Below are 57,671 nucleotides of genomic sequence, written 5' to 3' on the forward strand. Positions count from 1 at the left end.
CAAGCCAGCTTAGGCACCAGCTCCGGGAACTTCTCCTTCACCCAAGCAAATACCTCTTCCACCCGTGCCCGGTGCTCCGGGTTTCCGATACCATCCAAATATTCCGCAAATGCTTCCATTTGATGATCCGCTCCTAGTGAATGTCCTTTTTCTTAAAGCTGCCGCCTTTAACTTCAGCCACTTCATACACCATGATAAAAGCATTCTCGTCGATTTCGCGAATAATTTCTTTCATCTTCCGTTCTTCCAAGCGGTTGATAACGCATGTAATTTCTTTGAAATGTTCATTTGTATAACCGCCCTGCACCACGCCATACGTAGCACCGCGGCCCAGTCGATCACGAATCGTTTCGATCATCATCTCTGGATGTTTGGTAATGATTTTAAACGTTTTGGCTCCGCTCAAGCCTTCCTCGACGATATGTATGACTTTCGAAGCGATAAAGTAAGCGATTCCCGACAGGATAGCCCCCTTTAAGCCAAAGACTGTCGATACAACGATAAAAACGAATACGTTAAGGAACAGGATCATATCGCTTGTTCCGAACGGAAGCTTCCGCGAGAGCAGTACCGCCAGCATATCAATGCCGTCCAGCGCGCCGCCGTTCCTCAGCGCAAGACCCATTCCCAGACCGATGATAATACCGCCGACAACGGTAACAAGCAGCGTATCGCCTTCCACGATCGGCGTAATATGATGCATAAAGAAGGTGCCGGCCGCCAGCGAAGCGATACCGAGCACGGAATAAATCGCGAAGCTTCTGCCAATCTGCTTATAGCCCAAATAGACAAACGGTATATTTAGAATTGCAATGAGAAGACCTAAAGGCAGATCGAAGAGCCTTGACCCTACGATACTGAGACCTGTCACGCCTCCATCGGATACGTTGTTCGGAATTAAAACGGCTTCAAGGCCGTAGGCTGTAATTAAGGCACCAATTACAACAATAACGCCTCGTAATATAATGTTCCATACTGCAGTTGTCTTGTTCTCCGTCTTCATTCTTGACCTCATTTCCTATTTTCATATCCTGGCACCATTAAATGTGAATATTTTTACTGTTAAAATTTTAGACATGTACGAAGCTAAAGTCAACCCGAAATAGAACCACATCCAAATGGACGTGGTTCCAGTTTCGGTTGAACAACCTCTTTAATTGCGATTTTTTATTTCCTCTATCTCCTGTTGCCTCTCTTGTTTGATCGCTTCTCTGAAATCATCGCGTACGCTTCCCTTCCACAAAGCTACGCCTGATCGGTAAGCGGCCCGCGCGTTAAGATGGCCCGCAACGGGCGAAGTGATAAAAACAAACAAAATACCCAGGAGCAGCTTGATGCTGAAAAAATCATGAATGAACCAAGTGTAAAAAAAGGCGCCGAGCAGAATAAGAAGCACGCCAAGCGTGGCGCTCTTGGTAGCCGCGTGGGAGCGCAAATACACATCCGGCAATCGTATGAGTCCGAACACGCTAATGACCGCGATGACTGCCCCCAAAAGGATCAGGATTGCAAATACAACTTCAATTATTCGTTCCATCATCTCCAGACTCAAGGACAACCCCCCTCTCGATATATCTCGCCATTGCGGTTGTCCCGATAAAGGTTAATATGCCGATAACCAATATGATGTCGAAATACGCCCGAGTCCCCGTCGTTATGCCGAGGACGGCAATCATGGACAGCAATAAAATGCCTATCGTATCCAGCGCCGCAATCCGATCGGCAATAGACGGCCCCTTTAGCAATCGGTACAAGGCTCCCAATATGGCAAGCGATAACAAAATAAGGGAAACCCACAGCAGTGTTGTCGTCATCTCGTTACCTCCATGATGGCGCGTTCGAAAGAACCTTTGATCTGCGCCGCAAGCTCGTCGGGGTCGTTAATGTCCATGGCATGAATGTACAATGTTTTCCCGTCGCCGGCTACATCAAGCGTAAGCGTCCCCGGCGTCAAACAGATCAGGATAGACAATAAGGTAATTTCAAAATCGGTCCTTAGCTCCGTATCCAGCTTGATGATGCCTGGGCGAATGTTGAGCTTGGGGCGCAGCACTTCCCGAAGAACCGTCACGCTGGACAACAACAGTTCCTTGTTAAACATGGCTATCAATCTTAAGACAGCCCCTGTTTTCCTTATCATTCTCATCATGCACTACTCCTTCAACACCGCTTGTACATAACTGGACGGGTCCAGAAGGGTCCGCCCTGCCTCGCTAGCGAATTCATATATCCATTCCGACCCGAAGCCCATAGCGACAACAATAAGCATTAATCCCGCGGTCGGCAGCAACAGACTGGCCTTTCTTGCATCGGTCGCAGAAGCCGTCGCACGCTCATCGCCCCAGAAAGCCGCCATGAATATTCGCATCAAGGAATACAGAACAACAAAGCTTGTCGCCAGCGAAACTGCGGTGAGCAGATAGTGCTCGCCTTCCAAACCGCCGCGCACAATGAGCAGCTTCCCTGCGAAGCCGCTAAGAGGCGGAATGCCCGCAACAGCCAGTATAGTCGCGAAGAACATCCATCCGAGCAGCGCATTGCGCCGCATCAGTCCGCCCATCTCGGAGAGCTTGCCCGTCCCCGCCGCACGAATAATTAACCCGCCGAGCAACAACAGCAGTGCTTTGGCTATCATATCGTGCAGCAGATAGACAACAACGCCTTCCAATGAGTCGCGATTCGCCGCGGCAAGCCCGAAAGCGATAAAGCCCACGCTTATAACAATATTGTAATTCAAGATGCGCGGGATATCCTTGTAAGCCAGCGCCCCGAACGCCCCAAGAACCATCGTTGCGCCCGCCATCCAGCCGATCCAGACATGCGTCACCTCCGGCATGCCGCCGAAGACCAAAGTAAAGGTGCGAACGAGCGCATACACCCCCACCTTGGTCAACAACGCGCCGAACAGAGCCGTAACCGCAGTCGGTGGCGCGCTGTAGGCGCCCGGCAGCCAAAAATAAAGGAGAAGGCCCGCCTTCAGCGAGAACACGATCAGGAACAACAGCGCTATGACGTTGAGGATGCCTCCTTGTCCGGCTTCCGCCACCTTAAGGAACAGGTCGGCCATATTAAGAGCCCCTGTCACGCCGTACAAATAAGCTACGGCTGCCACGAACAGGGCCGAAGATACGACATTAATGATGACATACTTAAGCGTCTCCCGGAGTTGAAGCCTCGTCCCTCCTAACACGATGAGCGCATAAGAGGAGATTAACATCACTTCGAAACAAACAAAAAGGTTAAAGATGTCGCCCGTCAAGAATGATCCGTTGACGCCAACGAGCAGAAATTGCAAGAGCGGATAATAAAAATAGCTCTCTCTCTCTTCCCCTATGCTGCCCATTGAGAAAAATACGATAAACGAGCCGACGACCGTCGTTGCCAGCACAAGCAGCGCGGCCAGCATATCTCCGACAAAAGCAATGCCATAAGGCGGTGCCCAGCCGCTCATATACAGGGTTTGAACGCCGTCTTTTTTGACATGAATGACGATTGATACGGCGATAGCGACGCCCGCGAGGCTGCTTGCCCCGCTCAACCAGCGCTGCAACAAAATACTACGCCGCATAAAGACAAGCAGAACCGAAGTAAACAGCGGGACGAGCAGCGGCAGTACAAGCAAGTTATTCATTCTCGTTCCCCCTTAGCTCTTCCATATCATCCGTACCCAGCTTTTTGTATGCCTTATACGCAAGGACTAGCAGGAACGAAGTGACGCCGAAGCTGATGACGATTGACGTCAGGATCAACGCCTGCGGCAAGGGATCAACGTAGGCTTCCGCTTTCTCGTCAAGCAGCGGCGGCGCTCCGGTCTTAAGACGCGACATCGTCAGCAGCAGCAGATGTACGCCATGCGACAGGAAGGAAGACCCCAACACGATACGGAGCAGACTCTTGGACAGGATAAGATAAATGCCGACCGTAAATAACACGCCGATCGCGAGTGACATATACAATTCCATCGCTACTTATCCCTCCCGATCGTAAACAAGATGGTCGACGCTACGCCAATAACGGTCAAATAGACTCCCAGATCGAACAGCGTTGCCGTCGCCAGCTCCAGCTCTCCAAGGAGCGGAATGTCGAAATAGCCGAATGTATGGCTTAGAAACGGCACATCTGCCAGGAAGCTGCCGGTTCCGGTTAATAATGCAATCAGAATGCCGATTGCCGTAAGTCGTTTGAAGTCCACGCGAACAATGCGCGCGATCTTATCCACGCCATTGGTAATGGCCAACAGCAGTAGCGCTGCCGAAGCCATCAACCCTCCGATAAATCCGCCTCCCGAATGATGATGCCCCATATAGAACAGATACATGGAATAGATCAGGACGAGGACGACCACCAGCTTGGCAACCGTGCGCAGGATAACGTCATTGCTTCGAATACCGGCATACACATCGTATTTCATAGCGTCTGGCCCGAGCGGCCTATCGTTCTCGTCTTCCTTTACCTTTAGCTTGATCAGCGCATAGATGCCGTAGGACGCAATGCCAAGCACGACAATTTCCAGCATCGTGTCAAAGCCCCGGAAGTCGACGAGTATCACGTTGACGATATTTTTCCCACCGGCAAGCTTGTAGCTGTTCTCGATAAAATAATCGGAGATCGATTCGAACTTTCGGCTGCCGCTTGCGCTTAGCGCAATAAGCGTCATGACCGCGCCAACGCTTACGGCGATCAACAGATTCCATAATTTAAACGGCAGTCTGACAAGCTCCTTCTTGAGCTTCGGCAGGTGGTAGAAGCATAACAAGAAGAGAGCCACGGACACCGTCTCCACGATTAACTGGGTCAACGCCAGATCCGGCGCCCGGAAGATGACGAAAAATAGCGTTACCATATACCCTGCCATCCCGGTCAGAATGATAGCCATCAGCCTTGAGTTCGCGAACGGAACAGCTATTGCGGACAGAACAAGCGCTCCAATGACGACCGCTTCATAGAAGGAGGTTGTCGCCATTCCTTCCGTGTTCAGCGCAAATGCTTCCTCGAGCCACATGGTCAGTCCCAAAGACAACACAAGGAACAAGAAGATATAGATTAAATAATGACGAACGGAGCCCGTCATGTACATGCGAGTCAATCGCCCGGCAGCATTGTCCAGCAGGCGTTGCCCTTCATCGTAAGCGCCACTCAGCGAGACCCGATTGGTGAGCGGCTTGCTTACCCACGCGGCTCGTCGATGCAAAATAAATATGGCAGTACCGACGATAGCGACGCCAATGGTCATATACAGCTCCGTATTCCAGCCATGCCACATATCAATGGAAACCATAAACTGTTCCTGCGGCTGAAGACCGGTGTAATGAATCGCCGCCATTGCGGGTTCAATCAGCGTATGGGACAACAGATTCGGGAACAGGCCGAACACAACGACAAGCGATGCCAGGACGAGCGGCGGTATCAGCATGCCGAGCGGCGCTTCATGGGGCTTCTTCTCGAGCTTCTCGAACTGTGCTTTCCCGCTAAACGTTCGGAACACAAGCAGCAGGCTGTAGGCAAACGTGAATACGCTGGCGACCCATGCCACGATCGGAAACAGGGAACCCCACAATTGCATGCTGGCGAACGACAGCTCGCGGATTTGCAGCAGCGCCGTAAAGAACATCTCCTTGCTGAGGAAGCCGCCGAATGGCGGTATGCCTGCCATCGAGAAGGCGCCAAGCAGCGTGATCGTGAAGGTAATCGGCATAACCGCCATCAGTCCGCCAAGCTTCCGGATGTCGCGCGTACCCGTCTCGTGATCGACGATGCCTACCGCCATAAACAGCGCGCCTTTGAAGACCGCGTGGTTGATAAGGTGGAAAATCGCGGCCGTCGTCGCTTTGGCGAAGAACAGGTATTGGCTGGTGCCCGGATAAAATGCCGCGGCCGAGCCCATCCCGAGCAAACTCATAATGAGACCAAGCTGGCTAATCGTCGAGAAGGCAAGCAATGCCTTCAGATCCGTTTGCTTGATCGCCCGATAGGAACCATATATCAACGTAAGAAGCCCGACGCCGGATACCATCCATAGCCAGACGGCATGTCCGGAGAAAACCGGGCTAAGGCGGGCAACCAAATAGATGCCGGCCTTGACCATGGTCGCCGAATGCAAGTAGGCGCTGACGGGCGTCGGCGCTTCCATGGCATCCGGCAGCCAAATATGGAACGGGAACTGGGCCGACTTCGTAAATGCGCCTGCCAGAACGAGCAGCATGGCCGTTACGAACAACTTGTGTTCCGCCAATTGCGGTATGGTCTCCACCAATTCTCGAATACTGAACGTACCCGACATCACATACAGAAGCACGAAACCCGCAAACATCGCAAGACCGCCGCAAACGGTAACGACCATGGACTTAAGCGCGCCGTACCGCGAACGCTCCCGTCGATCCCAGAAGGCGATCAGGAGAAACGAGGAGATGCTCGTCAACTCCCAGAAGGCGTAGAGCACCATCAGGTTGTCGGACAACACAAGTCCGAACATCGCTCCCATAAACAACATCAGATAAACATAAAAGTGCGATAATTTCTCCTTGCTCTTATCCAGATAATAAATGGAATACAACAGAACCAATGAACCGATTCCCGCTATTAATAAGCCAAACAGCAAGCTAAGTCCATCCACATAAACGTCGAACCCAATGCCGAGCGAAGGAATCCATGGAAGGGAGCCGCTTATTTCGCTGCCGTTCTCTATGCTTGGGATCATAGACAACAGGAGAACGAATATCGCAATCGGCAGGGGCAGCACGAACCAGCCCGTATGAACTTTCGGTAGTATCTTGTTCGCGATTGGCACAATCAGAGCGAACAAAAAAGGCAAAATAATGACGAAATGAATGACTGACACAATCTATCCCCCTTAATCCTTCTATCTCTAAAGTATGACCACTTCCACGCACCATCATATCCCTTATTAGAGGTTGTTGAACTTGCACTATTATGGTTGCCCGCGTATGCCTGAAAAAACGCAAAAAGAGCCCGCGTTTGGCAGGCTCCTCCGAGTGTTGCATCATATGAAATTTGGCCATAAATCTGTCGTTATTATATCCCAGCCCTATCCTTTTTGTCAAAAGCGGAATGAGATTCATGCAGGCAGGGGATTACTGTTATGAGAAAGGAGTGATCCCGTTGTCACTGCATGCGAAATGGATGATTTGTTTGCTCATTTTTATTTTTATAGCAGGGGTAGCGGCCTGGTCCAATTATTCGGTACAAATGGAGCGTCCAAATACGGTGAACCTATCCCCCAAGTCCGAAGGAACCTATAGGGAACTAACCACGCCGGAAAACGATATTAGCCTGGTCAACTATAAGCCTCGGGAGTATGTGAAAATTGTTCGGAAAGCTCGGTAAGTGATATTACGGCTCATTTCAACTTCAGCTGTTGGCCGATCTCCTTCGTGTATTCGGTCATTCTTATAATGATCTCGGACCGCAAGGATTCCCTGACCACGCCGAATTTCTCCTCATAGCCCCTGCAGAAATAACGGAAGTAGAGGATCCCGTCATTCATCTCCTCCTCGATCACTTTTATATTTTTTAGCCTGAACTCCTTCTTGAGGGCATAGTAGTCGGCCGTGACCCTCTGCATCAGATATTCCATGCAGCGAACGAGGACTCCCTTGAGGGAAACCTGCATGAAGGACAGATCCTGAATGCTCTTCTGAATCATGGTGAGCATGTGCGGATACATTATATAATCTCGTATTTGGTCTAACTCGTCGGCTGTTGGTCTGCCCACCTGCTTCGATTCGTGTCGCTTCTCGTACTGCTCCTTGTGCTCCGTAAGCAGCATCTTGGATTTCCACCGTTCATTGCCATCCAGCTTGCTCATTTAAAGTGACCCCCGATCTGTCCCGCCCTCTCGCGAGCTACTCCGGCATCGAGAAGCGAGGATGCCCTCATGATTGCCATGTCGCCGAACCGATCCTTGATCGCGTCCGTTGTTTTCTCCAGCTCGAATGTTTTATAGCGGTCCTCAAAGAGGTCAAGCTGCTGCACCTGGTCACTGGAGAGCTGATTAAGAGCGATCATAATATGGGTAACGGGCATGCCCTGCCAATATTCTTCGAATAAGCGAAGAACGGCAGCCGACAACTCATGGGTAAGCGATGTCGGATGCAGCAGGGTAAGCTGCCGGTTGAACCTGTTGCCCCTCTTCCCATCGGTCTCCCCCATGCCAAGGGAGATCACCCTGCCCTGCACCCCGAGCCTGCGCGCACGACGGCAGACCTCGATGCAAAGCTCCAGCAGGACAACCTCGATATCCTCCCTTCGCGTATACAACGAAGCTCTAAGCGTCTTGCCATGACTGACGGACTTTAGCGGGGCGCTTATAGAAGCAACGACCGGACTGGGATCAATGCCGCGAGCCGTCTGCCAATAGTATTCGGCCTGAATGTCCGATTGCTTGCCCATCATCCGGCGCATCTGCTTTTTGAACATCGGGAGCTCCATCCGGGCGATATGTCCGATGGTATCCAGCCCCCACATCGTGAACCTCCGGGTCATGCGCGAAGCAACCATAAACATTTTGTGGACCGGCAGCGGCCACAGGTCTTTCTCGATATCGGAATGGTCAAGCCGATAGATCCCGGACGGCTGTTTCTTCGCGAAATTATCCGTAGCCGTCTTGGCCAACACCTTTGTCGGCCCTATGCCCACCCGGGACCATACGCCGGTAGCCAGCTTGACCTTATGTTGTATTTGGACCGCGATCTCCTCCGCCGATCCGAATAAGCCAAGCGAACCCGTCACATCCAGAAACTGCTCGTCGATGGAATACGGCTCCACCAATGGGGTAAAGGTTTCGAAAATCTCCGTAATTAACAACGAGTACGTAATGTACCTCTGCATGCGAGGTTTAATGATGACGAGATCCTTGCAGAGAGCCTTCGCCTCGAACACTCTGCTCGCCGTTGTAACTCCCTGCGCCTTGGCGAGCGGGCATGCCGCCAATATAATCCCGCTTCGCCGCTCCGGATCGGCCACGGCTACAGGCTTATCCCGGTATTCCGGATGCGCGGCCTTCTCAACGCTCGCATAGAAGGACTGACCATCCACAAGCAATATGGAACGTTCAGAGGGCATGACATCTCACCGCCCTCGCAGACAGAGTATCAGCGGCACGAAGCAATCGGGGTAATGCGATACGAAGTCCCACGCCATTGTTCATCTTGCATCCGACCTTTCGAACATTTGTTCTTATTATCATCTTAATACGAACAATTGTTCCCGCGCAAGGACTAAAATATGTATGCTTATCCAACGACATTCTTTAGATACCCTATACATCATATTTTTTAAAAAGAAGGCAAAGCTAAACAAGGCGTTTACTAATCTAAAGGAGTGTTATAAATGGGTATTTTGAGCGGTAACCCGAAGGATGAACCCATGCATTATGGCGAGATTTACACCGCTTGGCAGGGTTCTATGGTGGCGAAGGGGATGATTTCCTGTTATCAGGCTTATCAGAACCATGCCGGGGACAAAGAACTGAAGAAAATTTTGGAAGCACTCCTCGACCAATCCAAGTTGGAAGCGAAAGAGCTTGACCAACTGCTTACAAACAACGGAATCGCGCCTATTCCTGCTCCTGCCGAAAGACCGCCAGTCAAGCTGGAGGATATTCCGGTCGGCGCAAGATTTACGGATATGGAAATCGCGGCTGCGATCTCTGCCGATACGGCGGCAGGGATTGTGGGATGCAGCCAAGCCATGATCCAATGCATCAGGGAAGACATTGCAGCCCTGTACGCCAAGTACCATTTGGCCAAAACAGCCCTCGCCGTTCGCATCCTGGAGATGAATAAGGAGAAAGGCTGGCTCATTCCTCCTCCGCTTCAGGTAAAACGGCCAGAATTAGTCGAAGCCTGATTGGATGAAGCCGTGAGTCATAGCCGACTCTTAAAAATATCCTGATTGCAAACAAACCGTTCCTCGTTGCATGGCGGCTGACGCCGCCGCCAACGAAGGAACGGTTGTTTGGCTTAACCCTTATTCTAGAACAACAATCGGTACACGACTCCCGCCGTAACCGCAAATGCAAATCGCCCTTCGATGGAGGACGTCCACAAAACTTCCTTGTCTCCTCCAATCATTCGGGAAGGCGCTTGCTGTGCGCTTATCTCGCATAGCTGATCCCTGCCGGAGAGCAAAGTAGCTTCTCTCAGGACGCCGCCTTCCCACTTAAGACCGACCTCGTATCCACCCCTGGCGCGAAGTCCGCCGACCTCTCCCGAAGGCCACTTATCGGGCAGCGCGGGCAGAAGCTCGAGGATGCCTTCATGCGATTGCAGCAGCATCTCCGCGATTCCGGCCGTCGCGGCAAAGTTGCCGTCGATCTGGAACGGCGGATGCGCGTCGAACAGATTGGCGTAGACGCCGCCCCCTTTGTAGTCGCCAGGCTCATCGTTCCTCACGAGCGTCAGCAGGCCCGCGATCAGCCGTTCCGCCCGGTTGCCGTCCTTAAATCGAGCCCACAGGCCGATTTTCCAGCCAAGGCTCCAGCCGGTCCCGCCGTCTCCCCGCCGTTCCAGCGAGGTCCGCGCCGCGCCGAACAGCTCAGGCGACGTCCGCTCCGTGATGAGCTTGCCGGGATAGATGCCGACAAGATGCGAGACATGACGATGATAAACGTCCTCATCGTCGAAGTCGCTGGACCACTCCTGCAATTGCCCATGCTTCCCGATCTGCAGCGGCAGCATTTTGGCCTTCGCTGCAGCCAGTTCTTTCGCGAACGATTCCTCCCCGCCCAAAACCTTCCCCGCTTCCATGCAGTTGTCGAACAACTCGGCGATTAACGACAGATCCATCGTCGCGGCCGCACTGACCGCATGCAATCCTTCGCCGGCCGCGAAATGATGCTCCGGCGATGTCGACGGTCCCGTCACAAGGAAACCGTTCGCATCCTCGTACAACCAGTCCAAGCAGAACAACGCCGCTTCCTTCATGACGGGGTATGCGCGCTGTCGCAGGAACTCGACGTCCCCGCTGAACGCATAATGCTCCCATAGATGCTGGGTCAGCCAGACCCCGCCCATGGTCCAGAGCGCCCAAACGGGATCGCCTTCGCCGTAATTGCCGACTGGCGCAGTCTGCGCCCACAGATCGGAGTTATGATGAGCCACCCAGCCCCTTGCTCCGTAATTGACGGTGGCCGTCTCCTTTCCGTTCTTCGCGAGCCGTTCGATATAAGCCAGCAACGGCTCGTGGAGATCGGCCATATTGCAGCTTTCGGCTGCCCAATAATTCATCTGCGCGTTAATATTAAGCGTGTAATTGCTGCTCCAGGGCGCGCGCGTCTCTTCGTTCCAGATGCCTTGCAGGTTGGCAGGCTGCGTTCCCTGCCTGGAGCTTCCCATCATCAGGTAACGGCCGTAATGGAACAGCAGCTCCACCAGCCCCGGATCGTCGCTGCCGTATTCCATAATACGGCGATCCATGCTCATGTTCGCCGGCGCCTTGGCCTCGCCGAGACGAAGCGCAACCCTCCCGAACAGCTCCCTATGATCGGCGATATGCGCCTCCCGAATAACGGCATAGGATTGATCGGCGATTTCCTCAATAGCGGCAAGCGTCACGCGAGAAGGCACCCGGTCCTTTCTTGCCTCGCCAAGCACGGCATCGAAGGAAGTCGCCGCGGAGAAATACAAGGTTGCCGCCGTCGCCTCTTCTACTTGTACGCCGTCATGACCAACGCTCAGTCGCCCCCCTTCGAGTACGACCCTTAAACGGCCGTGGAAACGCAGCGCGTTTGACGTCTCGGGATTGCCATACTGGATAGGATTAGCCGAGTTGTAATAGTTCGGCCATACCTGCTCGGGCGCAACGCCTTCTATCGTATAATCTCCCTCTTCGCCGTTGGTTCGCGCACGCAGCAAGCTTGTTAATCTGACGCGAAAGCTCAACATGCCGGGCTCGCTTGCCTCCAGTCTCACAATGACAGCCTGGGCGGGATGAGAGACGAACGTGTCGCGGTTGTATTGAATTCCCCCGATCGTATACGTGACGGACGCAAGGCCCGAGGTCAAATCCAGCGTTCGCGAATAACCGCGACAGTTATTGCCGTGATCCATCGTCAGCAACAGATCCGCAAGCGGCAGATAGGACTGCGTATAGGGCCCCATCATCTCCTTGCCGAGACGATCCGCTTCGATGTAATCCTCCCGCGCGATGCTGTCCCGAATCGCGGGAAGCACCTCCTTCGCCCTCGGATTGTTCCAATCTCTCGCCTCGCCGGACCACAATGTATCTTCGTTCAGTTGGATGCGTTCCGACTCTACTCCGCCAAAGACCATCGCTCCCAGGCGTCCGTTGCCGACCGGCAGCGCTTCCGTCCAGTATGTAGCCGGTCTGTCGAACATCATGCGCGGCTCGTTATTATGCATGCAAGCACCTCTTTCATTCTTCTGCTCTTGTCTACCGAATTCCGTCTATGAATGTTAAAATCGTAGTGGAGCCCGCCTCTATCGGGGCCTCCATTCTAATTTTCGGATTCGATTCCATCCTAGCAGACTTGGACTGTCGCAATGAATGTCTAATGTTAACTTCCTGTTGTATAAAACTATCTAACGATGACGGAACGGAGAGTGTGGATGTGAGCAGCCTGCCGCTAACCCGATTATACATGGAGAACCTGGACGTGCGCGTAACCGCGGTAGGCTACAATCAGGTATGGACCGATTGGCGGGAACTCGACTATACGCCGGACTATAACAAGTTTTATTACATATGCGACGGGGAGGGCTGGTTAAAGATCGGCGACTCGGAATACCATCCCGCGCCAGGACAATGGTTCTTGATGCCGCAGGGCGTCAAACAATCCTTCTCGTACACGTCGGGAACAAGATTCACCAAGTATTGGTGCCACTTCACGGCCCGGGTAGGAGAACGCAATCTGTTCGACTTGCTGCAAGTGCCGGATTTCATCGAAGCAAAAAACGACGGGGAAGCCGCGCGTCTCTTCCGGGCTTTGTTCGAATACCGTTCGTTGTCCTCCATCAGCGCTCCGCTGCTCGTGAAATCCGCCATGCTCCAACTAATCGCCTACTACCTGGAGCATGCCGTTGCAGCCCAGCCAACTCTGAGGCCTGCCGCATTGGCGGAGCCTCTCCAGCAAGTGATCGCGCACATTCAGAGCAACTATCATCGGAATTTGACCATAGAAGAGCTGGCGGAGCAGGCCCATCTGCATCCCAACTATTTCATTCGCGTATTCAAGCGTCAATTCGGCACATCGCCGATCCAGTACGTCAATAAGAAGAGGCTCGAAGAAACCAAGCTGCTGCTTGTCACTTCAAACCTCTTGTTATCCGAGATTGGAGACCGGGTCGGAATACCCGACATCTCCTACTTATCCCGCCTCTTCAAGGCGTCGACCGGCTTCTCTCCGACCGCTTATCGGGTGACGTTCGGGTCTCGCTAGAACACCCTATTTCTTCTATAATATAACGGGGCATGGCCCGTGACTTCCTTAAATACCCGGCCGAAATGCGTCACGCTGCCGAAGCCCACCTTCCTCGCAATGGCATTGACCTTGAGCGAGGAAAGCTCAAGCAGCTTCTTCGCTTCCTTGATCCGCACGCTATTGACGTATTCTACGAACGCGAAACCCGTCGCCTCCTTAAAGGAGCGGCTCAAATAATAGGGGCTGATATAAAACTTGTCCGCCATAAGCGCCAGCGACAACTCCTCCTGGTAATGATCGTTAATATGGCGGACGATCTCCGATATGCGATCATGCATCGGACTTGGCGATAAAGGAAGCTCCTCCTCATGCTGCCGATAGTGACGGCAGCAGGCAATCAGCAGCTGCACGGCGAGCGATCGGGCCAACAATTCGAATCCGCCGCCCCGCTCCTTCATCTCTTGAATAATCGTTCCTGCAAGCGTATCAAGGGAGAGCCTATTGCGCAGGGAACCGCTTAAGACCAAGTAATCCTTCTCCAACAGAGGACGAAGCGCCTCCTTATGGGCGCCGTCGGACGAGAATAGGCGCTCATGCATATTGATGATAAATCTTTCGTGCATCGGCTGCTCCGCATTGGTCGTACGATGCAAAATATTAGGAGCAATAATGACGACATCGCCTTCATGGATCGTTATCGTCCGGTCTTGTATAAAAAACTCCCGCTTGCCCGCCATCAGATAGTAGATCTCGTAGGTGCTGTGAAAGTGGCTCGCCGGCATATGGTGGCGAAGCGCTTTCCGGTGGGAGACCAGAAAGGTTGCCTCTCCGTTTTCAAAATATAGATCGTGCATGCTGCTATCCCTCCTTCGGCATCTGTTACCCATTATAGCGCAAGAAATAAGAAGAAAGCACAACTATTCGCAAAACATGTACATTTCCTGATGCTAGAATGAGAGTACAAACCACAAGGAGGAAGGATACGCATGACAACCGCATCATCCCTTACGACGCCGATCGGCTGGGCGAACAAAGCCTGCGAGGCGATCATGGCCAAATTCGAACCGGAGAATCTTCCGCCCGACCGATTCCACTATCATCAAGGCGTCTTTCTGTCCGGCATGGAGAAGACCTGGCGGCAGACCGGCGAGCAGAAGCTCTACGACTACATGAAAGGCTGGGTCGACAGCCAAATTCTCGAGGACGGCAGCATTAAGAAATTTAAATCCGACGAATTGGACGATATCCAGCCCGGCGTTCTTCTCTTTACCCTCTATGAGCAGACGGGCGACGAACGTTACAAGAAGGCGCTGCACACTTTGGTGCCGATGCTTAAGTCGTGGCCGACGAACCCCTCCGGCGGCTTCTGGCACAAAGGCCATTATCCCAACCAAATGTGGCTGGACGGCCTGTACATGGCCGGGCCGATCGCTGCGCAATTCGCCAATACGTTCGGCGACAGCGACTATTTCGACATGATGGCCTTCCAGGCGCTGCTGATGGAGAAACATACGAAGGATCCTGTTACCGGCCTTCTGTACCATGGCTGGGACGAAACCAAAGAAGCCGACTGGGCCGATCCCGACACGGGCCTTGCTCCGGAATTTTGGGGCCGCGCCATCGGCTGGTATCCCGTCGCCTTGCTGGAGATGTTCGAACACTTTCCATCCGACCACCCGGACAAAGCCAAGCTCGTCACGATCCTGCAGGATCTGCTGATCGCTCTGACGAACTTTCAGGATCCCGCTACCGGTCTGTGGCATCAAGTTATCGACAAAGGAGAACGCCCGGATAACTGGCTGGAGAACTCCTGCACGTCGTTGTTCGTGCATGCCATTGCCAAGGCTGTCCGGTTCGGTTATCTGGATGCCAAGTATATGGAGCAGGCCTGGAAGGGTTATCAAGGCGTCATTGATACGCTGAAATTCGACGAGAACGGCAACGTCGTCATCGGCAACATTTGCATCGGCACGGGAATCGGCGACTATGCCCACTACATCGCGCGCCCGACCAGCGAAAACGATCTGCACGGCGCGGGGGCCTTTATCCTGATGTGCGCCGAGATGAATCTGGCGGCGCAATAAAATAACGCTAAGAGAGGGACAAGGATACTCTTGTCCCTTAGACTGTCGATTCATTGTGCGGAGGTGAAATTACGGGCAAGTGTCCGGTAAGAACTGAACGGGGGCGGAGGCGCGGGAGCAACTGTAACGGAACTGAAAGGCGTTATTTCAGCAAAAAGCAGCATTTCGCAAATCTAATGGAACTGACAACCCTTATGAGGGGCAAAAGTTCGCGATTAGCCTGGATTTCTCGCGAATAACGTCGCAGAGTTCCGTTAGATTTAAATATCCCGCCAAACGATCCATATAAGGACCCTCACTTCCGCTATGATTGATTGCAGCTTTATTTCCAGCTTTATCACACAACGAATCGACTATCTCTCCTTAGGGACTACTTGCACTGCTTCAGCTTCGACATCGATTTCCGAGACAAAGCGAATTTGCATAATGTAATCTTTCCAAGAGCTTAACGCATTTCTCTCGATGACATCCGAATATAATCAATAACAAAAAGAAAAAAACCTACGCCATTAAAGGCATAGGTTTGGTTGGCTCGTTATACAGACGTGTTATTCCTGTCGTGCCCGACAAATTCATTGCCTTTCCGTGCCCACGGCGTTCCAAGCAGCGGCAATGCGAAGCGGTCCAGTCCGTACCAGCCGGCATTTTTCCAAGCCAGGACGAGCCATGTGGCAAGGATAAACAGCAGAGGATTCGTGCTTAGTGTACCCGCGAACAAGAAGCTTACATTCATGATAGCACCAAAGAATGCTGCAATACCTGTAAGTAATCCTACGATTAAGCCAATCCCGACAAGCAGCTCGCCGAATGCGACCATAACCGCGAATACTTTCGCATTTGGCAATACCATATTTTCGAGAAACGATGCGTACCAGCCCGTTACATCCTTGCCTTCTTCAGCCTTGGCCAACGCTCCGCTTACGAAACCTTTGATCGCGGCTCCCCCGTTTTCGCCAACCCATGCATCCGAGTTCACTTTCTTCCAGCCTGCAGTGATCCACGAATAACCAAGATACAATCTTACGAAAAGCCATATCCAACCAGCCTTCGTGCTGCTGAATAGAAATCTGGAGACCGGGTTCTCAGGAATATTGATCTCTTTCGACATGATCTTTGCACCTCCAAATTCATATTATGTAGTGTATAGGTCCATTATATGGATAGACGCTCATTCATGCTGTGACAAATGTCACTATCACTATGGTACCCGTTTGTTTCTGCAACAAAACAAAGAGCCAACTAACCTTACAAGGTTGGTTGGCTCTTTGCTGTCTTTACAATAATGGAGCGCCCACGGAGTAGCCGACGATCAATAGCAGCAGCACGGTTATGTGATTAAGCGAGAATATGAACATCGAACGTGCCCATTTGTCCTCCTGCTTCCGCCGATAACCGTTAATGCTGAGTATCAGCCAGCCCAAGCTCAGGAGCGCATTCGCAATGGCAATGTATGGATTAAAGGACCAGAACAAGAAGCTGCTCATAAACAATGCGACCAAATACACGTTCATCTGCACGTATGTTCTTTTAATTCCTTTGACGACGGGCAGCATCGGAATGTTAGCCGCCCGGTACTCCTCCATGCGGCGAATCCCGATGGCGTAGAAATGCGGCATCTGCCAGATGACCATCAACACGAACAACGCAATGGCGCCGGGATGAAAAATATCCGGAGAAATCGCGGCCCAGCCGATCAGCGGAGGCATTGCGCCGGACAAGCTTCCAACCTCCGTGTTATAGATGGTTCTGCGCTTCGTCCACATGGTGTAAGGCACAACGTAGAGGAACAGTCCCAGGAACCCCATTAAAGCGGATAGCGGAGAAGCAATATACAGCGCGACAAGACCGCCGAGCGCGATCCAGCCCCCCATAATCAGTCCGCTCCAAGTATCGATGATGCCGGATACGGTCGGCCTGTTTTTCGTCCGATCCATAATACTGTCGATATCGCGGTCGTACAGGTTATTGAAGATGCCGGCTGCGCCGATCACGAGTGCTGATCCGATCAATGCCAACGCGATATTGCCGATCCGATCCATAAACGGGATGTCATGAACGAACAGCGCCATGGTAAGGCCTGCGACCATCGCGATGAGGTTCGACTTGATGATGCCAATTTTTATCGTTTCGAAGAGTACCTTCGTGACTGAGGTTGGAATTGGTTCGACACTAACCGTATTGCCTTGGACACGCATGACGGTAACACTCCCCCTAAAGTAAATTCACTTCTATAGGTTACCATATTGTGCCCATGATTTGCGGTTCCTCAAACCAACCCTCATCATTCTGTCAAAAATGTTTGTCGCTTTCGTGAATAAAGGGATTATAAATGGCTAATTATCCGTAAATTTGCGGATTTTGACGGCGGCACTCTTCCATGACCATCATTTGCTGGCGAACCTGCTGAGGCGTAATTTCCAACTCCGTACCCTCGGTTATCGATCGATACAGCATCATGTAGACCTTTTCCGTCATATCCTCAAACGGTGTTTTGCCCTCATCCAGCGTTAAGCTCCAGCTGTCTTCATGCCAGATTAACGTTTCGTTGCAATAGGCGGGAAGACCGTTCTTGTCGAACAGCGGCTCCTTGATCAGTTGCTGCTCGGGAGCCTCTTCCGACTTGAAATATTTCCATTCCAATTGCTGCGCCGTGCCGCGGAGGCCGCCGTTCGTGCCTTGAATGTTGAATGGCTCGCGGCCGTAAGTGCAGCATGAGGAAATTTCAAGGTCGATCGTCGGACGTCCTTGGCCTCTCATAATGAGCTTGACATAGTCCTCCGCATCGCCGAATGTGTTCGCGCGGTCCATTATACAAGTTACTTGCGGCATGATATCCGTTCCGAACAGTTGCAGCGCCTGATCAACGGGATGCGGACCCGTATTGAGCAGATTTCCGCCGTTGTTGCTCTGCAGCGTCTGCCAATCCCAGCGGCGGGCGAAGCCGTTAAGCGTAAAATTGACTTGTACAATGCGTCCAAGCACACCGGACTCGATGACTTCACGGATCTTCGTAAACGCATGCTGATAACGGGATTGCTGGAAGATCGCTATTAATTTGCCGGAACGTTCGGAGGCTTCGATTAATTTGTCGACTTCTTCCGCCGTCTTGGCAAGCGGCTTCTCGCATAGCACATTAAACCCGCGATTTAGCAATTCCAACGAAATCGAGAAATGCTGATGGCTTGGCGATGCGTTAACAACGAGATCAAGCTCCTCGTTTTGGACCATTTCCTCCCAGCTCGCGTAGGCGTTACAGTCATACTCTTGCCTTGCAAGCTCCTGGCGCTCGGGAATGGAATCGGCTACCGCCGCGATTGTATAATACTCTGAAATCTGGACAAGAAGATTGCCATGAATGTTGCGTCCGCTGCGCCCTTGCCCGATAATTCCTACCTTTAATGCTTTATTCGTCATAGGTAAGCTCCTCTTCTCGTCATGAGATCAATTTATGGGTTATGTCCAAAGGTTTTTTTGTATTCCGTGGGCGTAATTCCCGTACGTTTCTTAAAGGTCCGAATAAAATGGCTCAAGTGATGAAAACCTACCTGGAAGCCGATTTGAGTAATCGTATGCGAATCCCTCCGAATAAGCTCCATCGCCCGTTCGATTCGAACCTCATTCATAAAATCGATAAACGTCTGCCCCGTCTCCTTCTTGAACATATGACTGAAGTAGGCAGGCGCCATATTGGCAATAAGAGCGCCGTGCTCCAGCGGGATATCCTGGCTGTAATTGTTATAGACGTACCGCTTGACCTCATCGATTGGATGCTGGTCGGCGAGCGCAGGCCTGCTGGCCGGCTTTCTCCACAATCTGCGGTATTCTCGGTCGATTAAAATCAGCAGCTTAATGAGGCTGGTGCGGACAGAGTATTCGTATCCCGCCTCGCGATGCTCAAGCTCGTCCTGAATATCCTGCAGAAGCTGCTCGACGAGCGGCTGTTTGCTATTGTCGATGTGCAGCCAGGGCTGATGCAAGGCAGCCGCGTCCTCCTGCCGGGATTGCTGAAAAAAAGGCTGCAGCGTCTCGGCGAACGGCTTCAGCTCCTCCCGCACCAGAAAAGGCATGAAATCGAGAAGCACGATTTCAAATGGCTTGTCCTCAATCGCGCTTAAGCTGTGCTCAATGCCGGGCAAAATGATAAATATATCGCCTCGGCTGACCATGAGCGACTTGCCGCGCAGCTGATGATTGCATACCCCTCCAAGCACATAAGCAATCTGCACATATTCGTGGACATGCAGGGGCTGCTTAAGCTCCATGTTCGTGTGGCGTATGATTTTAAAGGGAAAGTCCTTGCTGAGCATATCCTTGCTTTGAAAATAAGGCATCTCCATATCCATACCACCAGTCGAAAACGAACTTTTTGAACACTCAATTATTGTGCCTCTTATAGTTAGCATATTTCAAACGGCTGCGGAGAACAATCTGTTTTCAGCGGGACGTGCGGCCCAGCATTTTTTTTATAAAACGTAAATCGTGCTCAAGCCGTTCGTAGGCTGGAAACGGCGCATGACATTCCAGCGTAACCCAATCCTTGTATCCCTTGTCGAGAAGCGCGTCGAACAGAGGCTGATGATCGGCTTCTCCTTCTCCCAGGCGGCTTTGCAGAAAGCTTTCTTCGCCCCGATGGGTCAAGTTTACGAAGGTACCAGGCTCGCCGGCTTTTTCGATCCGCCGTTCGTCCTTGACATGCACGTGAAATAAATGTTTGCCCAGCTTGTCGACCGAATCGCGACCGTAATCCGTATCGGTAATGTACATATTACCGGCATCGTGAATCATGCCGACATTATCGTGTTTCAGCAGGCCGAGCAGGCGAAGGCTGCTGTCTACGGTCTCTACCAACGACAGATTATGGATTTCCAATACAATCCTGATGCCCTCCCCTTCGGCTTCCGCTGCGCACATATCCAGCCAGTGAGCCGCCTTGGCAAAGTGATAATCATGGGCGAGGAAGGCGTTCGGTCCGCCCGGCATCACGCGAATCATAGAGGCGCCAAGCTCGCTTGCGATGGGAAGCATCCGTTTGAAATCGTCAAATGCCTTCTCGGCTTCTGTATCGCTAGCCGTGGAGAACCCGCCCATATATCCGGCCAGAACCGGTATCTCCAAGCCCAGGCTGTCCGCCAGCGTTTTCATTTCCTTTACGCGCGGCAGGCTCGTCGCAGGAGACAGATGCGGCTCGCGCAAGGCGATTTCGATACCGTCCATGCCAAGCCGTTTCGTCAGCTGCATTGCCTCTTGAATGCTATGGTCTATAAAAACTCCGCTAAACGCTGCAAATTTCATCGATTTCCCTCCTGCAACTTTTCCGATCCATGGAACACCAATTCGCCGGATTTATAGGTTTGCTCTAGTCGGATCCGTTCGTCGTCCCTTCGGTAGAGAACGAAGTCGGCCGGGGCGCCTGCGGCCAAGCCTGCAGCCGCAGACAGCTTCATGAAGCCAGCCGGCCTTACAGACGCCATGTCCCAGGCTTCCGCCAATTCGGCGAGCCCCCGATTCGTTAGATGCTCGATGCCCCATAACAGCATTTGCGCCGAACCGGCCAGAATCCGCTCATTGCTGGCGAGATGCAGCTTGCCTTCCGGCGTCAGCACCACTTCCCCTCCGACATGGGTCGTATAGGCACCACTCGGTAAACCGCTTAGAGAGACCGCGTCGCTCACCAGCATCGCTTGCTCTCCCTTCACCTTGAGCACGACTTTTAACACCTGATCCGGCAAGTGAAAGCCGTCAGCGATTACGCAGCTCCACAGCCGGTCTTGCGCCAGCTGCTCCCAAATGTAATTGGGATGGCGTGGCAACATGAGATGGGCTCCGTTGCCGAGATGCGTCGACATTCGCGCGCCGGCTTCGACAGCAGCCTGAATTTGCTCAGCCGTTGCGGAGGTGTGCCCGATCGACACCGTTATTCCATGCTTCACGCAGCGCTCGATAAACGGTACGCTCTCCGGCCATTCCGGCGAGAGGGTCACGATCCGTATCCGTCCGCCGGAGGCTTCCTGCCAGCGGCTAAAAAGTTCCCAATCCGGCGGCCTTACATAATCGCGGTTGTGCGCGCCTCGGACGCCGTCATGCGGCGAGATAAACGGTCCCTCCAGATGAATGCCGGCAACGCCGCGGGCCGCTGCCGCATCCTGTCCGCATACGCGGGCGATTGTTTCCATTGCCGCCTGGATCGCTTCGCCGCTGTTCGTAATGACGGTCGGATAAAAAGAAGTGACGCCTTGCTCCCATAGCTTGCGGACCGCTTCGCTTATGGCTTCCTCAGGAATAGGCAACGTGTTAAAGTCATAGCCGCCGTACCCGTTAATCTGCAGATCCACGAGACCCGGGGCGATAATCGGCAGCTCTTCCTTGTTCTCCACGGCTATCGATTCGATCACAGCAAAACATCCGCTCTCCATCCGGATCGATATCGGTTCTCCTGTCGAGTAGAGGATGGCCTTCACCGCCTGCTGCCGATTAAGAGATTCCATAGGAGTCATAGTCCACGTACAAAGTACAATCCGGATGGTTCCGCAAACTAGTGGACGGGCATTCCGTCGAGATCGGTCCGTTTAGCGTACGGCCCACCGCCTTGCGTTTCGTCGGTCCCGGGACGATGCAGTACAGGTGAGCCCCCGACAACAGCGCGGGAATCGTAAGCGTCAGCGCATGAGTCGGAACCGCTTCGAATGTCGGGAAACAACCGTCATTTACCTGCTGCTGGCGGCAGGCTTCGTCCAGCTCCACCGCTTTAATTGCAAGCGGGTCGTTAAAATCGGCGACAGGAGGATCGTTAAAGGCAATATGTCCGTTCTCCCCAATGCCGAGGCAAACAATGTCGATCGGCGCTTCTTGCAGCAATCCGCCGTATCGGCTGCATTCGCCGTCAATCGTATTTGAGCTGTCGATCAGGTGAACCGCGCCCGGCTTTACCTTGTCAAACAGCCGTTCGCACAGAAAACGGCTGAATTTCTGAGGCGCATCATTCGGCAGTCCGATATATTCATCCATATGAAAGGCCGTAATGCGCGACCAGTCGATTTCCTTATCCTGCGCCAGCTGCTCCAGCAGCTCGTTCTGCGACGGGGCCGCCGCGAATATCATCCGGATGCCCGCTTTCCCGGACAGCAGCTCCTTAATCTTGGCGGCAACGTCACTCCCGGCTGCCGCACCAAGCGCGCCTCGATCCTTAAATACGGAAACCTTCAACGCGTCTACCGTTTCTGTCCGTACTGCAAGCTGTTCACTCATATTCTTGCTCCTCTCGATTCGATTCGTAGGTCAGCTTTTCGGCATAAGCAGTTGCACGCCTTTTGCCGCGCTTTCGTATATGGCCTCAACCAGTTGTACCGCCCGCAATCCATCCTCGCCGGTGACGAGCGGACTTCCGCCCGTTTCGATCGAGGAGATGATATCAATCAGCTGGCTTTGATGAAAGTCGGATGGGATGCTTCTTGGATCCGTTACTCCGCCGTAAGCGTCCGAGTGAATCCAGGTCGGCTTGTTCCTGTCCGGGACCGTCCAATGAACGATAGAATTGCCCTCCAGCTTAATCGTGCCCAGCTCGCCGTACAGGTTAATAGCTGCGGCAAAGCCGGGCTGAATGCTGGTTGAAGCCATAATCGTCCCGAAGGCTCCATTGTCGAACTGCAAAATCGCCAGTCCCAAATCTTCCGCTTCCATCTTATGCGTCTGCGTCGCGACTTGTCCGAAGACGGAGCGAACTCCTCCGGCGAACCAAAGCAGAAGATCCAGGCTATGAATGCCTTGATTCATCAAGGCGCCGCCGTCCTCCGAGATCGTGCCCCGCCAATCCGCGCTGTCGTAATACGCCTGCGTGCGATAAAAGGGAAGCGACATCTCGACCAGCAACAGCTTGCCGAGAGCGCCCTCCTCCAGCACCCGCTTGACTGCCTGATGCTGGACTTCAAAACGCCTCTGGGATATGACGGATAGGGTAACGCCGCGCTCCTTGGCCGTTCGGACCAGTTCGGCCGCATCATTCGCGCTCATCGCAATCGGTTTTTCGATCACGACATGCTTGCCGGCGTTAAGAACATCCAGGCCGATGCGGGCGTGGCTTCCGCTTGACGTTGTCACGCAAACAATATCTACGTCCTCGCGGCGGATTAATTGCCGGTAGTCGGTCGTCCAAGCGCAGCCCTCACGCTCTGCAGTCGCCTTTGCTATATCCTCGTTGCGGCTGGAAACAACCGTCAAGCTTGCGCCTTCAATTTGGCGGATCGCCTCCATATGAAAGTCGGCGACCGAGCCGCAGCCGATGATCCCGAAATTCCACGTCTTCATTCCGTCCCTGCCTCCTTAAGCAGGGTGCGCAGCGCATCCAGCGTCATGCGGGTGCCCGTCATCTTGCTTCCGCCTGCAGGAATAAAATGCGTCTCTATCGTAAAAAGGCCATCATAACCATCAGCCTGAAGCGCTTTCAGCTGCTCTATAACGGCTACGTTGCCGGAGCCGAGCGGAACACAGCGTCCAGTTCCGTCTTCGCGGATATACGCATCTTTTAGATGGACGTGGGCGAGATATTCCTTCATGGCCGCATAACCTGCAGGATACGCCTCGCGGCCGGCATACGCTTCGTTGCCCGGATCCCACAAACCTCTAAGCGCAGGAGATGCGATTTCGCGAACGAGAAGCGCGACCTCCTCCGCGTAACCCCCGTTGCAGGAAGGCTCATTTTCCAATAGTAGCGTAACTCCTTGCTCTTCGGCTGTCTTGGCCGCCCGCTGCAGATGACGGACGATTTCGTCCGTATACAAGGACGGGTCGGCTTCACGCCAAAAAGAAAAAATGCGAATCCGATTCGTGTTCAGCAGCTTTGCAATCGCAATGACGCGGTCCAGCTTGGCGAAATGCGCATCCACGCTTTCTTCTATTTGACCGAAGGTGTCTCCCGCCGCAGCCTCTCTGGAAGGATCCAGCTTGCATTTAAATAAAGGCGAGGCGATAGCGGAAATGAACAGCCCTCGTCCCTCAACCTGCCTGCGAATTTCGCGCAGCTGATCGTCGTTCAGGTCTGCGGCATTTTGCCCGTTAACCACCCGGACCTCCACATGCTTCAAGCCCTGCTCGGCAATCCAGTCCAGCGCCTCCTCGAATCGATCCGACACTTCATCCGTCAGAATCCCTAACCGGTTTAGTACCAACGAGTTTTCCCTCCGTTTCTTTTCTTTCCTGTCTCCAACTTACTATATCAACATCTTCGTCACGCGTGTTGACGTTTCTTTCGAATTAAATTTACATTTTTTTAGGTTTTTCAAACGGGCTAGGCAATCAAAACACAAAATCACCCTGAAGGTGAAATTGCGGGCAAGTGTCCGGTAAGAAATGAACGGGAGCAACTGTAACGGAACTGAAAGGCGTTATTTCAGCAAAAAGCAGCACTTCGCAAATCTAATGGAACTGACAGCCCTTATGATGGGCAAAAGTCCGCAGTTTGCCTGGATTTCTCACGAATAACGTCGCACAGTTCCGTTTAGATTTTAATATCACGCCAAACGCTCCATATAAGGGCCCCCATTTCCGTTAACAGGTTGGCGATGCTTGATTGCAGCCTCATTTCCAGTTTTACACACAATGAATCGACGGCCTATACAATGAAAAAAGAACATGCGAGCTAGCGTTCCTCGCATGTTCTTATAATCTTGAACCAATCATGATTCGACAGCCTCGGAAACAATCGTAATGGATGCCTCATCCTGAACGGAAATTGTCCATTTGCCAGCCGTTAAATAAGGGGGCGTCCCGGATCCTGATACGATGATTCCATCAGCCGTCAATGGTGCCGGCGGAAGGATGACTTCGCCGAGAACGCCCCGTGGAAGACGAACATCCACTTTAAACTCGCGTTCTCCTTTTATCCAGCGCACTTCCACTAAACCTTCGGGTGTATTTAGCTTCCCCTCCGCCCAATGCAGCCCGATTGGCTGAGGCGCAATTCTCACTTTTTTGAATCCGGCCTCGATTGGCGTTATGCCGAGAATAATCCGCGGCAGGAAATGAGCGGGCGCTACACTCCAGCCGTGACAATAGCTCCTTGTCGGATAAGCGGAGGACCATCGACCGGGCATATCCTCCCAGCAGGTTGTGCTTCCCTGCTCCAGCATATGTCCCCAAGTATCCTGAATTTCCTGAACGAGGGGTTTCAGCATGCCCGCTTTTTCGAGTGCCTGCAATTTAAAATACCGCATAAACGGGGTTGCGCAACGAACAAAGTCGACAGGAGGCTCTGTTAAGTAAGACAAAAGCGCCGACTGCCGCTCCGGCAGAGCGACATCATGAAGATAACAAAGCAAATTCGTCTGCTCGCTAAACACCGAGCTCGGACTTCCATCCTTATGGATACAATCCGCATAAGCTTGCCGCTCCCCGCTCCATAAATGAACATTTATTGCTGCAATAATGGTTGCCCGCAGCGATCGAAGCTCCATAGCGTCCTGCTTATGGCCAAAAAGATCCGCTAATTGCGCTATCCTGCGACAGCTCTCCGCAAACCAGGCGTTCACATGGGTGACAATCGCCCCGTCCGGACAGTCCATAGCCGCCCAATCGAGTAAATTCCAGAAGGGCGAACGGATCAAGCCCGTCCCTTCATCGACGCATTCGTCACGGAAATATCTGATTTGTTTTAGAAGAGACGGATACATTTCCTCCGCGAATGCGGCGTCGCCCCAGTAGCCGTAATACTCCTCGCAAGCAATCGACCAGAGGAAGCTCCAGGTCGAGAGTACATTTTCCCATCCGCTTGGTACTTGTGATTCCACAACAGGGGATCGATTCATCGAAGCTGCCGCAAGTCTTAAGCTTCTGCGCACCAGCGGATCGGCCCCAGCTAATGTTGCCTGAACCCCGGACATCACGTAGGCGTCACCTACCCAGAACGCCTGCTCATAGGTGGGACAATCAACAAAAGCGTCATCACTGCATAATTGCGCTGTTCGCCGGCTCATCTCGAAAATTCGATTAAGCCTTTCATCCCCGCACCGGAAACCGCCGATTCTGGGAGAGGGATAGGTTCGCTGGATACAGCGCGCAAAGCGGATCTTTAAATCTCCGCTTAAGTTGGAAGCCTGAATCACCCAATACCTAAATCCCCTCTGGATAAAGGAACGATAACGCTGCCAGCCTTTGCGCGCTACATACCGCAGCGTATTGTGCATGGAGTGCATATGCACGATATCCCCGTTCTGATACGCTTCGAATCCGTAACCGTCGACAATCGCGCCTTCCTCCGCACATATCTCGAACTCGATCCAACCCGCCGTCATCTGTTCGAATTCATAGATGATCCTGACCGCTTTCCCGTCACCGGGATCGCGCAGAAGCGTATAATCCGCGTTTCCGCCGCAGCTGCTGTACAGCCCTTGAACTTGATCCGTCCCCAAGCTCCTTGAGAGAACTACGGCATCCGTCATCTGGTGGAACACATTGGACACATGTTCCTGCCCGTGAGGAATAATCCGCATCCCTTTAAAAGCAATTAGCAGCTGCCATGAGCCCACTGCGGCAAGTGATCGAGGTTTCGCCGAGTCCTCCAAAAGGCTCGCTCCAAAAAAAACAAACCTTCCCTCCGATATGCCGGGAAGTCGCGGCTCCAGCGCAATGGAACGGCCGCTCTCAACCTCTTGAAAGGATACTTGAAAATGATAGTCGTGAGCCGTCCCTTCTATTAAAAAAGAAAGCAGATGTTCTCCCTCATCCATATGAACCTCATAGTCATATAAACCGCTCCAATGACTGCCGGATACATCTCTCGAAGTAACGGGCTGGCCATCCACATAAAGCTTCACATTCATCCCCGAGGTTCGGTCCTGGAAACAAAATCTCGCATAAATAGGACGGTCCAGCTTAACCGTTGTGGCAACCATGCCGCATACCGCATTCGGACTGGCATTTACGACTCCGGGCAGCAGCCATTGCCTTAGATCCATACTCCATGCGGGCTTAGGGAGCGTAACCGTCCCGAAGGACTTGATGCCCGCAGGATACACCTCGTCCTCCGTTAACAGCGGGATATCTCTTGGACGCAGCTTTATCCAAGGCTCACAGCCCGCCATTCCAAGGGGCAGCGCCTCTCTCCATTCCTCATTGACAGCAAAACCCGCTACCTTCCATCCAGGAAGTTCCGGCCCCGCGTCATAATGCTCCGCGTAGGCTTGCTGCGAAGAAATACGAGGCGTAGGACTGCCAAAGGAGAAATGACGCCGCCACTTCCAATCTTGGCCGCTTGCAACTTCCAGCGGCCTACCGGACAAAGAACGTCCGGATAGTCGCGCCAGCAATCCCGGCTTTCCAGCTATATATTGGAAGGTGGACGTGTTCAGAACGTGAACCAGAACGGCAATCGCATTGATCCCCGGCTGCAGCCACGCTTCCACCTCATACGTGTCATAGAACCATTCCTGCGTCCAGCCGCGAACAGGGCCCTGACCGATAAAATGTCCATTCAGCCAAACCGTGTAACGGTAATCCGCTGTAATATGCAGCAACGCTTCATTCATCGGCTCCCATTGAAATTCATGGCGAAAGCAAACATAGGACGCCGCCTCCTGATTGGATAACATGGAATGATCAAAGCCGATCCATTGCGCTTCTCCAAAATCCGTTAACGCAAGTGTCATTCGGATTACACCCTCTCTATAAGCCTGGTAAGCTACCCGAAGCCTTCTTATTCAGCTTGCGGAAAGCTTCCTCATACGACTTCGCTCCCGCTTTCCCTGAACAAGGACTTACAAACTGCTGATACCCCCAGCTCACAAGCACATTCGCGTAGCTGCTGGCCAGCTCCATCTTCGCTTGCAGCTTGGCAATAGGCACCTGAATCCATCTTGCATCCTGAAATCCGGGGCCGTTAACGCCCTCCTCTCCTCGAAACCGCTTCATCTCGTCAAAGTCCGCGACGTCGATTTCCGCCAGCTCCACATTCCCCCATAACTCTACCCCATGCGCGGCGCATGCTCGCCCTACGGCGGCAAAATACGGTTCCCGCTCCGCGAGGCTTAAGAACGCGGAATGCTCCGCCCCGGAATCCTGAAGCAACAGCGCGTCGATATCAACCTCGCCGAATATCCCGTTCCAGAACGTTTCGTATTCGTCCGCTTCCGCGTAAGGATAGCCAAGCACCTCTTCTCTATCGGTTACAAAAAAGGGGGACAGCACAACTTTACAACCAGGGGTAAGCTCCCGGCACCATAGACTCGCCTGCTTCCACAGACCAAGACAGTAATCCAGTTCCTTGCCCTGTACCACATAAATTTCGTTCCCCAAGTAATACCCGTAAAAGGAACGATGTCCGCCATACTTGCGGTTTATATGCTCGATGATATGGAAGCTTATATTCAAATCGGATTCAAGATCCCAATGGAAATGCCAATCCTCTCTGGCCATCACCTCAAGAATGACTCTCATATTGCGGGAAGCCGCTTCCTCCATGATGCAGGCAACGGGATCGTAAGAGCCCTCTTTCTCCAGCCATTCTAATGATAGTACCGGTCCGTTTATCCAAATCAGATCAAATCCCGCAGCCTGCTGCGCGTCCAATTCACGAACAATTCGTTCCCGATCAAACGATGCATCCACATAATACAATGACCCGCTAATAGGCAGCATCCAGCTAGCCCCCCCTGCCTATGATAGATTCCAATGCTATCAGCCGTTCTCCGTACTCGGTGTCTGCTCCTGCCGTCGGGGCTGCCCACTTGACCGCGTTGGAAATCACCTTCAAGACGTCCTTGTTATGATAGGTTGGGTAGGTTTCGTGACCCGGCCTGAAATAAAATATTTTCCCTTTGTTTCTGCGATAGGCGCAGCCGCTGCGGAACACTTCTCCTCCCTCGAACCAGCTAACAAATATTAATTCGTCGGGCGCCGGAATATCGAAGTGTTCGCCATACATTTCCTCCTGCTCCAGCTCAATATATTTTCCTAATCCTTCCGTGATTGGATGCGCCGGATCGACCACCCAAAGCCGCTCCTTCTCGTCCGCGATACGCCATGACAGGCCGCATCCCGTTCCCATCAGCTTGCGGAACAGCTTGGAGACATGGCCGGAATGCAGGACGATCAGCCCCATCCCCTCGAGCACTCTCTTATGCACGCGATCGACAATGGAGTCCTCCACGGTCTCCTGCAGCATATGGCCCCACCAGATCAACACATCCGTTTGACTCAATACGTCATGGGTTAATCCATGCTCTTCCTGATCCTGGGTCGCCGTTCTGGCAACGATGCTTTCGCTCGTTATCCCATTTGCGATGGCATGGTGCATCCCTTCCGGATAGATGCGGCTAACGCGGGGATCCACCTTTTCATGATAATATTCGTTCCATACCGTTACTCTGATCATTGGCTTTTGCCTCCCGCTTCCCGTTTATAGTTTAACTTCCGAACCCGTTTCCGCAGACTTATAAATCGCGCTTAAAATCTTGACCATATCCACTCCGAATTGGGGCAATATAATCGGTTCGGTTCGCCTCTGCACGCAATCTACAAAGTGGTTGATATTTTCCGCGTGAGGATGAATGCCGGCAGGGAATCTAGGCGTAATGTCACAAGGAATTCCCTCAATGTCGGTAAACAGCTTGCATTCGCGATCGGTAAGCTTCGCCCCGGCTTGCGTGCCGCGCAGCTCCAGATAAGCCATCTCTTCCTCTACATGGGAGGCCCAACTAAACTCGATTTGCAACGTAGCGCCGTTATCAAAGCGAATAAACCCCGTAGCCAAATCCTCAACGTCGTTTCTATATGCGGCTTGATTGCGAGACGACTGCATCGGTTGCGACAGCTGAAGATGCTTGTCGCCAAACTTGCTGTAAGCCGCTCCAACAACGGAAACGGGTTTTGGACTGCCCATCAGCCAAACGCTTAAATCGATAAAATGAATGCCCAAATCAATTAAAGGACCGCCGCCGGATAACGTTTTATTCGTAAACCAGCCGCTGCCGGGAATGCCCCAGCGTCTTTGCCAGCCGCAACGGCCCGTATAGATGTCACCCATATGGCCTTTTTCGATATAGCTTTTCAGAAACCTCGATTCCGCGCGGAACCGGTTATTGCGGGTAACCATCAGAATGTTTCCGCTCTTCTTGGCTTCATCCGCCATTCTCTGCGCTTCCTCCGGATTGATGGCGTCCGGCTTCTCGCAATAAACATGTTTGCCTGCATGTAGCGCGGCGATGGAAACTTCGGAATGAAACAGATTTGGAGTCGTTATATCCACCATATCGATCTCTTTATCGGCCAGCATTTCACGATAGTCGGTGTATACGCCGGCTCCGTGCTCATTAGCCATCGCCGCCGCAGCGCTCTCGTTTACGTCGCAGAAAGCAACGATTTCAACCTCCGGATGGGCGGACCACGCCGGCAGGTGAGCGTATTTAAATATATTTCCTACTCCCACGACACCCAGCTTTAATTTTTTCAACATAACCATCTCCTTCTTGCGCGCGATTCATATTTAAAAGGAATAGCGGAATACGGGAACAGCTAAATCCGCTCCGTCTCTAAGATTGCATACAGGATTAAAACCTTTGCCGTACCATAACTCCACTCCGGCAGGCGCGCTCTCCTTCAGCTTTACGATAACGATATTGGCGCTTGCTTGGTCCAAACGGCAATCCATTACAGGAAGAGCCGCTCCTTCATGCTCGACTCGAAACCCGCGTATATGTTTGCTCGGCCACAAACCTCCGTTGACATGCTCAAACTCGATTCGAAGCTCCTTTCTTTCCCTATCCGCAAAAAAGCAGCGCCGCACTCGAGGGCCTTTTTCATAAGCGGCATCCTGGAAGCATAACCTTCTGGCCAGCAGCGCAAAACGTTTGCCAAGCTTCTTTAACGCAGGCGTGCTCAGATGAATGGCGTCGGACAAGGATAGATCGATCGTCGTTACGAGCGCGACATGTGATAGGTCTCCTTCAAGATGGAGTTGATCCAGCTGAATGCCGTTCCATGCCGGGAAAACATCCGCTTCCCCCAACCAAGTGTTTAATTGAGCATAAAGGATGGGCAACTCCGGTTGGCCCGAATCACGCCTTAACGCTTCTATCAATGAAATAAATCGTTGTTGATACACCGCCGCTTTATCCCAATCCGCGGCGTCAGATTCGCCTTGGTACCATAAACAAGCTTTGACCTTTCCTCCAACCGCATTTATCCTTCTAAGCATGGAGCCGTATAACGACCGACCGCCATCAGACAACCCGGCCTGGGCCCACTGCTCCATATCCGTCCCCCCATGAGCGCACAACAGCAGCCCTATAGGAACATTGGAATACTTCTTCATCGCCTTGCCGAAGCTTATTCCAAGACCCGCGCCAAACTCTCTAAACAATCTCTCGTTCCTCGCCGCCTCTTCCTTCCGATTCTCCGGAACTCTCCAATGAACGGGATCCGACGCTTCGTTAAACCAGCACAATGGATCCTTCGCAATTCCCCATTGATCATCCAAATAGAAGCATCTTACCCATTGCGAGGGGCGTTCCGTCTCTATGAGCTTGCCTACGCCTTCCATATTGGATTGACCCGCGAGAAGATACACATCTCCGACGCCGATCCCATTTATCAGATTCTGACATACAACTTCTCCGCTTGCGTTATATGCAATTACTTCCAAACTGTAATCCCCCGCCAATACCCCTTGAAAGACGCCCTCGCAACTATTTCCATCAATTTGTAAAAAAATGGTGCATTCGTCATCCGCCTCTTGATGCCCTAAAGGGCGCAAGCGGCATTGAATCGACAACTGCCGCGTCTCCCCTTGTGAAACCTGCAGCTTGACTGGAATATCCGCATACCCTTTATCATCCCTTTGGCGCACACTATACGAATGTGGGTATTCCAATTGGAAAACCCCGTTTTTTCCCATGGTCATATCCTTCTCCCGTTTCGCCCCTATCGGGTTTCCTTATTCCTTAACGCTTCCAAGCACAATGCCCTTCACAAAATATTTCTGCAGAAACGGGTACAAAATCAAGATAGGGAGAGCGCCCAGAAAAATTTGCGCCGCTTTCATCGTTCTGTCTGACACCTCGCTGAGCTCCTGCATCTCTTGCAGCGTCACGCTGCTTAAATCCCGCTGAATAATAATGGTTTGCAAATAACTGGAAAGCGGATATTGATCTCGGCTGTTCATATAGATCAAGCCGTCAAACCAGGAATTCCAATGTCCGACAACCGAAAGCAGCGTTATCGTCGCGAGTCCCGGCAGCGACAACGGAGCATAAATGCGCCATAATGCCGTCCAATGACTCGCCCCGTCTATAAATGAGGCTTCCTCCAGCTCTTTGGGCAGCCCCCGGAAAAAATTAATCATAAGAATGACGCTAAAGACGGGCACAGCTCCTGGAATAACAAGAGACCAGATCGTGTCCAGCAAATTCGTATAGTTGATGATCATATAAGTCGGAATGAGCCCGCCGTTGAACAGCATGGTGAATACAAATATCCAGACCATCCATGTCCTTCCCCGAAACGATTTGGTTTCCTTGGATAACGGATAGGCTGTCAACAGAACCATTAGCAGTTGTAAGGAAGCCCCTAATCCAACCCGCTTCAGCGTAACAACAAAAGCCTCCAGAAATGCAGGATTTTGAGCGACGAACTGATACGACTTAAAGGTAAAATCCACAGGCCAAAGATTGACCTGTCCGGCGGTCGCGGCAGCGCTGGAGCTAAATGAAACTGCCAATACATGAACCAAGGGAAGAACGCATAACAACGACAGCAATGCCAAGAAGATATAATTCGATATAACAAATAGCGTGCGACCTAACGTGCGCTGATCCTTCATCATCTATCCCCCTCTCGTCAAAAGATCCGGTAATTGGCGAACCGATAGGCGAGCCAATAGGAGATTGTAATCAAAATGAAGGAAACTACCGACTTGAACAAACCCATAGCCGTAGCTAAACCGTATTGGGCATCTACCAATCCCATCCGATAAATCATCGTATCCAGCACATCTCCGGTTTCATACACAATGGGACTGTATAAATTAAAGATTTGATCAAAACCAGCATTCAGAACATTGCCCAGACTTAACGTCGCCAATAAAATAATGATCGGCGAAATGCCTGGAAGCGTCACATTCCACGTCTGCCTCCAGCGTGAGGCGCCATCAATCGCCGCCGCTTCGTACAAGGTTGGATTAATGCTTGTCAACGCGGCGAAATAAACGATCGTACTAAATCCGAATTCCTTCCAAACATCGGATAGGATGATGATGAAACGAAACCAGCGATTGTCGGCAAGGAAAAAAACCGCTTCTCCGCCTAACGCCTTAACGACCTGATTTACCAATCCCTCCGATGGGGATAACAGATCAACGAGAATGCCTCCCAGAATGACCCACGAGAGAAAGTGGGGCAAATAGATGAGCGTTTGCACGCCTCGCTTAAACGCGCTTTTGCTCACCTCGTTCAATAGCAACGAGACGACAAGCGGGACGATTAACCCTGCTATCATTTTCAGAACGGCGATAATGACGGTATTCCATAATACCGGGAACGTGTCCGGCAATTGAACGATATACGCAAAGTTGCTCATGCCAATCCATTCGGAATCAAAAAAACCTTTGGCGGGAATAAAGCGTTGAAAGGCGATCCCGATCCCGATCATGGGCAGATAGCTATAAATTAAAATGATAATCAAGCCTGGAATGAGCATGAGATATAATGGCAGTTCCCTGTAAAGCTTTCCGGAAAACATGACATCTCTCCTGTCGAAACTCTTCTATTGTCGAGAGGGAATAGAGCAGAATGAACAACTGCCCTATTCCTTCATTTCACCTGCACGGGTTATTTCGCAGAGGCGTACCACTCGTTAACTTCAGCTGTAATCTGGTCGCCGCCAAGCTGTTTCCACTGTGAAACAAATTTGTCGAACTCGTCGGGAGATACGGCCCCCATAATAATTTTGGTAAACGTCTCCAGCTCCAACTTATCTAAAATAGCCTGCTTCTCTACCATCGTTTGGGTCGGAGGACCTCCATACAGGGAATCGCGATAATTATCGCCGGCAATATAGCCATCAACCACTTCCATCGTTTTCATAAAGGAGTACTGAACCCAATACTTCGGATCCTGCGTCTCCATGTAGTTCAAGATTTCATCGTAGGTCACTTTCTGCTCCGCTTTTAATTGGGACGGATCCTTTGCCAGCACAGCCGATCGAACCTCGGCGGCTGTGTTCATGTTTGCCGTAACAAATGCGGAGGTGATCAAGGCGGTATTAATGATTTCAATGCCGTCCTGCGATTTGCCGTATTTGTAATTGCTTTCGACCGTCACCTTCTGAGGAGCCAGCTTCTCCAAGTACAGATTAGCCATCTTAATAACCGCTTCCGGATTGGCGTAACCTTTCTTGACGACAAACCATTGGCTAAGCGGGAAGTAATACGACAGCTTCAGCGGCTCTCCGTTTGCCGTTGGAATCGGATAGGCTACCCAATTCGCGGTCGGATCCTTCTGCACGGCTTCTCCGAGCGGCCAGTTCATCGCCCAGCCGTAGCCGAAGTATAAACCCGCTTTGCCGCCCGTAATGCCTTCCAGCGCTTTCGCCGTATCCTTAACGCCGAATTCCGGATCGACGATACCGGCTTTGTACAGCTCCTGCAGCTTAGTCAAAGCCGTTTTAACTTCCGGCTGAATACTGCCGTAAGCCAAGCCGTCGCCAGCCGGATCTTTGATCCACATGTACTGCTTCCAGGCTACATTGGAAGGATTGCCTTGATAAGCGTTAAAGAAGCCTTGCAGATCGGGATATCCGTTAATATCCTTGCTTATCGGAATTCCGTACGTGTCTTTCTTTTGATTGCCGTCAGGATCTTGTTCGGTGAAGGCTTGGGCTGTAGCCAGCACATCATCCCATGTTTTCGGTTCGGGCAGGCCAAGTTTGTCCAGCCAATCCTTGCGAACCCATAACACCTCGCTGCCCGAGTAATCCCCGCTTCCCGTTACAGGCAGCGCCATAAGCTTGCCGTTTACCGTAGAAGCACCAAGGCCGCTGTCGCCATATTCGGCGATCGCTTCTTTTAGAAGAGGAGAAGCGTATTGGTTGAACGCGTCAGTCAAGTCTTCAAGCTGATCCGCTTCCACTAGCTGTTTCAACGTTTTGGCGTCTACAGAAAACGTATCCGGCAAATCGCCGGAAGAGATGGATAGATTCAGCTTCTGATTATACTGATCCGAAGTGCCTGTCGTAACCCAGTCATACTTGAGCTTGATGCCAAGCTCTTCCTCGTAGGCTCTTGTCCATGTATTGTCGTTTTCGTTGTCTCCGGCTATAAACTTGGTGCCTTGATTGTAATTGCGAACCGCCGTAAGCTCGATAGGCGTTTCATACTTGCCAAGCGGATCCGCCGGTTTCCCGGAATCATCTGCCGGAGTTGGTTCTGTCGCAGCAGAAGTTTCAGGACTTTGACTTGCGCCTGGATTGGTCGCGTTGTTGGTGCTGCAAGCAGACAACAACATCGAAAACGTTAGTACGGCCATCATAACGACTACAGTGATTTTACGAGCCTTCATGTGTTCTCCCCCAATTGTTTAATTTCAGAAGTTTCCTTCCTGTACTTATCATAAAAAAAAATAGAGTCTTCCATCGACTCTAAAGATTCTACTTTCCACTCACTTTCATTGTCGTGGTGACGCCGACTCCCGGTCTCTGTATTCTTGGGGCGTCATTGTCGTCGCTTTCTTGAAATAACGGTAAAAATACCGGTCATTATCAAATCCAAGCAACTTCGAGATGTCCTGAATCTTAAATGACGACTCCACCAGCATCTCTTTTGCTTTATTGATTTTAAGCTCGTGAATATATTCGGATATATTCATGCCGGTATTATTTTTGTATAATCGCGAAACATACGCGGAGCTGTGTCCCACCACTTCGCCGATTCTGGTCAAGGATAGATCTCCCGCAATATTAGCCTGAACATATCGCTGGATTTGCTTTACAACATCTTTTTCCTGCTGTTCATGCCCCGCCCGCTTCTGATTAAAAATCTGTTCCGCAAGCTCTACATAATAATCGGATGTTTCGTTCCAGGCTTCATGATGGCCCATATGCGTCAAACGATTGAGGTCAACCTTCTGCCCCAGCTCATTCCACAGATTCCATTTATTCAAGTAACGAATAAACATTAACGAAAAGGAATATTTGATTTCCTGTTTAAATGATTCCGGAGCCTTCGAGTGGAGTTGCGCGGCATTCATCATTTTGGGATATTCGATGAAAAACTGATACCTCTGCCCATTTTCCAAATATTCGGCAAGCAGCTCTATTCGTTTGGCCCCCATCCTGCTTTGGTACTTCCATTGATCACTATGGAGCTCCCCATGGTTTTCCTGCTCGGGCTCAAATAATAACAATTCTGTACCCATCCCCAGTCCATGGCTGGAGAGAAGCTTTAATTGCTCGAGCTTATGGCCGGCTTGAGACCACTCTACCGCTTTACCCGCGATAGTTATGGAAATGGATAATTTCAACAAGCTTTTGCAGGTTCGCTGCACAAACTCCAACGTTCCATGTATAAATCGCACGGTAAGTTTCCATTCCTCCTCCGATACGGGCTTCGCCGTATTTTGCAGCGCGGCAGAAGGCTGGATTAACCAAATAAACTTGGCTCTCTCATACACCAAAGTAACAACGCAACAAGAAGGAGACAGACATTCCTCCACAATATTTTGAATCGCGAACAACAAAGGGGCCCGGTCGAAGCTGCTGTAGTGATGATTCCATTCATCCACTCGTCCGATCATCGCAAGAACACGATTTTGACTGTCTAGCGGCATCTCCAGATTGTTAAATTGCTCCGGCAGCGCCGATGACACCGCCATGTTCCCTTCGAGGATATCCAATAAATAATCCCGCTGCAGCATGGGCAAAGCCTGCTTTAATTGTTGCTTCGCTTTGTTTACCAAACTGTCCATCTGCAGTTCCTTCTCGATAGCGGCGATCGTTTGTTCAACTACCTCCAGCAATACCTCGTCGCCTTCCGTCTTAAGCAAATATTGACAGGCGCCATGCCTCATCGCGTCCTGGATATAGTCAAAATCGCTATAGCCGGTCAAGAATATAACTTTGCATAACGGCCATTGCTTGACGATCAGCTTCTGCAACTGCAAGCCGTCCATTTCCGGCATTCGTATATCGGACAGCACAATATCCATTTTGGTACGTCCCAGCCAATTCAACGCCTCTTCGGGGTGATAAGCCCTGTATACCTCTACATTCAAACGGGTTTCATTTGTAAAAAGCTCAAATAATCCATCCACCACATGGCGTTCGTTATCTACGATTAGCAGTCGATACATCTCTCAACCTTCTTTCTGCAACGGAATAATAAGCTCAACCTTCATGCCGCCCATACCGCTTCTCGATAGGCGAAGACCCGCCGTTGAGCCGAACTTGAGCCGCAGCCGGCTATGCACATTGATCACTCCCGTTGTCTCCGTCACCTGCTTCGCCATCATTAAGCCGTTCAGTTCCTGAAGCTTCTGATCCGATAATCTGTCGCCATTGTCTTCGATCGTAATGGATAACCAATCGGCATGCCGGGTAAAATCGATTTTCAGTTGAGCGTCGCTCCTCAGCTCCTCCAATCCGTATTGAAACGCGTTTTCGATAAGCGGCTGAAGAGTCATTCGGGGAACGAGGATATCCCGGCACATACCGGGGATTTCGCTCCAACTTACTTTGACCAAATCCCCAAAGCGAACCATTTGAATTTCGACATAGGATTTGGCATGCATCATTTCTACTTCCAGAGGCACTTCATCCATTCCGGTCCGAGTAAGAAAATGATAGTACTTGCTTAAGTGCTGCGTAATTTTTGCGACCTTGTCCATATCCTCCGCCTTGGCCAAACGATATAAGGCATAAAAGCTGTTATATAGAAAATGGGGATTGATTTGAGACTGCAGCTGCTTTAATTCGGCGCGTTGGTTTCGGATTTGACCTTCATACACTTCATGAATGAGAATACTGAGCCGATCAACCATCGCATTGAATTGCTGGTAGACATAATTAAATTCATCCCTGTTGGGGTGGCGCACTTGAACGCCAAGATCCCCCTTCTCGACTCTGCGCAACGCTCGAACTAAATGACGAAGAGGCCGATGGATATTACGAAAGATCCAATACGAAAATCCGATAATGACCGTAATCGAAAATAGAGATAACAGCCACATCCAGACGGTATATTGGGTCAGAGGCTGCAGAAGCTGACTCTCGGGATAATAAAGCAGCAGCGACACATCAAGCTCCGATGATTTTCCATACGTAAGCACATAGGAAGTGCCGCCGACCTTTACACGGCCTTGTCCGCGACCATGATTGTCAAATACAAAGGATGGCGTTTCCGTGGAAATCGCTTTCATCAATTCCGGCTGCGATTCCCCGTTCAGCATCCATGAGTTGTCGTGCCCGAGCAAAAGGGCTCCGCCCCCCGCGACTCCCGTTATACTGCTCAGAGAATCCTTGATTTGTTCTTTCGACAGCTCTACCGCGATAAGAAACACGGGAAGACGATCTCCGTAGTTGCTTTCCGGATAAGCACCGCTAATATAAAGGCGCTCGTCCCAATAAATAAAGGGAGACTCATTGTTATGCGACAGCGCCCGAACCGTCTCTGGCGGCATGACATGCTCGTCGTATCGATTCGAATATAAAATTTTGCCGATAAGCGGAATATTAACGCTAGCTTCTTTGACATACAGATTAGAATTTTTCAGCAGCTCCAGTTTTTTTTCAATGCGAAGAAAAGCCGTGGTTCGTTCATGAACCGGCATTAGGTGGGACATGTTGCTTATTTTCTGAAAATCATCGTCAAACAAATATTCGCGTTTAAGCGTTTCGATTCGATTCATTTCGGATTCAAACGAGCGGAGATAGAAGTCAATATTGGATTCCATAGAGCTCATAATCTCGCTGCGCATATTCCGTGCCGCTGATTGATTGATCATCAGGCTCATCACATATAGAGGACAGACAACGATGATAAAAGTAAGGACGATTTTCGGGAAAATAGTAAGTTGTTTAGCGCGCTGAAACCACTGGATAAGACCACTCCCCCTACATCGCATGTCATGAATACAAAGTCATTAAAACAAAGGCAAAGATCGGATATCTCTGCCTTTGATTATAACGAATATTAGGATTTGTCGACTAGTCTAATAAATAGATCATCAAACCATGCCGTGCCGTTAACCCCCCATAGCTGCGCTTGCAATTGAACGCTGGCCGTTAGCGGAGGCAAAGTGATCTTGCCCCTTACATAGGTCCAATCGTTTGTTCCATGCAGCACAGTCGCGCTAACATCGGCTTGCAGCCATTTGCCGTTGGAATCCATGGCAATCGCTTGCAGCTGCGCTCCCATTGCACCCGAGGAGACGTTTGAAGTTTTGATCCAACCCCCAAACTCGTATTCCTTGCTGACCTGCAGATTGCTTCTGGACGTAAGCCATGCCGAGTATTGGTTAGCGTTATTCGTGATTTTTAGAGACTTCTTCCCTTTATAATAGGTCGAATTGTCCCATGCAAAAGGCGTGCCGGACGAAGTCCAGCTGGACCAACCCGTTGGACCTCCGGTACCGATTTCCATCCCCGCATTGGAAATGCCCGTATCCGCCACAGACAATTCAAAATCGTCAAACCATGCGGTGCCGGAAGCCGAATACAAATTGCCGACAATAAAGAGATACGCCGTTCCTTCGGGCGGGTTAAAGCTGAGTTGATATTTGTTCCAGTCATTCGTGCCCGTTACGAATGGTATGCGATAGGTTGCAAGCACATTATGCGCCGAATCCTTGGCCTCTACCGATATAAAGGCGCCCTGCGTTCCGGCAACGGACAACGTCTTGATCCACGCCGACAATTGCAGCGTCTTTGCCAAGTTCCCTGGAGCGTTCATCTGAGCGATCCATGCGGAATGATCCGTTGTTGCGTTTGTAATCTTTAACGATTTGTTTCCCCAATGACGCGTGCCGGAATCCCATGCAAACGTTCCGCTCGATGATTGATTCCATGTCGTCCAATGGTCTGGCGAAGTCGTGCCGCTCTCGGCGCCGCCATTTGGATTATCCGTCTTTCTAGGGAATTTCATCGTAAATACTTCATTGCTGTTGATCTGGAACCTTGGATAATAACCTCTGAACCTGCCCCCGTTTTTGAGCGTTACCGATTTGGCGGAACCAAACTCATACCTGATCATTTGCGAAGACGGAGGCTGGTATAAGCCTAAGCTGGTTGTATTTTTCGTTACGAAGGCGCCTGGGAACGTATCGCTCATCACATCCTCACTGCCGTCCGACCAATACGCCGAAGTGACGTTGCGCGGAACGATCCCTCCGTCCTCTATTAAATAACCTCCGGCGTTCGGGCCTTGAACCTTTATTTCGATTCTGTCTGTATAGAAATCATAATACAAGGTTTCATCGCCTACGACCGTCACGATCCGCTTGTGCGTGGAGCTAATATCCGAGTAGGTTACGGAATCCGCCTCATAGAACATCCCGTGCTGCCCCACGATGGACACATCCGGCTGCTCCTCGAATCGAATGTCGTCAAACCATACAGTGCCGCTATTTTCATAGAAGTTAGCGCCAATTTGAACCGTGGCCGTTCCGATAGGAACCGTTACATCGGATACAAAATACGTCCAATCCTGCGTGCCTACATTGGAATAGGCGTCCGCGCCTCCCCTTGCTCCGAGAGAAACACCGTTGGCGTCCAAAAACTGAATGTTGAGATAAGCACCCCGACCGGCGCCGTTAGGCCCATCCACTTGATCTGTTTTGATCCAGTACGAAACCTCGTAATGTTTGCCCGGAATAAAGTCGGTAGTCTGCTGATACCAGGTTGAATTTGCGGATTGATTGGCGTTCGTTATTTTGAGGGAGCGGTTTCCGCTATGTTTGACGCTGGCATCCCATGTAAACGAACCGTTTGCGTTATTCCATGTATACCAATTATCCGGCGCGGTCGAACCGCTTTCCGCTCCGCCATTTTGCACCTTATCGGTAAAGGCACTACCGTTATATTTGAGCACCATCGGCGTCGAATAAAAATCCAAGCCTAAGTTTTGCCTGCTGAAGCCTTGTTTATCCTGCAGAAATCCAATAACTCCCGCTTTCTTGTATACTCTGACCTTGTACCCATTCGCAAAGTCGGAGTCAATCTCGTAATAGTCATAATCCGTCGAGTCGATGACGCTTAGCGTATCCGAATACGCTTCGGCCCCGACTTGGACAGAGGCATATGCAGAAGCAGCTCCTTCATTTTCCGAACTATCGACAGCCGAAACTTTATAATAATACGTTTTGCCTTGTTCCACTGCGCGATCATGGAAGGATGGAACTCCGCCTGGCTTTATCCAAATCTCTCCTACCTTGTTTGCCTGGGCAGGCGTAAACGCGCTCGTTTCGCTCCGATAGACTCTATAGTAGGATAAGTCCGCCTCCGCCCCCGCTGTCCACGATAAGTTCGCCTTGTGAAAGTCCGGCGCTGTTACATTTAAACCTGCGACCTGCGCAGGAGCCGTTTGATCCGGAATGTCCGAATAATAATAAATCGTATTTGCCGGAATCGTATCCGTAAATGCGGTTCCGCTTATTGACTTGGTCCCGAAGCTTGCCGGGATTTCGCCAAACTTATCGACTAAATCAATAGAGGCCGACTCGAACTTATATTTCTTAAACGTCGTATGAATGGCGTTCTCCAGCGTAAAGCTTACATCCGCGTCGTTATTCGACCAGTTCACCACGATAATGGTGTGTTTGCCCTCCGCTGTTTTAATGATGGCGGGGATAACCGCTTCATTTGATGTAGTCGCCTGATACGCAGTCGAACCTTTGGGAATGAGCTTGTACGCCAGTGCCGTCGCCTTGTAATTGGGTCTTGGCGTAAAGTTCTCCTGCTTGCTGCCTATAATGCCGAAGCCGTAATCTCCAAAGCTGGTAGACGTTTGGTTGGAGCCGGCAGGCCATGTCCAAATATCATCCGCAAACGACCATCGGCCGAATTCGCTGACACCCGCCCTTAATCCATTGGCGATCAACGCAACGGAATTCAGTCCATCCTCCGCTCTGCGTATGGTGCCGGTTGGGGTATAATCGGTAATCATAATCGGTTTATCAGCCCCGTTGGGGTCATTGGTTTTGATAATATCGATAAAGCTTTTGATCAAGCTGACATAGGAGCCATCCGTCGCCTCCGCTTTTGTCTGTCCGGAGTGGATGGTATAAGCGTCGAGACTAGCGGAGATATTCGTTGACAGATCGTCCAGCCAGGAGGCTGTATCATGGTCGCTATAACCGATCTCGGGACCAATCAGCTTGACATATTGCAGCAGATTTTCGCTTTGCAGCCTGCTCCGCACCGCGGTCATGGAATCTTTATAGCTCGTTAGCTTGCTGACGCCTGGGGGAGTCAGAAAGAAGTTGTTCGGCTCCCCTGAGAAGGAAACGTATTTGACGTTCGTAAACCCTTTGGTCACAACGAGATGTTTGACCATGGCGGCGATATGCTCCGCATATTCGGGGATCATGCCCGTATTGGGCCCGGTGTTCGACGCGTATTCGGCAGTGAGCCATGGATACATGACTCTGGGATCGTCAACCATAACGTCCACAAACACATCCACGTTCATATCTTTAAAGGCTTGAAGATATTTATACAGCGAGTTCATCTCGATGCTGTTCCAAGTAAAGCCGGAATCCAGCATGACATCGGGATCCGCGTTGTCATTTGTCGGCTCCCACCAAGCTCCGTCTAACCATAACCTAGCAACCGTGGAGCCTGTTTTTTTAAATTGCGTCATCAAAACCGCCAAGTCGTCATCGTTGAAATCTTTAACCTTCCAGGAAGAATGATAGCCAAAGGGCATAACCGTTCCTCCCATGCCAAGCGTCGTGCCTTCGAAAGCTTTTGTGTTGTTTTTTAACGTGATGTTTACCGTGGAGTTAGCCAATACCTTGTCTGCGCTTTCAAAAACGATGAAGCTTGCTAGCAGCAACGCAACACATGCAACCAGCATAAATGGAAGTCTGTTGCTTTTCATGATTCCCCTCCCGATCTCACATTAGAATGACACCCAAAAAGAAGATTGTGTCTGATTTCAATATAAATCAACTCTATTTTCTTTATCGACTATAAAGTTTCTACCTGCGACTCACCATTATTGTTCTAAGCGGGAAAAATATATTAAGAAGTTCTTCATAAATTCGGGAATGGGATATTAAGAATTTCCAATTATAATGAGAGGAAGAACAGGAAACATGCAAGGGGGAGAAAATGGGATGGAGCAGCGCGTGGTGCTGGTTGTCGACGACGATAAGGAAATACGCGACGCCATTGAAATCTATTTGAAATATGAAGGCATATCCGTCCTGAAGGCAAAGGACGGCATGGAGGCGCTTGAGACTTTAGAGTCCAATCAAGTGCATCTCATCATACTCGATATCATGATGCCCAAGCTTGACGGAATTACCGCAACCTTTAAAATCCGTGAGCATCGCAACCTTCCTATCCTCATCTTAAGCGCCAAAAGCGAGGACAGCGACAAAATACTCGGACTCCATGTGGGGGCGGACGACTATTTGACCAAGCCCTTTAATCCAATGGAGCTTGTTGCCCGAGTGAAATCCCAGCTGAGAAGGTATGTCACTTTCGGCTCCTACGAAGGCGCAAAGAAAACGATCGATCTGCGAGGTCTCGCTTTGAATCGGGAAGGAAAGGAAGTAACCGTGAGCGGCGAACCGGTCAGGCTAACGCCTATCGAGTATAAGATTGTGGAGTTGCTCATGACGAACGCGGGACGAGTCTTCTCGATCCAGGAATTATACGAGCGCGTCTGGAAGGAGCCCGGCTACAATGCCGAAAATACGGTTGCCGTCCACATACGCAAAATCCGCGAAAAGATTGAGATTGATCCAAAAAATCCAAGATATTTGAAAGTGGTGTGGGGCATTGGATACAAAATGGAAAAATAGGACGCTCTTTTTACTCTATGCACTTTTGTTGGTCATTGGTCTGAGCGGTCCTCTAACGATAATGGAACAAGGCAGCCGTTACCTGTATCGCGATTATTACCGGACGCCGGAATTCCGGCAGCAGCTTGAACAATTTGCGACCTACTTAAACCTGTTCGAGCTCAATTCCCTCTCAACGCAGGAATTAAAAGCTGCCATTACAGTGAACGAGGATGACATTCTCGATTACCGCCAACAGTTGGAGCCTCTTGAATATCAGATTCAAAATATCCACAACGAATATGATTCTCTCATTCTGGAAGCGGTCGCCACCGACAACAACAGCGCGGCCGATTATTACAAAGCACAAAGAGATAATAAGCTGGAAGAGCAGAAAAAGGTATTCGAGGATAACGATTATGCCATATCGCTTATCCGCAAGGAGAAGGAACGACAAATAGACGACTACTACAATGAACGAGAGATGTACCGCTCCGAATATCTTTATAATCAGGATCTGTTCAATTATTTCTTCCGCAACCCTTCCACAGGTATGGTCCATTCGAGCTTGAGCAATGCGGAAGACCAATTTGCGGCGCAAAACGAATTATTTGGCGACAGCCATGTCTATGCAACGAACTATTCGATAGACATCGTTAATTCGCCTCACTACATGTTCGGAGCACGCGAACTGCTAGACGCTTCCATCCTCCCTTACAAAGGCTGGATCGCCGTGCCGAAGGACAGTCCTCTGCAGGAACAGGCCAGAAAATATCAGTGGGAGCAAATTTTACTGCTAGCCGGCGGCACGGCAGCTGCCGTACTGCTTGTCGCATGTTTCATTCGCTTCAAACGCGTCATGGCTATTCAGGCGGAGAGAAGTCAATGGACCACTTATTATCGCAAACTGCCGTTGGATGCCAAACTTTTGTTTTCAATCGGCATGGCAGCTCTTACACTCGGTTTATTGGCGGACCTGGCAAGACATTATTCCTCCATTACCGTGGAGCCTTTGTTCTATGGCGAGAAGCTGATTGTTACACTTGCAATTGCTGCGATCAGCATGGCTTTAACCCTTATTCAAGGACAATTCCTTGTGCAGGATCTACATAGCTGGAGCAAATTCGGAGAGGAATGGAAACGTTCTTTGCTGCATCGGGGCGGCTTGCGCATGAAAGCCGGTTTCTTAAGCGTTTTGAATCAAGTGCGAGATTCCTTTATTTATAAAAACACGGGAATCCGGTTGCTGCTTCACTCATGTATTTGGATTGGTCTAGGTTTTATGGGAGGATGGATGACGTTATCTTTTTTTCAATACAACGATTCTTCATTCGTAATTGTTACGCCAATATTGGCGATAGCGGGGATTGTCGTATTTCTCCTTACGACACGCAGGCTCGGATATTTGAATAAGGTTGCCAAGGCAGCGGATGAACTTGCAGCCGGTCGAATGCCGGATGAGCTTCCCCAATCGGGAAGCGACGTGCTTGCTTCTTTGGCTTGTAATATCAATGCTTTAAGACGTGGAGTCACGCTGCTTCAAAATGAACAAGCGAAAAGCGAAAGACTGAAGACGGAGCTCATTACGAACGTCAGTCATGATCTGCGGACTCCCCTGACTTCCATAATTACCTATGCCGGTCTGTTAAAGACAGAGGATGCAACCATGGAGGAACGAGCTGCCTACGTCGACATCATCAACCAGAAGTCGAAGCGATTAAAGACGATGATCGACGATTTGTTCGAAGTATCGAAAATGGCAAGCGGCAATGCAAAGCTGATCCTCGAGAAATCGGATCTCGTTCAGCTCATGCAACAGGCGCTGGCAGAATATAAAGAGGATATGGACGGATCCGATGTTCAATTCCGGGTTTCATTGCCGGAGGGACCGATCTACGTACTCGCTGATGGCCAAAAGCTCTGGCGCGCTTTCGACAACCTGATTGGAAACATGTTAAAGTATTCGCTGGGTCACACGCGCGCCTATATTTCCATCCAATTATCGGAACCTCAAGCGGTTGCGATTACGTTCAAAAACGTATCGAAGTATGAAATCAGCGACAACGCCGAGGAGCTGTTCGAGCGCTTTAAACGCGGAGATACGTCTCGACATACCGAAGGGGCGGGCCTCGGACTCGCGATCGCAAAATCGATCATCGACCTTCACGAGGGCCGCCTTGCGTTAGAGACCGATGGAGATCTGTTTAAGATCACCATTACTCTCAAGCTCCAAGCTTCCGCCAAGCTGGCGACTCCTGATCTCAGCGCAGCCTTATAAGAGCTTGAACATCTTCCGCATCGAGTTCAGCATCGGCGGCGGACATAGAATCCCTAAGTTGATCCGTTCTGGAGGGTCCTATGATCGCCGAGGCGGGCAATCGATTACAGGTAATATAACCAAGCGATGCTTGAGTCGCATTAATACCTTTTTTCTTCATTAATGTCTGGACGCTTTCGATTCTGGCCACGTTTATGTCATTGTAATATTTCTCTTTAAGCTGCTCGCTAATCCCGTTCCAGCCGTTGGCAACGACTTTTGGAACGATGCCGGAAGCCTGAGAGGACCATGCCAGCACCGGAATTCCCGCAGCCATATAGGCTTCATACTCAGCATCCGTCATTTCTGGAAGCACTTCATTTGCAGGTTGGCCAGCGCTTGTTACCGCGAGACTCCATTTCAACTGGGAAACGGTAAACGGGGTCAAATGATTGGCTTTAGCAAATGCATTTGCTTCCAGCATTCTTTTTACCGTCCAGTTTGATGCCCCAATACTCTTGATGTAGCCCTCAGCGACATATTTGTGCAGGACAGGCATGATTTCGCTAACGGGAACATCCTCGTTATCTCTATGCAGGAAGTAAACGTCGATGGCGTCCACCATAAGGCTCTTGAGGCTTTTTTGAATGTCGTCCTGGATGCAAGCCGCGGAAACTCTGCTTTCCTGGGGAGATTGTAATTTGTAGTGCGCGCCTTTGGTTATCACTTTCATTTTAGTTTTGTTACCGGATTGTTTCAGCCACTTGCCAATGGTCCTTTCGCTTACGGGATCGCCGGTGTCCTGCCAATCTCCATATACGCTGGCCGTGTCGATGCTGTCGCCGCCAAGCTCGGCATAAAGATCCATAAGTTCAAAGGATGTTTTCTCGTCGATTTTTGTTCCGAACATTGTGCTGCCAAGAATGATTTTGGAGAGAGTGACAGGACTGGATACGGCTTCGATTGTTAATTTTCTCATAAGTACTCCCTTCTCCCTTCTGCTATCGGCAAATCGTATGGCTCTCGCTTCTCGAGGTTGTCGCCAAGCAAAAAACAAAACATTTCTTTATGTATCGACTGCGGCTGCTCGTGATTGATGGCGTGCCCCGCGCTCGGGATAATCCTGTATCGATATCCATCCCTCTCTAGCAATTCTATAAACGATTTGCCAACAACCGCGTGATGATCGCCAACGAGAAAATAAAACCTGTCTTTCAAAGCCATGCCTTGCTCGCTTATATATTTCCGAGGTTGATGGGGGAACATCGCCTTCTGGTTATGGCTTCTCATCAACAAGACAAGATGGGAAGCCAACAGCGGATGCTCGTCGAAAACTCGCGAATCAGGCGAACACAGCTTGGGTATGATGTTGCGCAAATTCCGGTCGGTTGGCATCAGCATTTCCGGAAACATCAACATCATCGTCCGGAGCATGGATTGGATGGGGCTCACTACCATCCCGCCCTCCAGACATACGGCTTTTCGCACCCGTTCCGGCCGGGCAACGGTATACTGATACGCCAGATACGCTCCATTGGAGACACCTGCCACAAAAGTCGTTCGAAGGCCGAAATGATCTGCCACATCGTCCAACCACTCCTCTTGGCTGAAAGCTCCCTTGACGAACCGATCATTCGGTACGCTTTTGCCGGGGCCGCCCAAAGTGTCAACCGCTATACAAAAAAATCGCCGCGAAAGCTCCTTCATATTTAGAGCCCACATAAGCGCCGAATTATCCCCCACTCCATGAAACAGCAGCAACGGCGGGTTATCTGCCCGACCCGCGATAAGGCAATGAGTTGTTCCGAATCGGGTCTCTACGTTTCGAGTTTCTATTTCCGTCCCCCACATGCGCAACAATTCATCATAGGAGGACAGCACTTCTTGGCGCATCTTTTCGTTCTTGAATATTTGAACCATGATTTCTCATCCTCCTGTTGTTCGCATACCGCATTTAGTCTCTGCGTGCAGCCAAGAAACGAAGCGCTATTTCGGCATCCGGGAAAGGCAAGCCGTGCCCCTCCTCCGTCTGTATGCGGGAGAGCGCGATCCCCTGCACAATCGAATAATAGGCGATTGCAAGCATCAATGGATCATCCTGCATCAGTTCCCCGAGTCTTTGGCCTTCCATAATGAGCGGTACAAGATGTTTAAACGGTTCGCCCCTTCGTTCCGCAACCATCGCTTTTACCGGTTCCGGAATGGCGTCCGGCGAAGTCGCCAGCAGCAGATTAAGCCGCCAATGTCCCGATGCGGCGCTTGTCGGCGCCAAATACGCCTCCGTCAGCCAAGTGAGGCGCTCCAGAGGCGTGCCTGGAAGCTGGCAAGCTTGGTAGACGGATTGCCCAGCGCCGTCCAATGCCAGCTCTACGATTTTGGCGAACAGCTCTTCTTTGGATTTATAGTAGCTGTATACATAACCTTGACTAAAGCCTGCGCTTGCGGCAATGTCCTTAATTTTAGTACCTGCAAACCCTTTGCGGGAAAAAACTTCAACCGCATGCCCTAATATTTTTCGTCTGACCGGGTCCCCTGCTCCCGATTCAAATGCTTCCAAAAACAGTTGCTGCAACCGTTCGCTTTGTACGGACCTCGTTCTTTCGCCTTTATGGACCATCGGAGCCCCCTTGCTATATAGGTAGAATTGAATGTATTTGAATGATTTGAATGAACGTTCGTTCAAAATATACCATAAATAGTAAATGTTCTGCAAGTAAGAAAATAGGGATAGCGAGCCAGCAATCGGTCGGTCGCGAATTTTAGTCGGCGTGACCGACTTAATCGCTCGCCAAGCGGCCGGATTGCGGTTTTTAGTCGGCGTGACCGACTTAATTGCCCGCCAAGCGGCCGGACTGCGGTTTTTAGTCGGCGTGACCGACTTAATTGCCCACCAAGCGGACGGACTGCGGTTTTTAGTCGGCGTGACCGACTTAATTGCCCGGCAATCGGACGGGTCGCGAATTTTAGTCGGCGTGACCGACTTAATCGCTCGCCAAGCGGCCGGATTGCGGTTTTTAGTCGGCGTGACCGACTTAATCGCTCGAAAGGCAGGCGGACTGCTGATTTTAGTCGGCGAGACCGACTTAATCGCTCGACAAGCGGCCGGACTGCCGATTTTAGTCGGCGAGACCGACTTAATCGCTCGACAAGCGGCCGGACTGCCGATTTTAGTCGGCGAGACCGACTTAATCGCCCGACAAGTGGCCAGAAACTGACATCGCTCTCCTCCAAGTCAATGTATCCGCTTTCAGACATGGACATAAGGACCTGGATTTCAGGTTGTGGTGCGATTAATTAACCGATTCAGCGTACCCGTCTAATGGGAAGAGCCTTGATTCTCCCTAAAGGAAGGAATCAAGGCTCTCAGCGCAACTATTCGGTTAACACGGACTTCAAAGGTCTCTCCGCAGGACCTTCCATCACTTCGCCCGTAATCGAGAATCGGGAGCCGTGGCAAGGGCAATCCCATGTCCGTTCGCCGTCGTTCCATTCCACCTCGCAGCCCATATGGGTACAAGTCGTATCGACGATGTACAGCTTGCCCTCCTTGTCCCTGTACGCGCCTGCCCTGCGCCCCTTGACCGTAACGGCCGATCCTTCATCCGGAGCCAAATCCTCGGGTTTCCGTCTCACCATCTCGAGCTTGCCGCCGATCAGATGTTTTGCGACATCGAAGTTGTCGACGACCAAGTTTTTGACCGTCTTTAACGACACGGAGCGCGAAGGCGAGAACAATTCCTCGAATTCACTGCTTTTCTCTTGAATGAGATTGCTGATGAGCATCGCGGCTGCCGTGCCGCTTGTCATTCCCCACTTCTTGAAGCCCGTCGCGACATAGATATTGGGAGTAGAGTCGGTTATCCGGCCGATATACGGCAGCTTGTCTCCGGTGACCAAGTCTTGCGCCGACCAGCGATAGACGATTTCCTTCGCGTCGAAGTGCTGCGAGGCATAACCCTGAAGCGCTTCGTAATGATTGATGGTGCAAATGCCTTGCCCGGTTTTGTGATTCTGCCCGCCGATGATCAGCAGCGGCGTTCCATCCTGGGAAGCCGCGCTCCTAATGGATCGGCTCGGCTCTTCCGCGCTGATGTACATGCCGCCGGGATACGGCTTGTCGGTCCTGATGCCAAGCGCGTAAGAACGCTCCGCGTGCATCCGCGCGAAGTAGAAGCCAAGCCCGTCGTAAAAGGGATAATGCGTGCAGACGACGACATGCTTGCAGGTAACGGAGTAACCGTCGGCCGTGTCGACTTTGGGCCGCTCCCCCTTCTCAATATCCAAGGCGGTCGTCCCTTCGTAGATCTCGCAGCCGGATTCCGCGGCCAGCTTGACGAGAGCCGCCAAATACCGCACGGGATGGAACTGGGCTTGCCCTTCCATTCGAACCGCGGCTTTCGCGGGAATATCGAGAAGCGGAATGCCTCCGACATAAGAACCCGGAATACCTAATGACTCGTAAGCCGCAGCTTCGTCCTCAAGCTTCCGAATATAATCATCCGAGTTGGTAAACACATAAGCGTCTTCCGTTTGCAAGCCGCAGTCGATGGCATGCTGACTGATCAGCGATTCCGCGAATTTGCGGGCGCCTTCGTTCGCCTTGTAATAGAGCGCCGCTTTTTCTTGGCCTTCCTGCTTGATCAGCTCGTCGTAGATAAGATGGTGCTGGGCCGTTAATTTGGCCGTCGTGTGGCCCGTCGTGCCGTGCAGGAGCTTGCCGGCTTCCAGCAGCGCGACCTTCATTCCCGCCTGCGTCAGCAGATAGGCGGTCGTAATGCCGGCGATGCCGCCGCCTACAACGGCGACATCGACTTCGATGTCATGCTGCAGCTTTGAGAAGGACGGCAGCTCTTCGGTCGCTTGAATCCAAAGAGACTCCGGATAAGTTGGCAATAGCAGATTATGCTTCATAAAAACGCTCCTTAGGAATGGTTTGTTTCATTCATTCCTTCCCTAATTGGCGGATTCTATTCGGAGCGCTTGCATGATAAGATGGAATTATGTCTACGCCAATTCCATCCACCAAACTTCATATTCCGCCGCTTCGGCCCAATACGGTTCTTCGCGAGCCGTTAATCGATAAGCTTCAACGCGGGTTGAGCCGCAAATTAACCTTCATCTCCGCGCCGGCCGGTTACGGCAAATCAACGTTGGTTAGCGACTGGACGTCCCGATGCGGTCGGCCGGTCGCATGGCTGTCGCTTGAGGAAAGCGACAGCCATCTGACACGTTTCCTGACCTGCGCGATCTACGCCTTGCGGACGGTTGCAGAGCATTTCGGGGATGGCTTGCTCGCCGTACTTCAATCGCCCGAGCCGCCGCCTATGGAGTCGATGCTAGCTGAGCTTCTTAAGGAAGCCTCCGAGCTGGCTCCGCTCGCGCTCGTCCTTGACGATTATCACGCGGCGAAGTCCAATGCCGTCGACGGAGCCGTCTCCTTCCTGCTCCGCCATCTTCCCGCAGGCATCCATCTCGTGATGATTACCCGGGAGGATTCGTCTCTTCCCTTGGCCCGGTTGCGGGCCCAAGGCCAGTTGACGGAGCTGCGGGCGGAAGAACTAAGATTTAATGCCGCCGAAGCCCATCGGTTTTTAACCGACTATATGGGACTCGCCCTGTCGCCGGACAGCATCGAGGCGCTGGCATCGCGAACCGAAGGCTGGATTTCCGGCCTGCAGTTGGCCGCGCTGTCCATGCAGGGAACGCCCGAAGAGGATCGGATCGTTCCGCCTATTGCCGGCAGCCATCCGTTTGTGTTGGATTATTTGGTGGAAGAGGTTCTGCAGCGGCAATCTCGATCCGTTCAGGACTTTTTGATCCGAGCTTCCGTCCTTGACCGGTTGTGCGCCCCTCTCTGCGACGCTATTATGCCCGATCCCGAGATGTCGGGCATGCAACGGCTGCAGGATCTTGAACGTCGCAATCTGTTCCTTATCCCCTTGGATCATGAACGGCGATGGTATCGTTATCATCATTTATTCGCCGAGTCCTTGCGAAGACGGCTGCAGGATAACCTCGACGGGAGCGCCATCGCGGAATTGCACTTAAGGGCTAGCGAGTGGTACGAGCAGCAGGGACAGGAGCTCGACGCGTTCCGTCATGCCGCGGAAGCCGGCGATATCGAACGGGCCGCGCGACTGCTGGAAGGCAACGGGATGCCTCTGCATCTTCGCGGGGGAGCGGATATCGCGCTGCAATGGCTGGAATCGCTGCCTTCCGCGGAACTGGACGCCAGACCTGCCTTGTGGGTGATGTTCGGTTCGGCGCTGCTGATCAAGGGCAGGCCGACGGCTATCGAATACAAGCTTCTAGCCGCGGAGAAGGCGCTGGAGGGCATCCGGCAGGACGTCCGCGTTAGAGACCTGATCGGACTGATCGCGGCGACCCGCGCGACCGTTGCCTCGTTAACCATGGCCGCAAAGCCGCATGGCTTCCGTCAGAAATTGCAGGAAGCCGAGGCGTCCATGCAACTGTCGGAGCAGGCCGACAAAACCGATGATCTGATCGGGCTCATCGCCCCCGCAAGCTTGGCCAGGGCGAGCGAAACCGCGGAGATCGACCGGGTCATCGCCCAGTCCGCCCGAGCGCTTGAATATCTGCGGCAGGACAATTTCCCCGTTCGGACATCGGCCGCTTGGATGCTTGGAGTCGCGCTCCAACGGCGAGGGGATCTTGCCGAAGCTCGCAAGGCCTATAACGAGGTGATCTCGTACTGCCATCTGATCGGCCATGTACCGATGGCCATCCTGTCTCTTATCGGACTGGGCCAAATAGGGGAGGCGGAGGGCGAACCCGGCATGGCGGAGGCCTGTTACGCCGAGGCGCTCAAACTGGCTGGCGATCTGCCGCTTCCGGCTCTTCGCGAAGCGCGGGCGGGCCTGGATCGCGTACGGCTGACCGCAACGGCGTACGGCATCATCGAGCCGCTTAGCCAGCGGGAACTCGAGGTGCTCGCGCTCATCGCCAAGGGATTTTCCAACCGGGACATCGCGTCGCGGCTTTTCCTCGCTCTCGATACGGTTAAGGGGCATAACCGCAGAATCTTCGAGAAACTGCAAGTGCGGCGGCGAACGGAAGCCATTGCTCGCGCCCACGAATTGCATTTGCTCCCTTCGCCAGACAAACCACACTAAAGTGTCTACAGCCCATCGCTCCCCCTTCGCTATAATTCAGCTAATACGAGCGAAGGGGAGATCGACATGGATAGGAAAGTCAAGGTTGCAGGCGCGCTGTTTTTGATTTCGACGGCGGCATACTTAATAGGGAGCAGCATGCTGAATCCGCTTCTGCAGAAACCCGGAGTTCTGGAGGAATGGCATGACGGCCGCGCGCTTGCATTAGCGGGCATGTTCTTAGAGCTGGTCAACGCGTTAGCGGTCTCGGGTATTGCCTTCCTGCTGTACCCTGCCCTGAAGAGACATAACGAGGCATTCGCGATCGGTTACTTCGGTTCCCGCCTTTTGGAGTCGGCCATTCTGATCGTGAGTTTGATCGCGCCGATGCTGCTGCTGCCTTTGAGCAAAGAGTATATAACTGCTGCGGAAGCTGTAGGACGTTTTTCCCTCACGACGATAGCGAATACGGCGGTAGACGCCCATTTCATGTTATTCGAACTGGCCATGGTCGTGCTTAGCTTGGGCAGCTTGTTGTTTTGCTCGATTCTATACCGCTCCAAGCTGGTTCCCCGATGGTTGTCCGTTATCGGCTTTATCGGGTATGCGGGATTGTTAACGAGCAGTTGTCTGGCGATCGCCGGCCATGACATCGGTGCCGTTCTGTACATTCCGGGGGCGTTATTCGAGATCGTACTCCCCATCTGGCTGATGGTCAAAGGACTTCATTCCCGTCATTAGGAGGTGGCTGGCTTCGAACGCTGCCTCCTCTCCTTCATGACGCGCAACGCCGCCGATACGGAGAACAGCAATACGAATAATACCATGATTCCGGCCGAGAAACGGTACATGACCGCATAATCCGTCGCGGTCGCCACGGCGCCGAGCAGCAGCGCTCCGATCGCCACGCCGAAATCGGTGGAATTATAGAACATGCTGTTCGCCTCGCCGTATCGCTCCTTAGTCGAACAACGGAGCATCCAGGCTTGCAGCGTGGGCTGAATGGCGCCAAAGCCGAGACCGTACAGCAGAGCCGAAGCAATGAGCATCGGCAGCCCATGCGAATAAGATAGCAACAGCATGCTCGCCGTCACGAACGAACCTGCGGGAATCAACACAAGCACCGGCCCCCTCCGGTCGAACAGCTTGCCCGATAACGGGCGGACCAGTACGATTGTTGCCGCGTTAAAGAGGAAAAACAATCCGACTTGCGTAAGTCCCGCAAATTCTCCGTACAAGACGATAAAGCTGAGCAGACCGCTGTACGTAATCGACAGCAACACATTGAGGAAGGCGGGAAACCATAAGGAGCGATTGACCCCGCCAGATCGGGCGACGACACCCGACCCTCCGCCACGTTGGCGATCCGGTTTCGCGGTCCACTTGATAAGCTTGAATGCAAGCAATATCGGCACCATGAAACAGACGACCGCGGTGCCGGCAGCCGTTAGAGCGCCGAAGCCGTAGCTGTTCATAATATTTATGCCGATCATGGGTCCTATCGACATCGCAAGGCTAGTGGACAGTCCGAAATATCCGATGCCTTCCCCCATTCTTCGAGCCGGAATGATCTGCGAGACGAGCGTTGGCAGAATCGTACTAGCCATGCCGAAGCCGATGCCGTACAAGATGCGGAGAACAAGAAGCGAAGGCACCGATTCCGCGATCGAATAGAAGGCAGTCGTCAGCACGGAGAGCAGCAGCCCTGCCAGAAGCAGCTTGTCCCGCGATATTTTGCGCATAAGAGCCGCCGTCATAAACCTCGATGCGATAGCGGACAACGCGAACACGCTGGTGACGAGACTGACCGCCACGTCGCCGCCTTGAAGCTCCCCTTTCACGAAAGCGGGGAAAGAGGACAATAACATTTGCAAATTCAAAAACAATAAAAAAGAACAACCCGTAATCGCAAGGAACGACCGGGTCCATAATGGTTCTCGATGTAATTCTGGCTGCATATTTAAACTCCGTTCTTCTGTAGGATGACGATTAACGAATCCGACTATGACTGCAGCTTCGCATCGACGTGATCATGTACCCGTAGAAGGATATTGATCAATAAGCGGTATTCTTCGTCCGTCATGATCGATCGGACTTCCTCCGACAGGCTTTGCTCGATAGAGGCCGTCTCTTTAATGACTTCCCGCCCCTTATCCGTCGCATGCACCACGAATGCTCGACGATCAAGCTCCCCGACTTTTTTCGTAATAAAACCTTTCTCCTCCAGCTGATCCAAAATGCGCGTCGTTGTCGGTTTGTCTTTGTGCGTCAGCTCCGCGATTTCCTTCTGGATCAATCTATCCGATCGTTGTATGGTATACAGCACCGACCATTGCTCGGGCGTCAGCCCGTACGGCCTTAATCGCTGCTGCAGCATTGTGGATAGTTTGCGGTAAGTAATGCCCATCCAGAATCCGACGGATGCCTCAAGCTGGCCTCTTGTTTCTTCCATCTTCGTCCATGCCCCCTTGCCTTGCTTCATCAATTAGTTGCTATGACAACTATATACCAAACAATTAAATAACTCAATATTTTCAACAAAAAAAGTAGTGGAGTTTAAAGCCTTCTCCACTACTCCCGATATTATTTACTTGTAAACCATTCATTCATTTCGTCGATAGCCTTCTGACCGCCTTTGGCATTAAACTCGGATACAAACGCATCAAACTCGCTTAAATCACGATTGCCCATAATGAATTTAATGGAGTTTTCGGCCACATAGTTGCTAAGCTCCGTCAGCTTTGTATCGTACGCTTCGATAAAGGGGGCATAGGCCGTTTCTTCTCTGTTTTGCTTATGCTCAAGCAACTGGTTGTAGTAGGGAAGGAAACCTTTGGCTCCCAGACGGGCGTTAAAGCTTGTATCGGTGTCCAGGTTAAAATAAAGGGTGCGCCATGGTATCTCGTTGCTTTGTTCCGGCGTTTGCACCACTTTGCCATCTTCAACCGTGTAATCCTCGTTTTCAATGCCGAAAGTGATCAGCGTATCCGTTTTCTCTTCCAAAAGGAAGTTGTAATAATCCGCTGCGCCTTCTTTATTTTTGGCTTGCTTGGGAATAACGACAAACGAATTGGCAAGCGACTGCTCGGGAACTCCGCTTTGACCATTGGCTCCTACCGGCGGATCGATGTAGCGCACGGAATTCAGGGTGCCGCCTTTACCCGCGATCGCATCGTCGATAATTTTGGCATCCGCCCAATACAATACGCTCATCGCGGCTGTAGCCGTGATCATTTTATCTTTTACATCTTTGTTGATGGCAAACTCTTGATCGATTAACCCTTCTTTAAACCACTTGTTCATCGTCTCCAGGAACGTTTTATATTCCGGCTGGATCCAGCTGAATGCAAGCTTTCCATCCTTTTCGACCGTTGTATTGCCTACGCCGTACATGCTGGAAATTGGAGAGAACGCACCCATAAATGATCCTGGATTAGAAGCCGCGGCCGTTAATGGAATGATATTTTTTTGTTCCTTTATCGTTTTCAGGACATTATACATTTCATCTAACGTTGTTGGATCCTTTAATCCCAGCTCTTTAAACACGCCATCATGAATAAGAACCCCGTTGCCTACTTTTTGAGCCACGCGAACCGGAAGCCCGTATAAAACGCCATCAAGTCTTGCGGCATCAAGCTGTTCTTTGCTGAATACCGAGGAAAGATTGGGAATATACTTTTCCACCAAATCGTCTAACGGCTCGAAGGAGCCTTGCTGAGCCAGCTTGAAATAATCGGACTTGCCTGGAATATGCATTAAATCCGGCACGTCGCCCGATGCAAGGATGACGGAAATTTTTTGGGAAGCATTATCTTTCGGCAGCGTTTCATAGTTAATATT

The 57,671-nt window shown here is 51.4% G+C and carries 46 protein-coding genes and 1 pseudogene (2 of these 47 running past the window's edge); 8 read left to right on the forward strand and 39 right to left on the reverse strand.

All coding sequences use genetic code 11. From position 1 onward, the window contains the following. From H7F31_RS24740 to H7F31_RS24785, 10 genes and pseudogenes are all read right to left on the reverse strand, one after another. Positions 1-119, reverse strand: the 5' end (the start) of a protein-coding gene (locus H7F31_RS24740) for an iron chaperone (protein ID WP_187100950.1). It extends 253 nt beyond the left edge of the window; only the first 119 of its 372 coding nucleotides appear in the window; the start codon lies at positions 117-119; the stop codon falls past the left edge of the window. A 14-nt stretch (positions 120-133) separates the two neighbouring features. Then, the gene (locus H7F31_RS24745) at positions 134-1,003 is read right to left on the reverse strand and encodes a YitT family protein (RefSeq protein ID WP_187100951.1); all 870 of its coding nucleotides are present in this window, start codon (positions 1,001-1,003) and stop codon (positions 134-136) included. A 150-nt stretch (positions 1,004-1,153) separates the two neighbouring features. Beyond that, a complete protein-coding gene (locus H7F31_RS24750; protein ID WP_187105524.1) occupies positions 1,154-1,537 on the reverse strand; it encodes a Na+/H+ antiporter subunit G in 384 nt (127 codons plus the stop codon). Beyond that, positions 1,521-1,814: a Na(+)/H(+) antiporter subunit F1 gene (locus tag H7F31_RS24755; protein ID WP_187100952.1), complete on the reverse strand. Its 294-nt coding sequence runs from the start codon at positions 1,812-1,814 to the stop codon at positions 1,521-1,523. The genes H7F31_RS24750 and H7F31_RS24755 overlap by 17 nt, the downstream gene beginning before the upstream one ends. Then, positions 1,811-2,131, reverse strand: a pseudogene (locus tag H7F31_RS24760) (Na+/H+ antiporter subunit E); the annotation flags it as partial. The pseudogene H7F31_RS24760 and the gene H7F31_RS24755, both read right to left, overlap by 4 nt. A 21-nt stretch (positions 2,132-2,152) precedes the next feature. Next, positions 2,153-3,631 (reverse strand): Na+/H+ antiporter subunit D, encoded by a 1,479-nt coding sequence (locus tag H7F31_RS24765; RefSeq protein WP_187100954.1) that lies wholly within the window; start codon positions 3,629-3,631, stop codon positions 2,153-2,155. Continuing rightward, a complete protein-coding gene (locus H7F31_RS24770) occupies positions 3,624-3,962 on the reverse strand; it encodes a Na(+)/H(+) antiporter subunit C (protein WP_087572781.1) in 339 nt (112 codons plus the stop codon). The genes H7F31_RS24765 and H7F31_RS24770 overlap by 8 nt, the downstream gene beginning before the upstream one ends. A 2-nt stretch (positions 3,963-3,964) precedes the next feature. Further along, entirely contained in the window at positions 3,965-6,838 is a 2,874-nt protein-coding gene (locus H7F31_RS24775) for a Na+/H+ antiporter subunit A (protein WP_187100955.1), read from the reverse strand. A gap of 519 nt (positions 6,839-7,357) precedes the next feature. Continuing rightward, positions 7,358-7,825, reverse strand: a complete 468-nt coding sequence (locus H7F31_RS24780) for a YhjD family protein (RefSeq protein WP_187100956.1) — start codon at positions 7,823-7,825, stop codon at positions 7,358-7,360. Further along, entirely contained in the window at positions 7,822-9,081 is a 1,260-nt protein-coding gene (locus tag H7F31_RS24785) for a DNA polymerase IV (RefSeq protein ID WP_187100957.1), read from the reverse strand. The genes H7F31_RS24780 and H7F31_RS24785 overlap by 4 nt, the downstream gene beginning before the upstream one ends. A 267-nt stretch (positions 9,082-9,348) precedes the next feature. Here H7F31_RS24785 and H7F31_RS24790 point away from each other — a divergent pair, with 267 nt between their 5' ends. Further along, positions 9,349-9,867 carry a DUF3231 family protein gene (locus tag H7F31_RS24790; RefSeq protein ID WP_187100958.1) on the forward strand — a complete coding sequence of 173 codons (519 nt, stop codon included), beginning with the start codon at positions 9,349-9,351 and terminating at the stop codon, positions 9,865-9,867. A 125-nt stretch (positions 9,868-9,992) separates the two neighbouring features. On the opposite strand, the gene H7F31_RS24795 is transcribed toward H7F31_RS24790, so the two are convergent. Further along, positions 9,993-12,380: a glycoside hydrolase family 95 protein gene (locus tag H7F31_RS24795; protein ID WP_187100959.1), complete on the reverse strand. Its 2,388-nt coding sequence runs from the start codon at positions 12,378-12,380 to the stop codon at positions 9,993-9,995. 209 nt (positions 12,381-12,589) lie between these two features. Between H7F31_RS24795 and H7F31_RS24800 the strand changes: the two genes are divergently transcribed. Further along, complete coding sequence (locus H7F31_RS24800; protein WP_187100960.1) at positions 12,590-13,417, forward strand: AraC family transcriptional regulator; 828 nt, start codon at positions 12,590-12,592, stop codon at positions 13,415-13,417. On the opposite strand, the gene H7F31_RS24805 is transcribed toward H7F31_RS24800, so the two are convergent. Further along, the gene (locus tag H7F31_RS24805) at positions 13,414-14,253 is read right to left on the reverse strand and encodes an AraC family transcriptional regulator (RefSeq protein ID WP_187100961.1); all 840 of its coding nucleotides are present in this window, start codon (positions 14,251-14,253) and stop codon (positions 13,414-13,416) included. The two genes, H7F31_RS24800 and H7F31_RS24805, sit on opposite strands and share 4 nt — an antisense overlap. Positions 14,254-14,385: 132 nt before the next feature. Here H7F31_RS24805 and H7F31_RS24810 point away from each other — a divergent pair, with 132 nt between their 5' ends. Beyond that, positions 14,386-15,483, forward strand: coding sequence for a glycoside hydrolase family 88/105 protein (locus tag H7F31_RS24810; protein ID WP_187100962.1), 1,098 nt, complete (start codon positions 14,386-14,388; stop codon positions 15,481-15,483). A 535-nt stretch (positions 15,484-16,018) separates the two neighbouring features. Here the strand turns inward: H7F31_RS24810 and H7F31_RS24815 are convergent. The 20 genes from H7F31_RS24815 to H7F31_RS24910 all read right to left on the reverse strand — a co-directional run bounded on the left by H7F31_RS24815 (position 16,019) and on the right by H7F31_RS24910 (position 43,552). Next, positions 16,019-16,591 (reverse strand): DoxX family protein, encoded by a 573-nt coding sequence (locus tag H7F31_RS24815; RefSeq protein ID WP_108993297.1) that lies wholly within the window; start codon positions 16,589-16,591, stop codon positions 16,019-16,021. A gap of 166 nt (positions 16,592-16,757) precedes the next feature. Further along, positions 16,758-17,678: a heme o synthase gene (cyoE, locus tag H7F31_RS24820; RefSeq protein WP_108993298.1), complete on the reverse strand. Its 921-nt coding sequence runs from the start codon at positions 17,676-17,678 to the stop codon at positions 16,758-16,760. 142 nt (positions 17,679-17,820) lie between these two features. Then, positions 17,821-18,897, reverse strand: coding sequence for a Gfo/Idh/MocA family protein (locus H7F31_RS24825; RefSeq protein ID WP_187100963.1), 1,077 nt, complete (start codon positions 18,895-18,897; stop codon positions 17,821-17,823). Between the two features lie 32 nt (positions 18,898-18,929). After that, a complete protein-coding gene (locus tag H7F31_RS24830) occupies positions 18,930-19,820 on the reverse strand; it encodes a helix-turn-helix transcriptional regulator (protein ID WP_187100964.1) in 891 nt (296 codons plus the stop codon). Between the two features lie 97 nt (positions 19,821-19,917). Then, entirely contained in the window at positions 19,918-20,775 is an 858-nt protein-coding gene (locus H7F31_RS24835; protein WP_187100965.1) for a sugar phosphate isomerase/epimerase family protein, read from the reverse strand. Then, positions 20,772-21,968, reverse strand: coding sequence for an N-acetylglucosamine-6-phosphate deacetylase (locus H7F31_RS24840; protein ID WP_187100966.1), 1,197 nt, complete (start codon positions 21,966-21,968; stop codon positions 20,772-20,774). The genes H7F31_RS24835 and H7F31_RS24840 overlap by 4 nt, the downstream gene beginning before the upstream one ends. Continuing rightward, positions 21,955-22,728 (reverse strand): glucosamine-6-phosphate deaminase, encoded by a 774-nt coding sequence (locus H7F31_RS24845; protein ID WP_187100967.1) that lies wholly within the window; start codon positions 22,726-22,728, stop codon positions 21,955-21,957. The genes H7F31_RS24840 and H7F31_RS24845 overlap by 14 nt, the downstream gene beginning before the upstream one ends. Positions 22,729-22,758: 30 nt before the next feature. Next, entirely contained in the window at positions 22,759-23,784 is a 1,026-nt protein-coding gene (locus H7F31_RS24850) for a Gfo/Idh/MocA family protein (protein ID WP_187100968.1), read from the reverse strand. Then, on the reverse strand, positions 23,781-24,644 hold the full coding sequence (locus tag H7F31_RS24855) for a sugar phosphate isomerase/epimerase family protein (protein ID WP_187100969.1): 864 nt from the start codon (positions 24,642-24,644) through the stop codon (positions 23,781-23,783). Before H7F31_RS24855 ends, H7F31_RS24850 begins: the two co-directional genes overlap by 4 nt. 507 nt (positions 24,645-25,151) lie before the next feature. Then, positions 25,152-28,118 (reverse strand): alpha-L-rhamnosidase-related protein, encoded by a 2,967-nt coding sequence (locus H7F31_RS24860; protein ID WP_187100970.1) that lies wholly within the window; start codon positions 28,116-28,118, stop codon positions 25,152-25,154. Positions 28,119-28,134: 16 nt separating this feature from the next. Continuing rightward, on the reverse strand, positions 28,135-29,106 hold the full coding sequence (locus H7F31_RS24865) for a DUF4434 domain-containing protein (protein ID WP_187100971.1): 972 nt from the start codon (positions 29,104-29,106) through the stop codon (positions 28,135-28,137). Between the two features lie 4 nt (positions 29,107-29,110). Beyond that, entirely contained in the window at positions 29,111-29,842 is a 732-nt protein-coding gene (locus H7F31_RS24870; protein WP_187100972.1) for a ThuA domain-containing protein, read from the reverse strand. A 24-nt stretch (positions 29,843-29,866) separates the two neighbouring features. Further along, positions 29,867-30,922 (reverse strand): Gfo/Idh/MocA family protein, encoded by a 1,056-nt coding sequence (locus tag H7F31_RS24875; RefSeq protein WP_187100973.1) that lies wholly within the window; start codon positions 30,920-30,922, stop codon positions 29,867-29,869. A 30-nt stretch (positions 30,923-30,952) separates the two neighbouring features. Then, positions 30,953-32,110 carry a sialate O-acetylesterase gene (locus H7F31_RS24880; protein ID WP_187100974.1) on the reverse strand — a complete coding sequence of 386 codons (1,158 nt, stop codon included), beginning with the start codon at positions 32,108-32,110 and terminating at the stop codon, positions 30,953-30,955. Between the two features lie 291 nt (positions 32,111-32,401). Next, positions 32,402-33,286: a carbohydrate ABC transporter permease gene (locus H7F31_RS24885; protein WP_187100975.1), complete on the reverse strand. Its 885-nt coding sequence runs from the start codon at positions 33,284-33,286 to the stop codon at positions 32,402-32,404. Between the two features lie 17 nt (positions 33,287-33,303). Further along, a complete protein-coding gene (locus H7F31_RS24890; RefSeq protein ID WP_187100976.1) occupies positions 33,304-34,203 on the reverse strand; it encodes an ABC transporter permease in 900 nt (299 codons plus the stop codon). A gap of 89 nt (positions 34,204-34,292) precedes the next feature. After that, entirely contained in the window at positions 34,293-36,020 is a 1,728-nt protein-coding gene (locus H7F31_RS24895) for an extracellular solute-binding protein (RefSeq protein ID WP_187100977.1), read from the reverse strand. A 105-nt stretch (positions 36,021-36,125) separates the two neighbouring features. Beyond that, positions 36,126-37,808 carry a response regulator transcription factor gene (locus H7F31_RS24900; RefSeq protein ID WP_187100978.1) on the reverse strand — a complete coding sequence of 561 codons (1,683 nt, stop codon included), beginning with the start codon at positions 37,806-37,808 and terminating at the stop codon, positions 36,126-36,128. A 3-nt stretch (positions 37,809-37,811) separates the two neighbouring features. After that, entirely contained in the window at positions 37,812-39,458 is a 1,647-nt protein-coding gene (locus tag H7F31_RS24905) for a sensor histidine kinase (protein ID WP_187100979.1), read from the reverse strand. Between the two features lie 188 nt (positions 39,459-39,646). Continuing rightward, positions 39,647-43,552 (reverse strand): carbohydrate binding domain-containing protein, encoded by a 3,906-nt coding sequence (locus H7F31_RS24910; protein WP_187100980.1) that lies wholly within the window; start codon positions 43,550-43,552, stop codon positions 39,647-39,649. A gap of 238 nt (positions 43,553-43,790) precedes the next feature. On the opposite strand from H7F31_RS24910, the gene H7F31_RS24915 reads away from it, so the two are divergent. Both H7F31_RS24915 and H7F31_RS24920 read left to right on the forward strand, forming a co-directional pair. Then, the gene (locus tag H7F31_RS24915) at positions 43,791-44,483 is read left to right on the forward strand and encodes a response regulator transcription factor (RefSeq protein WP_187100981.1); all 693 of its coding nucleotides are present in this window, start codon (positions 43,791-43,793) and stop codon (positions 44,481-44,483) included. A gap of 61 nt (positions 44,484-44,544) precedes the next feature. Then, the gene (locus H7F31_RS24920; protein WP_187100982.1) at positions 44,545-46,740 is read left to right on the forward strand and encodes a sensor histidine kinase; all 2,196 of its coding nucleotides are present in this window, start codon (positions 44,545-44,547) and stop codon (positions 46,738-46,740) included. Here the strand turns inward: H7F31_RS24920 and H7F31_RS24925 are convergent. Genes H7F31_RS24925 through H7F31_RS24935 form a run of 3 tightly spaced genes read right to left on the reverse strand, consistent with a single transcriptional unit; the run spans position 46,724 to position 49,336 of the window. Next, positions 46,724-47,698 carry an aldo/keto reductase gene (locus tag H7F31_RS24925; protein ID WP_187100983.1) on the reverse strand — a complete coding sequence of 325 codons (975 nt, stop codon included), beginning with the start codon at positions 47,696-47,698 and terminating at the stop codon, positions 46,724-46,726. The two genes, H7F31_RS24920 and H7F31_RS24925, sit on opposite strands and share 17 nt — an antisense overlap. Next, on the reverse strand, positions 47,695-48,639 hold the full coding sequence (locus H7F31_RS24930; RefSeq protein WP_187100984.1) for an alpha/beta fold hydrolase: 945 nt from the start codon (positions 48,637-48,639) through the stop codon (positions 47,695-47,697). The genes H7F31_RS24925 and H7F31_RS24930 overlap by 4 nt, the downstream gene beginning before the upstream one ends. Before the next feature lie 34 nt (positions 48,640-48,673). After that, positions 48,674-49,336, reverse strand: a complete 663-nt coding sequence (locus H7F31_RS24935; RefSeq protein ID WP_187100985.1) for a TetR/AcrR family transcriptional regulator — start codon at positions 49,334-49,336, stop codon at positions 48,674-48,676. A 151-nt stretch (positions 49,337-49,487) separates the two neighbouring features. On the opposite strand from H7F31_RS24935, the gene H7F31_RS24940 reads away from it, so the two are divergent. Beyond that, positions 49,488-49,934 carry a hypothetical protein gene (locus H7F31_RS24940; protein WP_187100986.1) on the forward strand — a complete coding sequence of 149 codons (447 nt, stop codon included), beginning with the start codon at positions 49,488-49,490 and terminating at the stop codon, positions 49,932-49,934. 157 nt (positions 49,935-50,091) lie between these two features. Here H7F31_RS24940 and H7F31_RS24945 read toward each other — a convergent pair whose 3' ends face one another. Further along, positions 50,092-51,630: an FAD-dependent oxidoreductase gene (locus tag H7F31_RS24945; RefSeq protein ID WP_187100987.1), complete on the reverse strand. Its 1,539-nt coding sequence runs from the start codon at positions 51,628-51,630 to the stop codon at positions 50,092-50,094. An 89-nt stretch (positions 51,631-51,719) separates the two neighbouring features. On the opposite strand from H7F31_RS24945, the gene H7F31_RS24950 reads away from it, so the two are divergent. Further along, a complete protein-coding gene (locus H7F31_RS24950; RefSeq protein WP_187100988.1) occupies positions 51,720-53,852 on the forward strand; it encodes a winged helix-turn-helix domain-containing protein in 2,133 nt (710 codons plus the stop codon). A 66-nt stretch (positions 53,853-53,918) separates the two neighbouring features. Beyond that, a complete protein-coding gene (locus H7F31_RS24955) occupies positions 53,919-54,572 on the forward strand; it encodes a DUF4386 domain-containing protein (protein ID WP_187100989.1) in 654 nt (217 codons plus the stop codon). Here H7F31_RS24955 and H7F31_RS24960 read toward each other — a convergent pair. The 3 genes from H7F31_RS24960 to H7F31_RS24970 all read right to left on the reverse strand — a co-directional run. Beyond that, positions 54,569-55,789, reverse strand: a complete 1,221-nt coding sequence (locus tag H7F31_RS24960) for an MFS transporter (RefSeq protein ID WP_187100990.1) — start codon at positions 55,787-55,789, stop codon at positions 54,569-54,571. The genes H7F31_RS24955 and H7F31_RS24960 overlap by 4 nt on opposite strands. 44 nt (positions 55,790-55,833) lie before the next feature. Beyond that, entirely contained in the window at positions 55,834-56,283 is a 450-nt protein-coding gene (locus tag H7F31_RS24965) for a MarR family winged helix-turn-helix transcriptional regulator (protein ID WP_108993315.1), read from the reverse strand. 131 nt (positions 56,284-56,414) lie between these two features. Then, a protein-coding gene (locus tag H7F31_RS24970; RefSeq protein ID WP_187100991.1) for an extracellular solute-binding protein crosses the window boundary here: on the reverse strand, positions 56,415-57,671 show its 3' portion. The gene runs 237 nt beyond the window's last position; the window shows 1,257 of its 1,494 coding nt (coding positions 238-1,494); its start codon lies off the right edge, out of view; the stop codon is at positions 56,415-56,417.

The organism is Paenibacillus sp. PAMC21692 (genome assembly GCF_014303795.1).
In the GTDB taxonomy this organism is placed as follows: Bacteria; Bacillota; Bacilli; order Paenibacillales; family Paenibacillaceae; genus Pristimantibacillus; species Pristimantibacillus agaridevorans.

Bases quoted from the DNA above. Each gene is read 5' to 3' on its own strand.
- H7F31_RS24795 (WP_187100959.1), bottom strand. From the start codon at position 12,380: ATGCATAATAACGAGCCGCGCATGATGTTCGACAGACCGGCTACATAC.
- H7F31_RS24950 (WP_187100988.1), top strand. From the start codon at position 51,720: ATGTCTACGCCAATTCCATCCACCAAACTTCATATTCCGCCGCTTCGG.
- H7F31_RS24895 (WP_187100977.1), bottom strand. From the start codon at position 36,020: ATGAAGGCTCGTAAAATCACTGTAGTCGTTATGATGGCCGTACTAACG.
- H7F31_RS24925 (WP_187100983.1), bottom strand. From the start codon at position 47,698: ATGAGAAAATTAACAATCGAAGCCGTATCCAGTCCTGTCACTCTCTCC.
- H7F31_RS24755 (WP_187100952.1), bottom strand. From the start codon at position 1,814: ATGACGACAACACTGCTGTGGGTTTCCCTTATTTTGTTATCGCTTGCC.
- H7F31_RS24920 (WP_187100982.1), top strand. From the start codon at position 44,545: ATGGAACAAGGCAGCCGTTACCTGTATCGCGATTATTACCGGACGCCG.
- H7F31_RS24840 (WP_187100966.1), bottom strand. From the start codon at position 21,968: ATGGAATCTCTTAATCGGCAGCAGGCGGTGAAGGCCATCCTCTACTCG.
- H7F31_RS24850 (WP_187100968.1), bottom strand. From the start codon at position 23,784: ATGAAGACGTGGAATTTCGGGATCATCGGCTGCGGCTCGGTCGCCGAC.
- H7F31_RS24890 (WP_187100976.1), bottom strand. From the start codon at position 34,203: ATGTTTTCCGGAAAGCTTTACAGGGAACTGCCATTATATCTCATGCTC.
- H7F31_RS24770 (WP_087572781.1), bottom strand. From the start codon at position 3,962: ATGGAATTGTATATGTCACTCGCGATCGGCGTGTTATTTACGGTCGGC.
- H7F31_RS24910 (WP_187100980.1), bottom strand. From the start codon at position 43,552: ATGAAAAGCAACAGACTTCCATTTATGCTGGTTGCATGTGTTGCGTTG.
- H7F31_RS24790 (WP_187100958.1), top strand. From the start codon at position 9,349: ATGGGTATTTTGAGCGGTAACCCGAAGGATGAACCCATGCATTATGGC.
- H7F31_RS24885 (WP_187100975.1), bottom strand. From the start codon at position 33,286: ATGAAGGATCAGCGCACGTTAGGTCGCACGCTATTTGTTATATCGAAT.
- H7F31_RS24900 (WP_187100978.1), bottom strand. From the start codon at position 37,808: ATGTATCGACTGCTAATCGTAGATAACGAACGCCATGTGGTGGATGGA.
- H7F31_RS24960 (WP_187100990.1), bottom strand. From the start codon at position 55,789: ATGCAGCCAGAATTACATCGAGAACCATTATGGACCCGGTCGTTCCTT.
- H7F31_RS24965 (WP_108993315.1), bottom strand. From the start codon at position 56,283: ATGGAAGAAACAAGAGGCCAGCTTGAGGCATCCGTCGGATTCTGGATG.
- H7F31_RS24915 (WP_187100981.1), top strand. From the start codon at position 43,791: ATGGAGCAGCGCGTGGTGCTGGTTGTCGACGACGATAAGGAAATACGC.
- H7F31_RS24870 (WP_187100972.1), bottom strand. From the start codon at position 29,842: ATGATCAGAGTAACGGTATGGAACGAATATTATCATGAAAAGGTGGAT.
- H7F31_RS24935 (WP_187100985.1), bottom strand. From the start codon at position 49,336: ATGGTCCATAAAGGCGAAAGAACGAGGTCCGTACAAAGCGAACGGTTG.
- H7F31_RS24955 (WP_187100989.1), top strand. From the start codon at position 53,919: ATGGATAGGAAAGTCAAGGTTGCAGGCGCGCTGTTTTTGATTTCGACG.
- H7F31_RS24875 (WP_187100973.1), bottom strand. From the start codon at position 30,922: ATGTTGAAAAAATTAAAGCTGGGTGTCGTGGGAGTAGGAAATATATTT.
- H7F31_RS24860 (WP_187100970.1), bottom strand. From the start codon at position 28,118: ATGACACTTGCGTTAACGGATTTTGGAGAAGCGCAATGGATCGGCTTT.
- H7F31_RS24905 (WP_187100979.1), bottom strand. From the start codon at position 39,458: ATGATCAATCAATCAGCGGCACGGAATATGCGCAGCGAGATTATGAGC.
- H7F31_RS24765 (WP_187100954.1), bottom strand. From the start codon at position 3,631: ATGAATAACTTGCTTGTACTGCCGCTGCTCGTCCCGCTGTTTACTTCG.
- H7F31_RS24750 (WP_187105524.1), bottom strand. From the start codon at position 1,537: ATGGAACGAATAATTGAAGTTGTATTTGCAATCCTGATCCTTTTGGGG.
- H7F31_RS24945 (WP_187100987.1), bottom strand. From the start codon at position 51,630: ATGAAGCATAATCTGCTATTGCCAACTTATCCGGAGTCTCTTTGGATT.
- cyoE (WP_108993298.1), bottom strand. From the start codon at position 17,678: ATGCGTGTCCAAGGCAATACGGTTAGTGTCGAACCAATTCCAACCTCA.
- H7F31_RS24845 (WP_187100967.1), bottom strand. From the start codon at position 22,728: ATGAGTGAACAGCTTGCAGTACGGACAGAAACGGTAGACGCGTTGAAG.
- H7F31_RS24865 (WP_187100971.1), bottom strand. From the start codon at position 29,106: ATGCTGCCTATTAGCGGGTCATTGTATTATGTGGATGCATCGTTTGAT.
- H7F31_RS24780 (WP_187100956.1), bottom strand. From the start codon at position 7,825: ATGAGCAAGCTGGATGGCAATGAACGGTGGAAATCCAAGATGCTGCTT.
- H7F31_RS24810 (WP_187100962.1), top strand. From the start codon at position 14,386: ATGACAACCGCATCATCCCTTACGACGCCGATCGGCTGGGCGAACAAA.
- H7F31_RS24835 (WP_187100965.1), bottom strand. From the start codon at position 20,775: ATGAAATTTGCAGCGTTTAGCGGAGTTTTTATAGACCATAGCATTCAA.
- H7F31_RS24785 (WP_187100957.1), bottom strand. From the start codon at position 9,081: ATGCCCTCTGAACGTTCCATATTGCTTGTGGATGGTCAGTCCTTCTAT.
- H7F31_RS24930 (WP_187100984.1), bottom strand. From the start codon at position 48,639: ATGGTTCAAATATTCAAGAACGAAAAGATGCGCCAAGAAGTGCTGTCC.
- H7F31_RS24815 (WP_108993297.1), bottom strand. From the start codon at position 16,591: ATGTCGAAAGAGATCAATATTCCTGAGAACCCGGTCTCCAGATTTCTA.
- H7F31_RS24825 (WP_187100963.1), bottom strand. From the start codon at position 18,897: ATGACGAATAAAGCATTAAAGGTAGGAATTATCGGGCAAGGGCGCAGC.
- H7F31_RS24745 (WP_187100951.1), bottom strand. From the start codon at position 1,003: ATGAAGACGGAGAACAAGACAACTGCAGTATGGAACATTATATTACGA.
- H7F31_RS24830 (WP_187100964.1), bottom strand. From the start codon at position 19,820: ATGGAGATGCCTTATTTTCAAAGCAAGGATATGCTCAGCAAGGACTTT.
- H7F31_RS24805 (WP_187100961.1), bottom strand. From the start codon at position 14,253: ATGCACGATCTATATTTTGAAAACGGAGAGGCAACCTTTCTGGTCTCC.